This is a genomic window from Pseudomonas sp. SWRI154, assembly GCF_014268645.1.
Classification (GTDB): Bacteria; Pseudomonadota; Gammaproteobacteria; order Pseudomonadales; family Pseudomonadaceae; genus Aquipseudomonas; species Aquipseudomonas marvdashtae.
In genome coordinates, this window is record NZ_JABWQW010000009.1 from 1 (window position 1) to 57,671 (window position 57,671).

Annotated in this window: 53 protein-coding genes (1 of these 53 running past the window's edge); 30 read left to right on the forward strand and 23 right to left on the reverse strand. The window is 55.7% G+C overall.

What is annotated here, in order from left to right:
* Window positions 1–28: 28 nt before the first annotated feature.
* Entirely contained in the window at window positions 29–505 is a 477-nt protein-coding gene (locus tag HU806_RS10235) for an Nmad2 family putative nucleotide modification protein (protein WP_186611269.1), read from the reverse strand.
* Window positions 506–860: 355 nt separating this feature from the next.
* Between HU806_RS10235 and HU806_RS10240 the strand changes: the two genes are divergently transcribed.
* Together HU806_RS10240 and HU806_RS10245 are read left to right on the forward strand one after the other, a co-directional pair.
* Entirely contained in the window at window positions 861–1,187 is a 327-nt protein-coding gene (locus HU806_RS10240; protein WP_186611270.1) for a helix-turn-helix domain-containing protein, read from the forward strand.
* Window positions 1,188–1,327: 140 nt separating this feature from the next.
* Complete coding sequence (locus HU806_RS10245; RefSeq protein ID WP_202884430.1) at window positions 1,328–1,780, forward strand: ImmA/IrrE family metallo-endopeptidase; 453 nt, start codon at window positions 1,328–1,330, stop codon at window positions 1,778–1,780.
* Window positions 1,781–2,195: 415 nt separating this feature from the next.
* Here the strand turns inward: HU806_RS10245 and HU806_RS10250 are convergent, their stop codons facing one another.
* From HU806_RS10250 to HU806_RS10290, 9 genes are all read right to left on the reverse strand, one after another.
* Window positions 2,196–3,539 carry a DNA-processing protein DprA gene (locus HU806_RS10250; RefSeq protein WP_186611272.1) on the reverse strand — a complete coding sequence of 448 codons (1,344 nt, stop codon included), beginning with the start codon at window positions 3,537–3,539 and terminating at the stop codon, window positions 2,196–2,198.
* Complete coding sequence (locus tag HU806_RS10255; protein ID WP_186611273.1) at window positions 3,539–5,635, reverse strand: RecQ family ATP-dependent DNA helicase; 2,097 nt, start codon at window positions 5,633–5,635, stop codon at window positions 3,539–3,541. The genes HU806_RS10250 and HU806_RS10255 overlap by 1 nt, the downstream gene beginning before the upstream one ends.
* Before the next feature lie 161 nt (window positions 5,636–5,796).
* A complete protein-coding gene (locus tag HU806_RS26465; RefSeq protein ID WP_238350152.1) occupies window positions 5,797–6,933 on the reverse strand; it encodes a hypothetical protein in 1,137 nt (378 codons plus the stop codon).
* A gap of 186 nt (window positions 6,934–7,119) precedes the next feature.
* Window positions 7,120–7,344 (reverse strand): AbrB/MazE/SpoVT family DNA-binding domain-containing protein, encoded by a 225-nt coding sequence (locus tag HU806_RS10265; RefSeq protein WP_186611274.1) that lies wholly within the window; start codon window positions 7,342–7,344, stop codon window positions 7,120–7,122.
* A gap of 113 nt (window positions 7,345–7,457) precedes the next feature.
* Window positions 7,458–7,895: an Xre family toxin-antitoxin system antitoxin gene (gene parS, locus HU806_RS10270; protein ID WP_186611275.1), complete on the reverse strand. Its 438-nt coding sequence runs from the start codon at window positions 7,893–7,895 to the stop codon at window positions 7,458–7,460.
* 30 nt (window positions 7,896–7,925) lie between these two features.
* Complete coding sequence (locus tag HU806_RS10275) at window positions 7,926–8,264, reverse strand: hypothetical protein (RefSeq protein ID WP_186611276.1); 339 nt, start codon at window positions 8,262–8,264, stop codon at window positions 7,926–7,928.
* A 147-nt stretch (window positions 8,265–8,411) separates the two neighbouring features.
* The gene (locus tag HU806_RS10280) at window positions 8,412–8,768 is read right to left on the reverse strand and encodes a hypothetical protein (RefSeq protein WP_186611277.1); all 357 of its coding nucleotides are present in this window, start codon (window positions 8,766–8,768) and stop codon (window positions 8,412–8,414) included.
* 424 nt (window positions 8,769–9,192) lie between these two features.
* Window positions 9,193–10,542: a TnsB C-terminal domain-containing protein gene (locus HU806_RS10285; protein ID WP_186611278.1), complete on the reverse strand. Its 1,350-nt coding sequence runs from the start codon at window positions 10,540–10,542 to the stop codon at window positions 9,193–9,195.
* A complete protein-coding gene (locus tag HU806_RS10290) occupies window positions 10,539–11,267 on the reverse strand; it encodes a hypothetical protein (protein ID WP_186611279.1) in 729 nt (242 codons plus the stop codon). Before HU806_RS10290 ends, HU806_RS10285 begins: the two co-directional genes overlap by 4 nt.
* A 452-nt stretch (window positions 11,268–11,719) precedes the next feature.
* Between HU806_RS10290 and HU806_RS10295 the strand changes: the two genes are divergently transcribed.
* The 3 genes from HU806_RS10295 to HU806_RS10305 all read left to right on the forward strand — a co-directional run bounded on the left by HU806_RS10295 (window position 11,720) and on the right by HU806_RS10305 (window position 14,571).
* Entirely contained in the window at window positions 11,720–13,477 is a 1,758-nt protein-coding gene (locus tag HU806_RS10295; RefSeq protein ID WP_186611280.1) for an N-6 DNA methylase, read from the forward strand.
* A gap of 405 nt (window positions 13,478–13,882) precedes the next feature.
* Window positions 13,883–14,269: a helix-turn-helix domain-containing protein gene (locus tag HU806_RS10300; protein WP_186611430.1), complete on the forward strand. Its 387-nt coding sequence runs from the start codon at window positions 13,883–13,885 to the stop codon at window positions 14,267–14,269.
* A 56-nt stretch (window positions 14,270–14,325) separates the two neighbouring features.
* Window positions 14,326–14,571 carry a hypothetical protein gene (locus HU806_RS10305; protein WP_186611281.1) on the forward strand — a complete coding sequence of 82 codons (246 nt, stop codon included), beginning with the start codon at window positions 14,326–14,328 and terminating at the stop codon, window positions 14,569–14,571.
* Between the two features lie 324 nt (window positions 14,572–14,895).
* Here the strand turns inward: HU806_RS10305 and HU806_RS10310 are convergent, their stop codons facing one another.
* From HU806_RS10310 to dnaA, 12 genes are all read right to left on the reverse strand, one after another.
* Entirely contained in the window at window positions 14,896–15,237 is a 342-nt protein-coding gene (locus HU806_RS10310) for a hypothetical protein (protein WP_186611282.1), read from the reverse strand.
* Window positions 15,238–15,654: 417 nt separating this feature from the next.
* Window positions 15,655–15,987, reverse strand: coding sequence for a YegP family protein (locus HU806_RS10315; protein ID WP_186611283.1), 333 nt, complete (start codon window positions 15,985–15,987; stop codon window positions 15,655–15,657).
* Window positions 15,988–16,277: 290 nt separating this feature from the next.
* Window positions 16,278–16,838, reverse strand: a complete 561-nt coding sequence (locus HU806_RS10320; protein ID WP_186611284.1) for an ArsR family transcriptional regulator — start codon at window positions 16,836–16,838, stop codon at window positions 16,278–16,280.
* Window positions 16,839–16,861: 23 nt separating this feature from the next.
* Window positions 16,862–17,947 carry an ATP-binding protein gene (locus HU806_RS10325; protein WP_186611285.1) on the reverse strand — a complete coding sequence of 362 codons (1,086 nt, stop codon included), beginning with the start codon at window positions 17,945–17,947 and terminating at the stop codon, window positions 16,862–16,864.
* Window positions 17,948–18,655: 708 nt separating this feature from the next.
* Window positions 18,656–19,366, reverse strand: coding sequence for a YgjP family zinc-dependent metalloprotease (locus HU806_RS10330; RefSeq protein WP_186611286.1), 711 nt, complete (start codon window positions 19,364–19,366; stop codon window positions 18,656–18,658).
* 13 nt (window positions 19,367–19,379) lie between these two features.
* Window positions 19,380–22,664, reverse strand: coding sequence for a type I restriction endonuclease subunit R (locus tag HU806_RS10335; RefSeq protein ID WP_186611287.1), 3,285 nt, complete (start codon window positions 22,662–22,664; stop codon window positions 19,380–19,382).
* A 315-nt stretch (window positions 22,665–22,979) separates the two neighbouring features.
* On the reverse strand, window positions 22,980–24,266 hold the full coding sequence (locus HU806_RS10340) for a restriction endonuclease subunit S (RefSeq protein ID WP_186611288.1): 1,287 nt from the start codon (window positions 24,264–24,266) through the stop codon (window positions 22,980–22,982).
* Window positions 24,263–25,864: a type I restriction-modification system subunit M gene (locus tag HU806_RS10345; protein WP_186611289.1), complete on the reverse strand. Its 1,602-nt coding sequence runs from the start codon at window positions 25,862–25,864 to the stop codon at window positions 24,263–24,265. The genes HU806_RS10340 and HU806_RS10345 overlap by 4 nt, the downstream gene beginning before the upstream one ends.
* A gap of 226 nt (window positions 25,865–26,090) precedes the next feature.
* A complete protein-coding gene (gyrB, locus tag HU806_RS10350; protein WP_186611290.1) occupies window positions 26,091–28,508 on the reverse strand; it encodes a DNA topoisomerase (ATP-hydrolyzing) subunit B in 2,418 nt (805 codons plus the stop codon).
* Window positions 28,509–28,513: 5 nt separating this feature from the next.
* Window positions 28,514–29,617: a DNA replication/repair protein RecF gene (recF, locus tag HU806_RS10355; RefSeq protein WP_186611291.1), complete on the reverse strand. Its 1,104-nt coding sequence runs from the start codon at window positions 29,615–29,617 to the stop codon at window positions 28,514–28,516.
* Between the two features lie 14 nt (window positions 29,618–29,631).
* Window positions 29,632–30,735 (reverse strand): DNA polymerase III subunit beta, encoded by a 1,104-nt coding sequence (dnaN, locus tag HU806_RS10360; protein WP_025211054.1) that lies wholly within the window; start codon window positions 30,733–30,735, stop codon window positions 29,632–29,634.
* Window positions 30,736–30,774: 39 nt separating this feature from the next.
* Entirely contained in the window at window positions 30,775–32,298 is a 1,524-nt protein-coding gene (gene dnaA, locus HU806_RS10365; protein WP_186611292.1) for a chromosomal replication initiator protein DnaA, read from the reverse strand.
* Between the two features lie 567 nt (window positions 32,299–32,865).
* Here dnaA and rpmH point away from each other — a divergent pair.
* The 22 genes from rpmH to nudK all read left to right on the forward strand — a co-directional run bounded on the left by rpmH (window position 32,866) and on the right by nudK (window position 53,795).
* Window positions 32,866–33,000 carry a 50S ribosomal protein L34 gene (gene rpmH, locus HU806_RS10370; protein ID WP_003213577.1) on the forward strand — a complete coding sequence of 45 codons (135 nt, stop codon included), beginning with the start codon at window positions 32,866–32,868 and terminating at the stop codon, window positions 32,998–33,000.
* A 16-nt stretch (window positions 33,001–33,016) separates the two neighbouring features.
* Complete coding sequence (gene rnpA, locus HU806_RS10375) at window positions 33,017–33,418, forward strand: ribonuclease P protein component (RefSeq protein ID WP_039593248.1); 402 nt, start codon at window positions 33,017–33,019, stop codon at window positions 33,416–33,418.
* Window positions 33,411–33,656, forward strand: a complete 246-nt coding sequence (gene yidD / locus HU806_RS10380) for a membrane protein insertion efficiency factor YidD (RefSeq protein ID WP_010465488.1) — start codon at window positions 33,411–33,413, stop codon at window positions 33,654–33,656. Before rnpA ends, yidD begins: the two co-directional genes overlap by 8 nt.
* A 2-nt stretch (window positions 33,657–33,658) precedes the next feature.
* The gene (gene yidC / locus HU806_RS10385) at window positions 33,659–35,341 is read left to right on the forward strand and encodes a membrane protein insertase YidC (RefSeq protein WP_186611293.1); all 1,683 of its coding nucleotides are present in this window, start codon (window positions 33,659–33,661) and stop codon (window positions 35,339–35,341) included.
* Window positions 35,342–35,420: 79 nt separating this feature from the next.
* Complete coding sequence (mnmE, locus tag HU806_RS10390; RefSeq protein ID WP_186611294.1) at window positions 35,421–36,791, forward strand: tRNA uridine-5-carboxymethylaminomethyl(34) synthesis GTPase MnmE; 1,371 nt, start codon at window positions 35,421–35,423, stop codon at window positions 36,789–36,791.
* A gap of 558 nt (window positions 36,792–37,349) precedes the next feature.
* Window positions 37,350–39,248, forward strand: coding sequence for a tRNA uridine-5-carboxymethylaminomethyl(34) synthesis enzyme MnmG (gene mnmG / locus HU806_RS10395; RefSeq protein WP_186611295.1), 1,899 nt, complete (start codon window positions 37,350–37,352; stop codon window positions 39,246–39,248).
* Window positions 39,249–39,253: 5 nt separating this feature from the next.
* Entirely contained in the window at window positions 39,254–39,889 is a 636-nt protein-coding gene (gene rsmG / locus HU806_RS10400; RefSeq protein WP_186611425.1) for a 16S rRNA (guanine(527)-N(7))-methyltransferase RsmG, read from the forward strand.
* An 18-nt stretch (window positions 39,890–39,907) separates the two neighbouring features.
* Entirely contained in the window at window positions 39,908–40,705 is a 798-nt protein-coding gene (locus HU806_RS10405; RefSeq protein WP_030139029.1) for a ParA family protein, read from the forward strand.
* Window positions 40,706–40,714: 9 nt separating this feature from the next.
* Window positions 40,715–41,587 carry a ParB/RepB/Spo0J family partition protein gene (locus HU806_RS10410; RefSeq protein WP_003187197.1) on the forward strand — a complete coding sequence of 291 codons (873 nt, stop codon included), beginning with the start codon at window positions 40,715–40,717 and terminating at the stop codon, window positions 41,585–41,587.
* Window positions 41,588–41,735: 148 nt separating this feature from the next.
* Window positions 41,736–42,143 (forward strand): F0F1 ATP synthase subunit I, encoded by a 408-nt coding sequence (locus HU806_RS10415; RefSeq protein ID WP_186611296.1) that lies wholly within the window; start codon window positions 41,736–41,738, stop codon window positions 42,141–42,143.
* A 16-nt stretch (window positions 42,144–42,159) separates the two neighbouring features.
* On the forward strand, window positions 42,160–43,029 hold the full coding sequence (gene atpB / locus HU806_RS10420) for a F0F1 ATP synthase subunit A (protein WP_186611297.1): 870 nt from the start codon (window positions 42,160–42,162) through the stop codon (window positions 43,027–43,029).
* A gap of 132 nt (window positions 43,030–43,161) precedes the next feature.
* Window positions 43,162–43,419: a F0F1 ATP synthase subunit C gene (atpE, locus tag HU806_RS10425; protein WP_003097235.1), complete on the forward strand. Its 258-nt coding sequence runs from the start codon at window positions 43,162–43,164 to the stop codon at window positions 43,417–43,419.
* A 58-nt stretch (window positions 43,420–43,477) separates the two neighbouring features.
* Window positions 43,478–43,948, forward strand: a complete 471-nt coding sequence (locus tag HU806_RS10430; RefSeq protein ID WP_047230097.1) for a F0F1 ATP synthase subunit B — start codon at window positions 43,478–43,480, stop codon at window positions 43,946–43,948.
* 12 nt (window positions 43,949–43,960) lie between these two features.
* On the forward strand, window positions 43,961–44,497 hold the full coding sequence (locus HU806_RS10435) for a F0F1 ATP synthase subunit delta (protein ID WP_003187192.1): 537 nt from the start codon (window positions 43,961–43,963) through the stop codon (window positions 44,495–44,497).
* 21 nt (window positions 44,498–44,518) lie between these two features.
* Entirely contained in the window at window positions 44,519–46,063 is a 1,545-nt protein-coding gene (atpA, locus tag HU806_RS10440; protein WP_186611298.1) for a F0F1 ATP synthase subunit alpha, read from the forward strand.
* A gap of 50 nt (window positions 46,064–46,113) precedes the next feature.
* Complete coding sequence (atpG, locus tag HU806_RS10445; protein WP_186611299.1) at window positions 46,114–46,974, forward strand: F0F1 ATP synthase subunit gamma; 861 nt, start codon at window positions 46,114–46,116, stop codon at window positions 46,972–46,974.
* A 27-nt stretch (window positions 46,975–47,001) separates the two neighbouring features.
* Window positions 47,002–48,378, forward strand: coding sequence for a F0F1 ATP synthase subunit beta (gene atpD / locus HU806_RS10450; protein WP_186611300.1), 1,377 nt, complete (start codon window positions 47,002–47,004; stop codon window positions 48,376–48,378).
* A 45-nt stretch (window positions 48,379–48,423) separates the two neighbouring features.
* A complete protein-coding gene (locus HU806_RS10455) occupies window positions 48,424–48,849 on the forward strand; it encodes a F0F1 ATP synthase subunit epsilon (protein WP_186611301.1) in 426 nt (141 codons plus the stop codon).
* A gap of 114 nt (window positions 48,850–48,963) precedes the next feature.
* A complete protein-coding gene (gene glmU / locus HU806_RS10460) occupies window positions 48,964–50,331 on the forward strand; it encodes a bifunctional UDP-N-acetylglucosamine diphosphorylase/glucosamine-1-phosphate N-acetyltransferase GlmU (RefSeq protein ID WP_186611302.1) in 1,368 nt (455 codons plus the stop codon).
* Window positions 50,332–50,476: 145 nt separating this feature from the next.
* Window positions 50,477–51,253: a DeoR/GlpR family DNA-binding transcription regulator gene (locus HU806_RS10465; protein WP_186611303.1), complete on the forward strand. Its 777-nt coding sequence runs from the start codon at window positions 50,477–50,479 to the stop codon at window positions 51,251–51,253.
* 1 nt (window position 51,254) lies between these two features.
* A complete protein-coding gene (gene glmS / locus HU806_RS10470; RefSeq protein WP_186611304.1) occupies window positions 51,255–53,087 on the forward strand; it encodes a glutamine--fructose-6-phosphate transaminase (isomerizing) in 1,833 nt (610 codons plus the stop codon).
* 111 nt (window positions 53,088–53,198) lie between these two features.
* Window positions 53,199–53,795 (forward strand): GDP-mannose pyrophosphatase NudK, encoded by a 597-nt coding sequence (gene nudK, locus HU806_RS10475; RefSeq protein ID WP_186611305.1) that lies wholly within the window; start codon window positions 53,199–53,201, stop codon window positions 53,793–53,795.
* A 6-nt stretch (window positions 53,796–53,801) separates the two neighbouring features.
* Here nudK and ftrA read toward each other — a convergent pair whose 3' ends face one another.
* Entirely contained in the window at window positions 53,802–54,797 is a 996-nt protein-coding gene (gene ftrA / locus HU806_RS10480; RefSeq protein ID WP_186611426.1) for a transcriptional regulator FtrA, read from the reverse strand.
* Window positions 54,798–55,149: 352 nt separating this feature from the next.
* Here ftrA and HU806_RS10485 point away from each other — a divergent pair, with 352 nt between their 5' ends.
* The 3 genes from HU806_RS10485 to HU806_RS10495 form a co-directional block, all read left to right on the forward strand.
* Complete coding sequence (locus tag HU806_RS10485) at window positions 55,150–56,406, forward strand: cation:proton antiporter domain-containing protein (RefSeq protein ID WP_238350154.1); 1,257 nt, start codon at window positions 55,150–55,152, stop codon at window positions 56,404–56,406.
* On the forward strand, window positions 56,407–57,201 hold the full coding sequence (locus HU806_RS10490; protein ID WP_186611307.1) for a HalD/BesD family halogenase: 795 nt from the start codon (window positions 56,407–56,409) through the stop codon (window positions 57,199–57,201).
* Between the two features lie 82 nt (window positions 57,202–57,283).
* Window positions 57,284–57,671, forward strand: the 5' portion of a protein-coding gene (locus HU806_RS10495; RefSeq protein WP_186611308.1) for an iron-containing redox enzyme family protein. It continues 359 nt past the right edge of the window; only the first 388 of its 747 coding nucleotides appear in the window; its start codon is at window positions 57,284–57,286; the stop codon falls past the right edge of the window.

Genomic DNA, 57,671 nt, shown 5'->3' on the forward strand with positions numbered 1-57,671 from the left:
CTTCGCCGAAGCTATAAACAGACTTTAACTACCGCCGGGGTGGGTCAGTTTTACTTCGGTAGGGTGGGTCAGTTTTCAACCGGTGTTGACAAATATCTCGTTTTAGGTCGAATTCGCTAGGCCCAGAATCGGCCCAGTGGTTCGGGTTTTTGAGCTGTTCGAAGTGGGAAAACTCGCATGCCCCGGATACTAAGGGACGATAAATATTGTCGCCTGCCTTGGGTACGGGTCCAGGCGTTTGCATGTCCGGAACCTTGTCTTGAAAACGATGATCGGTGAAGTAATCACGCAAATGACGCTTCTCACCAATCCGCATCAGATAAATCAATCGCTCTTCACCGACGCGATCACCGGTCAGCGCAACTGACGTGAAACCTGCAATCCATTGGCCTTCATGCTTAGTCCGGCGAATCATGGGTTTACAGGTCGCAAGGGTGAGTGTGTAGCCAAACGGGTTAGGCGCGAACCCCGTATCGTGGGTCATCTTGTAGCTGAATAGTTGCATCAAGACCTCCCCTAATCTGTATTGCAATCTGCCTTCCGGGCTTCAGGAGGCGCACGAGGTGGTGTTATCAAGCGGTGTAATTCTGAGAGTCAAAGTGAACCGTTCAATACATCGCACTGACGAAAGAAGCCCTATTCATCGATTCTGGTATGACCCACCTCAACTGACTGAACCGATTCCAATCTCGGTGGAGCCAAATATGAAGTCAACTACATTGACGGCACGAATCTTCACAGCTACTATCTTCTCTAAATAGAGAACAAAGATTCTTGATAGAAAAGCTGGGGTATCGCAGGGGAACCGAGGTGGGAATATGAGACTGACACCGTTTGGAGAAGCTGTACGGCTGCTTCGAATGAAATTCGATCTGTCCCTGAAGGCGATGGCTGAGGCCATGGGGATTAGCTCGGCTCATCTGAGTGGCATCGAGTATGGTGAAAAAAGACTTTCGGATAAGCACATTGAAGCGGCATTGGAGTTTTTTGCTAGTCGTGCAACTGATGAACAGATCTGCCAGCTAAGAATTTCCGCAGAACAATCGAAGGATGTGGTGAGCACTGCTGAGCTTGACTCCAACGCAAGGGGTCTTGTGGCGGCATTCGCTAGGCGCCTGCAAGAAGGGGCTACTCCGGGTGACGATATATTGAATTGGGTAAACCGAAGGACGTCAAAAGAGGATTGACAGTGACAACACTCTACTCGAATGGGAATTTACGAAGTCCATCGGGCCTGAGAGTCAGCCCACACAGCTATGGCTCTCTAGAAGAGGTAGCGTTGGGAGTCCGAAAGGTACTTCCAACTCTCCAAGGAGAGACATATAGCTTGGATTGCTGCCGAATCTTAGAGCACACCCTTCCTCAAGCTGGCTTCAATTACAGAATTGAAGAGGTTGCGGAGCTGGATGAATGCGCAGCATTTACCATCCCGGACCAGGGGCTCGTAGTCGTCAGAGAAGACATCTACGAATTGCTTCAGAAAGGAAATGTATTTGGACGAAGCACCGTCATTCATGAGATGGCGCACATCGTGCTCAAGCACGCGGCAAAATTGCACCGAGGAGCACAGCTGAAAAAGCACCAATTTTACGAAGACTCTGAATGGCAAGCCAAGGCTCTAACGGCAGCAATTATGATGCCCCTAGAAGCATGTAAAGAGGCAGAGTCCGCCGAACACCTAGCAAAAATTTGTGGAACCAGCGTTCAAAGCGCTCGCTTCAGAATTGATCGATTGGTTAAGGAAGGCAAAATTACTGGACAAAGGAGTCTATTTATCTAAATAAATAGACTCTAGAGAAAAAGCCCAAGAAGTGCCGCAAACACTTCTGGGCCTTGGTGAGGTGAAAAAGGGTCAACCAAACCACCCTGATCTCTGCACCGATGTCTTGAGGAAGACGCCGGGAGTGTAGTACCAGCAGTAGGTCAGGGCAAGCAAAAACCCTTCAATTTTCACGGGAGGGCCTCACATGGCTTACTCAACAGTGAAGAGCGTTTGGGTGCGTCAGTACCGCCGGTTCCGCTTTGGGCGGTGGGAAAGCGTTTGCCAGCACTGGCGCTCGCATCCTGACCAATTGTCTTTGTTCTGACGAACGGCAGGTGAATAGGCAGACCTTCCGGGGTCTGCTTTTACCGTTCCATCTGCGCCGCAGGTGAGTAGCTGCTCATGCCCGTAGAAAAAAAACATGTCTAAAAATTCAATCGATACCTAATCCCAACTGTTGCTTAACCCGTAGGGACTGATAACGAACAGGCTTAGTCAACTTTTTTACCACCCCTTCATCAGCCGCCTGGGCCAACCATTGAACAACCAGCGATTTGGGAAGTTCAAAACGTTCAGCGAGTGATTCAGTTGTATGAGGCTCGTCCATCTTCTCCAACTTTTGAAGAAAAAAACGATAGAAGCTTAGCTCGAAAGGCTCTTCCTTCAACAGGGGGACCTCTTCACTATCCAACCCACGTAGCCCTCCACTACCTGCAATGACCGACGCAGGACGTTTTGACGCGAGAGCATGATTCTGCTTTGAAGGCTGTTCTAGGCCAGCGATGTCCCTACGAACTTCTTCTTTGAAGGTGCTCTTGACTGACAACAGATCATCACTGGGCACAGAAGAAGACGCTACAGGTGCTGACAGCGCCACGGCGGCTAGCTCATCAAGCTTATCGCTACACCAATGTCCGCCCCTGTTTACAAGTTCTGCGTTGCCTGCATCAAGATCCGAGGTCCTCTTCACCCACAGAGGTATCCACCCATGCTTGAGGTTTTCTATAGCACCATTCCAAGTGCCTCCCTTGATACCTGAATGAACAACCAGTGCAGCTTGGCTGAGGCAATAAATATATTTATTACGGGCCATAGCGTTGCCCGCATTAAAACCCGCCTCTGGATGAAAGGGTGAAATGAGTACTAGATTGTTACTCATCAAACCACTACGCCATTTCGACGAAGTTACTGCCTTCAATAGGCTATCAGCCATCACGCCACAAGCCGTACCTTCGATCTCCAAACATCCAAGCATTGCCGCCTCATCAACACCTCTTGCACCGCCGGAAACCACTGAAATACCCGCCTCGGCAAACGTTTGTCCGGCCTTCCGGGTGAAATCTAGATCAGCGTCCACCGCGTTGCGCGAACCTATGATTGCAATACTTGCCTGGTTCAACAACTTAGCGTTACCGCAGCCAAACAACACAGGAGGGGCATCTGTACGCAGGTACTTTTTCAGCCTCCAAGGATAATCCTGATCCGAACGAGTGAGGACCCAGATACCCGCTCGACTCCATTTCTCCATTGCTAAGGCCAACGCATGGCCACGCCCAAGCAACTGCTCAATACGCGATACAGGAATCTTGGTATCTGACCAACCTCGCAACAGTGCAAGAGAATCGAGCGCGAGCAACTGCGCAGGGGTGTTCCCCTGCTCATTCAACCATAAAGCGAAGCGCCCCCATTCGCTAGGCGAAAGAGGCTTGGCCTCTCCTGTGGCCTTAGAGAAATGAGCGGTGAGCAACAAAATTGCTTGGGTGTTAGGGTTAATCATTAGTCATGTGATGCCGTAGAAGAGAGAGCTGTCGGGTAGACCGGACCGCTTCCGGCTCGTCGGAGCAATGCTGCGATGACGGTTAGAGTCCATCCGGAGTCGACCATGTCATCGAGCAGCAGTACAGGTCCGTTTGGTACAGCCCCTACAATTTCAAATACTCCATCAAGATTCTGGCACTGATGGAAGCGATTTCGTTGCAGCTTTTGCGCTTGATTATGACGTGTCTTGTGCACTGCATCGATAAACGGGATGTTGAGCTTCGCCGCCAGTCGGCGCGCGAAATCAGGAACAAGCTCAGGGTGGCCAAAGGAGGGAACGCAGCAGATCCATGTTGGAGCCGGCTCAGGCCTCCAACGTGCAGTAATCATATCTAACATGGCATCCACAAGGTCATCGTCAAAATGGTTCCCGGCCTTTCCATCGGCGACGAGCTGCCCCCAACCTGCATCACGCCAGCGTGATAGCACCCGACCTTCGTGAGCCTGAATTTCCGAGGGAAGGTTATAGGGGAAACCGTACTGTTCAAATGCACCTGTGGCCGTCTGCTTTCTGGGAGTAATTGGCATTTCAGCATTACGCATATAGGTTGCAGCAGAGTGCACCAACCCTTGGTTAACCGCGCTCGGCAAAATCGCCTGACCAAGACAATTGACGCAGCGACCGCAGTCTTCAGTTTCCGAATCATCCAGCGCCCGTCTCAGAAACGTCATCAAGCAGCCCCGTTCTTGTAAATAATCCTGAACTTGCTGCCATTCCTGCTCGCGCAAATGAGTCAAGCGGGTGATCCGTTCCTCATCTAGCTGGTAATGGATGGGGGTGCGCAACCACTTGGGACCATCCTTAATCAGAGGAGCAGGATTTTCAACACTGAGGTATTTCAGTACCTTTTCGATTTCGCCGCGGGCGAGATTAGTGTGCGTCTCTAACGAGGGAACGCTCAACCCATCAAAACGCGAAAGCGTATCCAGAATTTCCGTTACTTGCTCCGGTGAAGGGAAAGCAGAGCGTCGAAAAAAGGCATGAATATCATCATCTTCTGGACCTGAAAGCAGGATGCCTAGCGAGTGATCAATTGCCCTGCCAGCTCTCCCAACTTGCTGGTAATAAGCGACGATGGAGCCTGGTGCCTGATAGTGGATCACGAAACCCAAGTCGGGCTTGTCATAGCCCATACCCAACGCACCTGTAGCGACCAACACCTTAATATCATTTTGCAGTAGTCGATCTTCTAGATGGTGGCGATAGGTGCTGGTATCGGCGAAATCAGAATGCGTTATTTGGCTGTGGTAAGCAGCGGCATCTATCCCGTTTCTAATTAGCCATTCAGCGACCTGCTCAGAAGCACTCTGCGTAAGGGCGTAAACAATGCCAGCCCCTTCAAGCTGTGGAATGGTCTCAGCCAGCCATGCCAATCTGGATGCCTGATCAAACTGGGGCAGCGTTTGTAAAGCCAAACTCTCGCGAACTAATGGCCCACGTTGGATTTCTATCTCGCCCAACTGTTCGAGAATATCGGCTATCACCCTGTCGTTAGCTGTAGCGGTAGTCCCCAATACAGCCGTATTCGCGGGTAATACTCGCAGGATATTTACGATCCTTCGGTAATCGGGTCTAAAGTCGTGACCCCAGTCGGAAATGCAGTGAGCCTCATCCACAACCATCAAGCCGATCCGATCCGCAATCGGTTGCAGAACTTCCTCCACAAAGCCGTCATTGGCGAGTCGCTCTGGTGAGATCAACAAACAATCCAGCTCATCGGCTAGAACACCCTGCTTTACTTGCTCCCAGTCCTCGCGGTTACTTGAGTTCATGGTTCTAGCCCGAATACCCAAGCGATTGGCAGCCTCAATCTGGTTTCGCATTAGGGCGAGCAGAGGGGAAATGATAATTGTTAAGCCCACCCCACGATCACGCAAAATCCGCGTGCTTATGAAATAGACCGAGCTTTTTCCCCATCCCGTACGCTGAACAACCAAGAGTTTCTGTCGTTGATTGACCAACGCATCAATCGCTTCCCATTGCCCACTGCGAAACTGTGCTGTTGGATCACTTAAAGCTGTCTTGAGTAGCTGTTCCGCGTCATTGCGATTCATCTTCATCGATCCTTCGTATGCCGGCGGCTCACTGGAGTCAGGCAGAGCCTCGTGGGTTCTATCAAGACGCAGCAGAGCACATTCTGTCTCTGGGATGCAATGGAGCCTCACACCAACGCGCAGGCCATATCGAAAGCTGTCCGGATGGTGATTGTCTGCGGTTATGAAGGAGCTTGGACGACGTCGTCGAGAAGATCGAAAGTGGCAGGCTTGAGCGGATCAAGCCAATCCGCTTTTTCGCGCCCCCAATGGAGCAGTTCTAGTTGCTCCGCCGAAAGCTCGTGGCGTTCGGCGGTCTGCTCCAAAGCATTGAGATACTCACGAATGGCTTGCGCACGCCGCCAGTTCTGCGCATCGACTTCAAGCTTCGCCAGCCGCTGTTTTTCCGCGTCTTGTCGACGTTTTCGCTCCAGCGCAATGGCGCGAACGCGCTGACGCTCGGCGTCTTCAATCGCCTGATGTTCATTGCGAACCAGAAACCCGACCGCTCTGGTGGCCATCAGACCAATGAGTTTGTTGAGCTGTTGCTCCACCGAGTGACGATCCGAATCCGTGATTTTTCCGCCATAACCATCATCGGCCATCACCTGGAGTCGCCCGGACGGCGTGAATTGCCATTTCGGCCGATAGCTCCAGCCGCCCTTGGCTTTTTCGGCTAACTGAGCAGCCGATGGCAAGTAATCTGAACGCAAGGACGGCTCATAAAGACGTAAACGCAGTGCATCGCCAAACATCACGACCTCGACTTGGTGTTTCCCTTGCTGAACAGCATACCCACGTTTCTCCAAGGCCTTCAGCAGCGTGTCCGCCACTCTCAAGGCGCGACTTTTCAGCGCGGCAGAAACCGAAATATTCAGCCCGTGGCCGCGCGTCTGGGGCATTCCGCGCTGATCGATGATCGGTCGGGCCAATGCCTCGCGAGCAGCCGCCACAACGGGATGCCATATCGTCATGCGCTCCGGTATCACAATTTGGTTTTCGGGCTGCTGCTCAAAGCTCAGCACGTGCTGTAGCCGGCTGTCCACGGCTTCAGCGGCCTGGGCCTGAAGAGTGGGTTGTCCGGCGGGTCGATACAGATAACCGGGATGGCCGGTGTATTCCCGCAGCTTGGAGCGAGGGGGCACGCGCTTGCCGGCCTTGACCTTGGCCCAATAACCGCGTGGCGGGGTTGCGATTTGTAAGCGAGCACAGAGCTTTTTCAGTCCGACGTCGGACAGGCCGTAGCGTGGCGCCACCAGTTGCACCGGCTCGGACCAGACCTCACCCAGCAGCTTTGCCCGGTCATACAGCTCAGTCATTGAACGAATCCTCGATTATGCGCAGCGCGGTTCGACTCCCTATAGGTCTGCGCTGAGCACCACTCAACAAGCCCCCGGACCCTGGCGTGCGCGCCGTGGGTTCCTGATAAAGCCACGCCTGGTTCGGGTGAACGGCTTCCTGAACGCAGCGCGAGGTTGTGCATGGCCCCGGTGTCCACACGGCCATCAACCCGGCGATTCCCACCCCTTCACCCGCGAGTCTTCTGGTGTATCAGCGAGCAGTTGCTCCAGACTCAGCTTTTTGCGACCCGGCCGCACGATCAGCATGTCCTGACCGACCCTGGAGCATTCCACCACCGAACCCGCCGTCAAGTGGTTCTGCGCCACAAATTCATCCGGCAAGGTGAGGACCAGGGCCCCTTTGAAGCGACGCAGTACCAGCGTATTCATCAGGATGTCCTCAGGTTCATTGCAACAGTTCGGTGGCAGAAGGGCAGATCGACCCACGGCTGACCCCAGTGCAATTCGCAGTAGGCCGTTTGAACAACGGTTTGAATTCGCTGTCAGCTCAGGACGCCATGTTCGACTTGTCCAATCAACGTTAGCAGCGCCTGTCTCTCGACGGCCGTGGCCAGCATGTCCTTTGGACGACGCCCACCGAGTCCATACTGCGGCGTGTCCATCCACCCTTTGGCCATGCCGGTATCACCCTCGAAGAGACAGCTCGCGTGCACCAGCACCAAGGCGATTTGAAACAGTTGATCGCTTTCACGGCTATTAAACCGCCCGCGCTGGCGTCGGCGTCGCAACGTTGAGGAGGAAATCGAAAGCCATGCCCTCAGTTCAGAGGACGTCAGCTGAAACACGCTGATCAGGTAATCCCACACAGAAAAGGGGAAGCCGAGGCGAACCAGGCCCAGCAGGTGCTCACCTTGCGAAGGAAGGCCCAAACGCTGCCAATAGGCATCCTTCATCTGGCCGTCATGGGCTAACAGGCTCATCGCGTTTCTCCAAGCGGTAGAACACCTCAATCAATGCAGGCAGTATCGCGAGCCCAGTCGTGCAGCGGTGCTGAATAAGCTCAGCAAATGCGTCAGGGACTTGCGTCCTCCGTGAGTGTGAAAATTCACGATGAGAAAGCGCTCGCGGTCGCTTGTTTCAATCAAATACCGATGCTGATACTCCAGCACTTGGCTAATTGGCTCCGAAAGGATCAATGCCCCATCACGGTACTCCAAGCTCTTGTAAACCGTACCTATCACGCAATAACTGCTGATGTAGGCATCGAGGAGGTAGCCGGTGATCCACTGCTCGGGGTAACTTTCCAGCAGGGCGCTGAGCAACATTCGCACTTTTCGGTCGGTCAGCATTGATTCACCTCCACCTCGGGATGGACGCATCGATGGATGCCGAGTCAGCCAACGGAATGCACCTGACAGTCTCGACTGAGGCTGCGTAAACCTGTTTTTTTGCGTAAACCGGTGCGGTTTACGCAAAAAAACAGGTTTACGCGGCCTCTACTGGCAGTGGCGTGCCGTGGGATGAACCCCTTTCAGCGAAATCTTGAGAAATGCGTCCAATAATCGACGGCCACCCTCTCGGGCAAAACTGACGATCACATAAAAGCTGCCGCTCGCTGTAATGCAGACCCAATGACGTTCCCGCTCTTCGACGCGATAAATGTCCGACGTTCGAATCGTGTGTCCGTCACGCAGCCAACCATCCGGTCTCGCTTTCGCATGACCGTACACTTGCCCGACACAACAACAGGCAACCATCCGCACGTTGATCAGATAACCCGTCACGGGAGCCTCAAACTCCGTGCGCCTGGCGCGCGCCAGCTGGCGTAAAGCGTAATGACTGACAGGAGCCATTGCTTACCTCCAGAACCCGATTGAAGCAGTACCTCGCCAGCCATCACACTCACTGCGAAGGCGGGCACACTTAGGATCGATAGGCGCACATGGCTCAGTTACTTCGCCACTCAACGCTCGCGCCGTACAACCAGCCCTTATGCCAACACGGGAGAGGTACTGAAACGCTCTCGTTTGCTGGGCTGGGCTGCCCTGACCAAATCGTCGATGCGCAGCAATACGCCGCGTCTAGTACCCTGGCCGGTTCTTGGTGCGAGCGCAGGTTCAACCCCGCCGGGTACCAATCCTCGCAACATCCAAATGGATTTCGTATCGTTGCGGCGCGCCAAGTCGGCTAGCACGGCAAACTCAGAGGTGAACTCCAACAACCCGGACAGCGGAATCACCCAATGCAATTTGCCATTGACTGAGTCTCGATGCGCCTTCAAAAAACCGGTCTCAATCCATTCCTTAATCGACTCATGCTTCCAACCGCGAAGACGCGAGAGCTGGGTAATATCAAAGCCTCAAGCTCCACGACGGTGTACAAACGCTCCTTCATCGCACGACCAATGGGGTCACGCTCCAATGACGACTGCGACTTCGTGGATCCAGGTAGCGTATTGATCAGACCAGACTTCAGCGTGCCGAAAAACCGCTCGATAAATGGTTTGGCCTGCGGCTTTCCAGCCATCGGGTAGTCAATCGTGGTGTTCAGATAACGCAGTGCATTCAGCACCACACCGCCGTGATGTTCCTGCGCATTGTCGAGAACGATCGTCTCGATTGCCGCCGGAACCAACCAGGGATTGTTTAGCCGATAACGCTCGCTGAATGCCTCACCTTTTGGCGAAAAGCAAAATTCAAGCGCGGACAATACGAAGTCCTGAGAGGGCTTTTTGATGCCGCATTTGAGCATGGGAACTGCGCCCGTGGCCGCGTCAATGCCAGCATACAAAGTGGGTCGGCCAATCGGCTGGCCTTGTGCATCGCAGCAAATGATGTCAAGTGGAGTCGCATCGACTTCAACCCTTTCGTACGGACGCGCCACCAACAACTTGCGGATTGCCGTGCGCATCTCTTGATCGTGTGTAGCTTTCGACACTCGGCCTTTGATAATCATAGTTTGCTCCATCGCGTGAATACGACGAGAGACACTGCGACGTGAAATGCCACGAAAAGGCGCATTGCGCTGAGCGGCACGCTCTCGGCACTGGTGATTCACCAATTTGGTGATTTGGCTGACGTTGAACTTGTCGGTCTGAAAATACGACCGCATGATTTCATCGGTCACGGTTTCCTCGAAATCCAGATCTTCAAGGGTCTGCATCCGACGTTTGTTGCCACGGGCACTGAATCGCGGTGCCAGTTGGTCCATTGAGCTAGCGAGGCTCGACGACTTGCGCCAACGCTGAATCGTCCGCGTGGAGGGTAGGGCCACCTTCAACTGGTTGCAGCGGGCTTTCAGACTCTCAACCGTCTCTGCCCAGGAGCAACCGTCACGACGCGCTTCGTCAATGTTCTCAAGCAGCTCCAGCCGTTGATCCAGCGTATTGCGCTCACTCTGTGTCAAGTTGCGCACCGGCATGGGTTGGACGGCGGACATCGGTGGGCCGTAGACACGACGGTATTGGCCTTGCGCGAAACGTTGCTGAAAATCATCGGTGTTTAGGACGAACTCTTCACCCCGCGAGCCTTGCAGGACAATTTGAGAGATCTCCGGGCGAATGGACGTTACCCGGAGCACCTGGTCGCGTTCGAGGATGATGCTATCGACTGACAAGGCGCGGTTCATGGGTACACCTCCAAAACCTGGAGGTGAGACAGATCGCCATTAGCCGCACGTACTGTGCTGGTTGGCGAGAAGAGGGGAATGGAAAAATCGGCCGTCAGCAGCCCAGTCAGCAGACCCGCAAGCACTCCGATTCGGCCAGACGTCAAATGCAAGGAAAGTTCTTCGGTCAACCAGTCGGAACGGGAGTCGAGCAAGGTGCTTATTTCTCTTTCCGCTGTTGCACGAGTCGACTCAAGATACCCAGCTCGCAGATGGTGCAGACTAGACAGTGCCTGCATGACCGTCGGCGACACTGCGCTGTCCGGGATAATCATGAAGCCAATACCGTGCTGGCGCAGACCGCTCTCAATGCCTGCACGCTTAGCCTCGAACTCCTCAATAAACCGAGAATGCTTGGCATCAATGGCCAGAGCGCTCCCATCATCAAGTCGGCAGAGGAAATCGGGTGTGTAGAAACGCGGCTTAACGCCTGGCCGTGGACAGTAATGCTGACGAGATGGCAGCACCTCGTTGCTCTGCAATTCGAGAGAGAAGGGCTGCGCCGTCAGTTCGATCACGCGCGGATCAATATCCAGCATCACCCCGATATCGCGCTCAAGCGCGCTTTCAACGCGCAAATCGCCACCCTTGCTTTTCAGCGATTTGAATACGAGTGCGCGTCGCCCACGCTTTATTCTGCGGGAAACATCCCTTGCAAAAGAGGGACTATCGATGTCTTTGATCATGCTGGTGTGCTCCTACGATGCACTGGAAAGTGTTATTCGTCGTAGAAGAAAGTCAAATGACTTTAATATCTAATTAACTATAAAAACTGTGCTTACTTAAACAATAAAAGACAATGGAACAAAATTTTTCCCAGCAATTCAACAAATTGAAAAACCTCCCATAATTCAATTAGATATAATAAATAAATTAAGTTACGAATAATTTTAGACCAGTGGTAGCGGATAAATGCCTACGCAACTAACCTAAGGCAGCAATCGCCATTCTCGGCACCTCTACTAACGTCCAAATACGGTGTTAGAGATGGTCCGTTAGCGTTCATACCTCCCACATCAGCTTGCTTTAACGAGCCGAAGCATAGCGAGACCTAAAAAAGTAATCAATACTTTTTTGACGATGGCTGCGAATTTGTTTAACCTAATACGCTCTGTCCCTCCACCTGCACGAGACGCCAATGACCCAAGATGAGCAACTCCTCGAACAGTTGATGGCGGTTTTCGTTGACCTGTCTTGGGCCGAAGCTCTGCCGCTGGTTTTGCAAACCACGGCGTGGGCTAGCTTATCGCGTACCGAATCTCTACCGGTGGATCTCACGCTACCCCGTCAAATGAACCTGTCGCCGCGGGAGCAAGCAGAGAATTTCAGATGCGTACAGCCGCTGATTTCCTCTCACCTGACCAGTACATCTTGGACAGTCGACGCGACTCTCTTGCGGCACCTTCCACTGTTAATTGAAAAGGTCGTCCTGCTGGAGAAGCAAGGGCTGCGGAAATGGTGTGCAGACGACGTAATGTATTGGTCATCTGAACCAACACCAGCGACGAGCGCTATTGCCCCTAGCCTGGCCAGTTTTCTGGTTTCCCTCGCGACTTTTGACGCTCCTGATCACATCTACCTTCCATGGGAACGGTCAGGCCAACTCGCGGCACGCTGTCGTCGTAGAAACATTGATTGCTGGATCGAGTCATCCACACCGTTGGCGGTGGATCTGGTGTTGGCTCAGCTCAGTGGTGCATACCCCCAGATTTACAAAAACGACCCGGTTCTATCGCCTGCCCAGTCAGAGTCGGGCCAACTCAAACAATTCCCGGTCAGCCTGAGCATCCTTGAACCAGCTCAGCGTTATTCATTGAAAGACATCGAGAACGATCCACACGAACGTTTTCCAGAAAAAACCCATTCGAACATCGTTCTGAGTGTCAGACACCTCCTGGCCCAGACCCACGGCAAAATCGTGGTCGTCGTCCCGAATGGCTTACTCTTTAATGCGGGCGCTGAAAGGCTGCTTCGAGCTGATTTGCTTCAGAAACGGATGATCCACACCGTCATCGGACTACCTGACGGGCTGTTCTCACGATCTTCGACTGCCAATTCAGTGCTTATTCTCGATACGGTGAAACCTTCCGACTCCATTCGATTCGTGAAGATAACGGAGGAGTTCACCGAGAGCGGATCCAAAAGATGCACTGAACTGGCCAACCTTCCACAGCTGCTTAGGGCAACGCGGGACCGCGATAACAATCCGATGGCGATCAATGTGGCCGTCAGCGCGATTGCGCGAGATGAATGCAATCTTGAGCTAGGCCGCTATTTGCTCGACGAGCAAACTCGCAAACTGAGTGCAGTGCTGGCCATGCAGCACACCACCAAAATGTTCGATCACTTTGAAGTTGTCCGTGCGCGCCAGCACGCAACGAGCGCGCAAGGCGTATCTGTTCGAGAAGTTCAGGCTGCCGACTTACCTGATTATGGGTACGTGCTAAGTGCAAGCAAAGACTCATTATTCGACCTCAGCACTCCCAAGGCGCAGAGTTATTTTATCCAGCGAAACGACGTGTTGATTTGCCTAAAAGGGGCAGTGGGGAGAGTCGGCATGGTGAAATCCGCTCCTGAAAGAGGAGCGGGCGGGTGGGTCGCAGGTCAATCGTTGGCCATTCTACGCACCCGGTCCTCTGGCCATTACGACCCAGGGGCGCTGACGGTCTACTTACGTTCGCCCATGGGTCAAGCCCAACTCAGTCGACTGGTAGTAGGGAGCAGCATTCCCACGCTGCAAGGTTCGGCGCTCAAAGAACTGGAAATACCTACGATGAATATCGTGCAACAAGGAATGGCCGTCGAAGCTCTGGAAGAGGAGGCGTCCGTGCAGTCCGAGATTGAGGCGTTGCGTCAAAAGCAGTCCAAGATTGCCTCAGCGCTGTGGATACTCTAAACCGATTTGCACCGTAGTCTTCTTCTGACGTTTCTACGCTCAATGGCAGGCCAAGTGCTCAGAGTCGCTTGATGGTCGGTGCGACGATGCCGTCGCTTCAACTCTCATCACTTAAAAAGTTGTAGGTACTCGTGCCAGATGAACTGGATGCCGAGAAAATGTGCGACGCAGTGGACGCTGAAACGCGGCTTGAAGCGGCCATCGAGCTTAAACGCGAACAGACGGCCCTTTCAGCCGAGTTTTTGACGCTAGCTGCAATAGGGCAGCGTGACCCAGCTTCTCGCTGAGGTCGCTCAGCGGACCCTGAGGGGTACCAGCAGCCAACCTTATAAGTTGCAACTTTTAATTGACGAGTTACCAGTGACAAGATAGATTTGCTCCTACAGCCACTGCCTAGGAGTCAACATGCTTCCCTACCCATCCTCTCCCGAGTTCCCAGCCGCCCTGAAAGCCCGTCGTGAGTCGCTTGGCATGAGTCGCTCGGCCTTGGCCCGCGAAGCCAAGATCCATGTGGTCATGCCGCGTCGCTACGAAGAATCTGACTGCGGGGAGTTCGCTCGACCTCGTGTCGACACCACTTGGCTGGCCTTGAACAAAGCGCTCGGGTACGACATTCCAGACGACATTTTGGGATCGCTGGTGCAAACGCCCCTTACTCCCTCAGCCGATGGGGAAAACAGTACAACGAATGCTGAAGGTGCGAAGGCTCTGACTCTCGCGGAAGCCAAAGCCGGTCTGGCACTTACGTTTGGTGTGGACGTCGACCGCATCGAAATCACCATTCGTGGTTGATGCGCACAAAACCATCATCAACCAATGATTAAAGTTGCAACTTAAAGGTTCCACAAATGAACACTACGCAGGCTTCGCATTGGGACAAGGCTTCGGAAACCCTGAAACACAACGTTGCAGCAATGCCGTTCGGCCAAGAGCGCAAGATTCGCGAGATCATTGGCGAAAGGCCTTGGGCGCCACTGCAACGAACCACACGTCATCGCTTCGGCAAACACGTACGCGCTAACCCTGAGCGCTATGGGCTGGTATTCGCACGCATGGCGGGAAGCATCGCCGTTTACAAAAAGTTGCAGATCTGACCGATTAAAGTCGGGTCTTGGGACACCTGTCGCCAATTGATCGGGTTCACTCAGTGAGCCCGTCGCGTTGTCCCAGTTGCCCGGCATTGCTGCAAATAATGCAGCTAACGTTATGTTAAGCGATACCTCGACCTGCCCGTAGGCATTAGGCGCCATGTTTTTTTGCGGTAAAAAGTGATCTTCCCACTCCGTTACCCGGCGACGCTAGCCGATCTTCAGACAAAGAAAAACCCCAGCGTTTTTGAGAGCCCTGGGGTTTTTTTCGCGGTCAGTGCTTTAGTGATCGCCTTGGAATTACTTCCCGTCCTGCTTAACTTTATCGAGTTAACGAAATGTTCGGCACTCGCCACGATGTTGCTTCTCGGCACTGAGGGATCCTTTGACGTAACCAATGAGCCCAAAAACTGCGATAGATGCGAGCGCTCCAACACCGAAACCAAAGCCCATCGCTACATCCATGCCAAGGTACTTATTGAGTGCTGTAGGTAGACCAAACATCACCAAGCCACCTATGCCGGCCCCGATGACCGCTCCGAACAGTCCCGCTTCATGTTTCTCTTTCTGGGTAGCCCCCCAAACAACTGTCCCGAGACAACCTTGACAGGTGGTCACCCCCCCGTTGAATTGAAAGTGACAATGACCACACGTGTAGGTTTGAACTGACATCGGCGACTCCTTTTGACTTTTTTCGCTGATCTATCTTCCGTTGACAGGCGGGTGTACCTAATTCAACGCTACATTCCTTATCGGCACTTGAGGGATATTCCTCACTCGAGTCGGCGCTTTCTGGCCAAAAAATCAGGACGTTTGCCCTATTTTGGTTATCGGTAACTATCCAAGCACGATTCGGCTATAAGTCGCCAATTCTCGGCCCGTAATTTTGCAACCAGTGTGGAATCGCTCACCACTTTGAAGCCTTTGCTGCTGAAGAGGTCGCAAACCTCGTAGCTTGTAGGCTATCAGTGTGGAGCAGAAGGCATCAAACGACCGGCAGGCCGTATTGCTATAAGGAGTAGATCCCTCTCGACTGGCACCACGCAGATCAGCCCTCGCAGCGCGAGGGCTTTATGCAAGCACTACAGATCAGGTGAGGTCGACCACCGGAGCAGTGGGGCCATACGCCTTGACTGCCGCAATACCACCATCCCGGGATTGAGCAGTGGTATAGGTTTCACTCTTCCCGATTACCTGCCCATTGCTTGCATGAAGGGTGAAATAGTACTGGCTGTTTACCGACGTCAACTTCTTGTAGTTGCCGTCATAGGGGGAGTTGACCTTCACGGACTGGATACCATTCTGGCAGTTCGCCTTGGTGGTATAGCCTTCGCTGGCCAGGATCTTTTCGCCGTTCGGGGCCTTCAGACGGAAGTAGTACTGACGGTCCGTTCCCATGAAAATTTCGTATTTGGCGCTCATGTTCAGGCTCTCCTATTTCTCTTTCCGAACGCCTTTGAAAGGCGTCTTATCCGAGGTTTTTACGTCCATGAACTGACCAGTCTCGGTGTCACGCTTGACCCAGTGGCCAGACGGAGTTTGAGTTTGAGAGCGTTGGCGCACCGCACCATTGCGATGCCCATCACCACTTGGAGGGTTAGTAGCCATATCAGTCACCATTCTGCTTTATTGATCCAGTTTAACCAGGGAATGTATAAATCCCTTGCCGTCGGAACAAACCTTACGCCCAGGTTCTGGATTTGTAAAGCGGTTTAATCAGAATTTCCGATGGCGAGGTAAACGTACTCGATGCCACCCGATTCGGCTGCTTCCTCAGCCCTAAGGATGTACCCCTGGTCCTTGAGCTTTTTTAACTTGGTGCTGGCATTAGGAACCGAGATCTCCAGCATTTCCGCTACTTGCGCTGCCGTAACTGAACGCTGAGACAGCACACACTCCAGCAGTTCTCGATTGGAAGGGCTGATCTCTGGACCGATGACGTCATAGCGATCGTCCGCCCAAACTGTCAGGGGGATCTCTTTCGCTTGGGCCGCATAGCTCCAGTTGTCGAGCAGATCTCGGCTCTTCACATTCTTGAGGTAGAAGCCACGCTCCCCCTTGAAAAGCTTAGCCACGGCAACGACACTTTCCCTCGGAAAGGATGCATCAGTCGCCTCAATGCCAGCAAGGGAGATCCCAAATGTGGAGATCTGCGGGTGCGAGTGAACGAAATCGAGCAGCTTCGCAAAAGCGGCCTTACCCTGAACGTTGCCGAAGGGATGGTCGTCTTCAGTGAAGTCGATTAGGTTGACAGAGATAGATTTCTGATTCATTTGCCCAGTTTAACGAGAGAGCCTTAGCTGTCAATAAAGAAGTCGAAGCAGATATGCGTTCCCAAAATGGTCGGCATATTCACGCGCGAGACGCTCCTATTGAACTGACCATCGCTGTAAACCATTGTCAGCTCGAAATTTTTCTGCCTTACGGTGACGGTTGCATTGAAACCCGCTGCCACATCGCCACTACGTTTCAAGCCGAGACCACGGCCGTCATCCTCAGAGCTGGAGATGCGACCCTGCTTAAAGACATGCAATACCAACTCCGGCCCTGCCTCAGGCTTTGAGAAATCGAGCTGCCGAAATAGTTCCTGGTATTTATGCTCCAGTACGGGTTGTAGGCTGCCCACAATGCCAATCCCGCTGTCAGAAATCACTGTCTGGATTTTCTTACCTTTCGGGTAATACTGGAGCGCAGCAAAGCCCGGAATTTCCGACTTGGCATGATCCCTCACGTTTCCGAATAGCTCCGAGATAAACGTGAATGCTGATTGTGAATAGCGCTCTCCAGCACAATTCACTAGGCTGTTTTTCAGGCGTTTAGGGATCGACTCGTCAGGGGTCCGATGATCAATGGAGGCAAGTTCGACCACCCCCTGGTTGTTACCACGGTAGGCTACAGCTCCGGAATGAGCAGGACGCTGCGGGATCACGTCCACTTTTCCTGCCAAGTGGTCAAAAAAGCCCAAACGATTGAAATAGGTCAGGGTCGTTCTGCACGCGCTAAGGTCAATCGAGGCAGTCTTACCCACCATCACAAGCTGGTTGCACAACGCTAAAAGCCTGGCTGCCGCGTCGACCATGATCTTGCAACCTTTGGGCACGACAAAAGCGACCTCAGAGCAGTTTCCATCAAGAGGTGATCCAGTGGCTGCCAGCACCTCTTCAAACGATGCAGCTCCAACCCAGGCCTCTTCTTCGAGCACAACCGTCAGCTTGTTACCCGCAGCCAACGACCAGCGTTGCTCATCATCATGGGTAAATGTTTCAGGGTTTTTGTAGAGAAGGGAGTTAACGGCCCCTTTCTCGACACCCAGCTGCCGTGCAATTTCCCTTCCCTTCGTTCCCGGATTCAACCTGAGAAAGCGTACGATTTCAGCAATCATCAAAGCAAAAAACCACCTAGTTTCCTTGGCTAAGCCTGGTTCCTCAGGACGACACTCTATCGCCCTCACCAAGCCACTGTCCCTTACAGGCGGTCTTGCTAGAAGAGCATCCAAAGGGTTTACGCGTTAGATGGCAATACGATGGCCTATCTGACCGATTAGATCCAGCACTATGCGCGATTCGACTCACAGGTGGGTAATTTCCTATGGCAGCAATGAAACTAAACTCTTATGCCAACGCCTCCAACGACTCGGAGGGACGTTAGCCAGTCCTTGAGCAAAGCCGTCAGGAACGCGAATCCCGCCCCGTTAGGTAACCGTGATAGCACCGACACCATGAGTGTGAATGAAGGTCAATTCGCCAAGGCTTGGCACATCCTTCGCTCCTGGGAGAAGCAGAATGCAGTGGCTCGGAGCCTCTGCCGCCTGAGCACGTCATCAATGGTTCGCCAACCGAAATGCAAACGGACGGGTTCCAACGCCTTGACCAGTTGCGACAACAGGTCTTTCGCTGTTTGCTTCAAGTCCTCCGGTAGCGAGGTAGTAGCCCAGCCGGGGAAGGCAGCCATGTCAACGTACCAGAACTCTAGGGTGTAGGCGCAATCCAGTACCTTGTCAGAGAGATTGTGGGTGGGATCGTCCATATTGAGCGTGCCGATGATCGCCAGGTTGGCGGGGTAGCGTACCCAAGCACGATTCAGCTAGATATCACACCGCATCGCCAAATGCCGCCCGCTCCAGCACCTGATGCTGCCTCTGCCAATCCGGCATATGGCTAGCCACGATCGCCCAGAACGTCTTGGTGTGGTTCTTTTCCACCGTATGACACAGCTCATGGACGATGACGTAATCCTGCACGCTGGCAGGTAGCTCCATCACGCGCGGATGAAACTCCAAGGTGTTGTTCGCATCGCAGCTAGCCCAACGGCTTTGGAAGTGACGGATACGAGCGCCAGTCGCTTGCAGGCCTGTTTCTCGCTGCCAATGACGGACACGCACCAACAATTTCTCGTGAGCACGCTCCCGGTAGAACCGCTCCAGCAAGGGCATCAGCGCATCGGGATGGACACTCACACCATCCGGGTTATCAACGATGAAACGCGATGCTGTGAAGGTTAGTCGGGGCTTGAGGATATCCGGCACATGCCTTACCTCGGTGAAGTAAGTACGCCCGGCATAGCGCAGACGGCTGCCCGTTACGATGGGCTCGCTGGCCAGGGGCTGATTCACCTGAGCCAGCCTTTCACGAATCCAGCGTGCACGATGGAGCACCAAAGCCTCTTGTTCAGGCTCATCCACCAGCGGCCCGCGCAACAGAACAGGTCGCCCCCGTTCCACAGTCACGTAATGGCGCTTGAGCTTCGTATCGAGCTGGAAGTACCACTCGATAGCTGTTTGGCCGTAATTCAATACTGGCATGGGCAACGCCGCGTTAGTTTTTCAGCAAGATATCGAAGATTCGTTTGGCGTGATCACGCGCTACTGAGCGCTCCCAACCCGCCAGAGGCATCAATACCCCTCGCAGATGGTCTCTAAAGTCAGGGTGCGTATCCGGCATTTTTTTCCAGTTTTCAGTCGCCAGAGCGCGACTCAGCATTTCATCCTCGAACAGCTTGGTCGTTGCCACCCTTGCCGTATTCTCAGCCAGTAACGCGGCAAGGTAGTGATACACCGCTGAATGCGCGGGCTTATTAAAACCGGTGTTGTCCTTATCCTGAATCCGCTGGCTGAACAGCTCCAGTTGCTCTAGGAACTTGGCTTGGGTAATGCGCCCCGCCTTTTCCTCCTCAAGCAACTTTTCCAACTCCTCAGCTATCTTGTCAAAGAATGCTGGATCTTTGTCCTTGCCGGTGACGATGGTTTGTTTCAGCTGGTTTTTCATCACCAAGGCGCGGCTACCGGGGCTCGCCAGCTTCTTTAAGCGCTCCATATCACTGGCATCCAGAATCGATACCTCACGGCCCAACAGACTCTTGGCCGGGCTGGCGGCGATGTACTCATCCAGTAGCTGTTGAAGCAGCGCGGACTCCAGCTTAGTGATGCGTTCCTTGTAGGTATTACCCGGCAGTTTATCCCGCAGCATCAGCCGAATTTCACCTAACAGGGTGAAGTAGGGCTTGAAGGGTACACCGCGTACATCCGGCAAGATAATGTCCACAGAGCGGTTGAACTGCTTCACCAAGTCCAGGAACTCTTCGACCATGTCTAGCCTGGTGGCCGGATCAAGGAAGCGCTCGGCGTCGTCTTTGTATGCCTCGCGGTGCGCTACCGGGTCATGCTTTTTGGGCAGCAGTTTGAGTGTGCGGTCGAGCGTGGCTTGCAGCTTGGGCAGTTCGGTTTCAACACCTTCCCAGACCTGTGAAGGCTTCACTTCGCCGCCATAAATCTTCAGCGCATGGTCAAGGTGCTCGACTACTCCGTGATAATCCACGATGTAACCAGCATTCTTACCGGACAAGGTACGGTTTACCCGTGCGATAGCCTGCAACAGGGTGTGCTCCTTAAGCGGCTTGTCGAGGTACATGGTGCCAACAATTGGAGCATCCCACCCCGTCAGCAGCATATCGGAAACGATGATCAACCCCACATTGTTCGCCTGCGGCTTACCATCCAGCCCGTTATCTTCTTCCCCATAGGGAAGGGGAAACAGCCTGCTGACAAAATTGCCTATCTGCTCGGACGGCATGGCCACGGGTGTCTTTCCAGCTTTCACCTCAGCCTTGACCCGCTCCTCGATGCTTCGGATCTTGCCGGCGTCTATTTCGTACTCTGCCGCCTCTTCCATCGCAGAAGCACCCGTCCGGGAAGAGGTAATACTGGCCAAGGAAATAACCACCTTGCTGTCAAAGGTTGGCAGCCCTCTGCTAGCCCGTTCGACCATGATTGCATCGAGCAGATCCTTGTAACGCACTGCCATATCCCGACCATCGCACACAAGCATGGCCTTCAAGCCCTTAGCCTTTACGTTACTGAGGAAATGCTCGACCAGATGTTCGGCGACCTGCTCCATACGGTCACGGGCCTGACGCCAGCGGCGCAGCAGCTCACGCCTTAACTCGTGGTGGCGAACTCCACTCTGGTCGGCAAACTGCTCTTTGAAAGCGGCATCCAGTTCAGCATTGGCCGACAACGCCACCCATGCATCCTGGTATTTGATCGGCAGGGTTGCTCCATCCGCCACGGCTTCATGCAAGCGGTATTCGTCGATGTATTCACCACCACCAAACTCGCCCAGTGTGTGTTTGTCCTCTTGCAGCAACGGTGTGCCGGTAAAGGCGATGAACTTGGCGTTGGGCAAACTGGCGCGCATAAATGCCGCGAGGAAGTCGTACTGGCTACGGTGAGCTTCATCGACCAGCACATAGAAATTGGCCTTGGTGCTCAATACCCGGAAATGCACCTTCTCCCGGCTGATTTCTTCCCACTTGGCCTTCAACAGCACACCATTGTCATCCAGCTGCCGGTGGCGGATATTGCGCTCATACACGATGAAGAAGTCATTCTTCTCGCGAATCCGCCTATGCCGAGTTGCTTGCAAGGCATCGTCTTCTTCGTCAGGAGTCACAGCGGGCTGTTCGCCGGGCTGCTCGTTCTCCTGGAACTTCTGCACGGTACTGGTGAAAACGCTGCCATAGTCGTTGGACAACATCTTCAGCAAGCCATCAACCGACACGGCCTGAATGGCATTGATGCCCACAGCATGGAAGGTATCGAAGATCTGTTTGTCGAGGTCTTTGCGGTCGGTCAGTACCAAGACGGTAGGGTTGTTCAAACCCGTGCTATCGGCACGCAGCATGCGCGCGAGCAGGGCCATGGTCAGTGACTTGCCGCTACCCTGGGTATGCCAAACAACCCCACCAATTGGTTTCGACGCGCTTAGGCGATCCACAGTTTTTCGCACGGCCCGCCATTGCTGATAGCGCGGTAGCTTCTTCACGGTCTTGCCGTCGCGGGTTTCGAACAGCACAAAATGTGTGATCAGTTGCAGGAAGCGGCTCGGCTCAAACAATGCCCACAGCACCTTTTCCTGCTCACTTGGAGCATCGCCTAACAAGGCAGCAACAGCGGCAGTCTCCTGCGCCTGCAACCGATACCGGGCGTAATACGCAGGCTTGGTAAGGATCGCGCCATACAGCCCTTCACGCCGATTTAGCCCAACGCATACCTGGTTGAATACAAACTGAGTTGGAAACGTGCTTTGGTAGCCATCCAGTTGCCCCAAGGCCTCATTCAGGCGGTGATGGCTGGCTTTGCATTCGATGATGGCCAAGGGCAAGCCATTCACAAACAGCAGCAGATCGGGACGGAAAACATCCCCATCAGCATTACGCCCCACGTACTGATCAACGACATGGAAGTCGTTGTTGGCTGCATTACAGGCATCTAAAAAGCGCACACTGCGCGGCTTGCCTTCGACGTCCTTCACCTGGATATCCGAACGGTGCACCACCTGTTCCCAGAACGCCTTGTTGGCGGGCAACAGCTCATCGTTGACTCGTTTACGTAGCTCGATCAGTGCGGCACTGATGCCACCGGGCGCGCTCGCCAGCCATGGGTTGAGGATCAGCAGCCGAGCCTGCAACACATCGTCCAATACCGGTGCCAGGTGACGATATTCAACCTGTACCTGGTTACCGGGTAGATGGGTGTAGCCCAGCTTGATCAGCCAACTGATGGCGGGCAGCTCAACACCGACTTTTTCCGGTGACTGGCTCATTGCGTACTCCTGTACCTTAGAGGTTTCCCTCGGACGACTTCGATACCAAACCCCCATAGAGCCATCACCGGTTTGGCTTTGCTTGCGAATTTCAAACTGCTGAGACTCATGGATGCGCATGCAACCTTCTCGTCACGGATAGCCTGAAGTCGCTCCGGTGGGCCATTCACCTCGCTATGGGGTCACCATGGCTTTGAGCAGCCGGTCGTACTGATGCAACTGGAACATGTAGCGCCCTAGCTTGCCCTGCACGGTGCGCTGAAGGTTAGGTCCAGGATCCGAGGGTAGGAGGGTTATTTCATCCATGAATAAAACTCAAGCTGTACCGGTAAGACTATCGAGCTTGACCCGCCATTCGCCGGTTAGCAGCTTTTGCATCAAGCCGCGTTTGAGGGTTTGGTAGTGGGCCTTTTTCGTTTTCAGTGTTTCAATTCGAGCATTGGCGGCAGCCACAATATCGGCAATACGTACTTGCTCATCCAAAGGTGGCAAAAGCACTGGGAAAGTCTTTAACTGGGATGAGTTGATACTTGCTAGATTTGTAGTGCGTTTAGAGCACGAGAGAAAATATTGTCGGCCATAATCACTCGCTGCTAACGCCGCGAGGTAATAAGAATTCAGTTTGGAGGGATCTGGTCGTACCGCAAAGACGTGGTTCTGATGAAGGCACGGAGATATCTGACCCTTCCAAACATCCCCACGGCCTAGCTTGTCGAAATCCCCACCTTCGGTCATCAGTACATCACCAGGCTGAAGCGCATAGCGTTCAAGCTGGGCCGCCTCCACCGCAATGGTTTTTACCTCAGCGAGATCGATATGCCCATCCTGCACATTGGCAACGCGCAGATATGGTAATTCGGCAGGCTCCTTCAGCCCCTTTTTGCCTTTTGCAACACCGGTACGAACTTCCGCGACCTCCTGTAGCGGCACAGTGGGCCAATCGGCAGCATCTTGGGTTCCTACGCCCCAGCTGAACAGGGTTTGCATCAGGCCCTGTTTTAGGCCTTGTGTGGCTTCAATCTGTCGGGCTATAACGTCCATTTTATCGTCCACAGCTGTGAGGATAGTGGCGATTTTCTGTTGCTCAGGAAAGGTCGGCAGCGGGATTGGCGTTTCACGAACCTGCTGCAAACTGATTTGCGGATATGCCTGACCAGTCAAGATGGCACGATAATGAGTCACATAACCATCGTGTTTCAAACACTGATACACATAGTCAGCGCTTACTTCTAATCCGTCCTGAATCCGGATTCTCGCAATGTGTTGATTTATGTTTGCTGAAAAAAAATCTATTGGCGCTCGTGCAACTCGACCAATATTTCCAGTGATGGTCATCAATAGATCGCCTGGCTTTACCTCGGAGCGATTCATCTGCCGATGAGCATCAGCATGAATAAAATTCATTCCTTTAAGATTAAAGCCGTTATCGGTTACGCATTCACTACGAAAAAATGGAACCCCGCTATCCTCATCAGCCCAGTCAAAGCCATACGTAGTTGGTGTTCCACCTTTTGTAATGAAGCCGGAAATGTCTTCAAGATTCTGAATGCACCAAGATTTTGGTACCAATCCAACAACAGTTTCGATGAGATCGACTTTCATCTGGTAAATCCCAACTCTGCCAAATAGCCATTCAATCGACTATCAACCTGCGCTTCCTCCTCGGCGAGCATTGCCAGTTCATCCAAGATGGCTGCCACGTCCACGACTTTTTGGGCCTTACCATTGTCGATATAGCGGGCAATGTTGAGGTTGCCGTCATTGCTGCGGATTTCGTCCAGCTTCACTAGCCGACAATAGTTTTCGACCTCGGCTTGCTGTTCGAATGCTGCCTTGTGAGTGCTGACGATGCGCGTGAGGTCTTCAGCACGCAGGCTGTTCTGCGCCTTGCCTTCGAGGTAGTCACGACTGGCATCGATGATGATGACCAGACCCTTGAGGGCAGCGGGTTTCTGCTTGTTCAGGATTAGCACGCAAGCCGGGATGCCGGTGTTGTAGAACAAGGCAGAGGGCAGGCCGACAATTGCTTCAATCAGGTCGCCCGGCTGATTACCGCTGGCGGCGTCGGTGCCGAACAGCAGTCCCTCACGAATCTTGCCTTCCTCACCACTGCGGAACAGCACGCCATGGGGCAGGATAATGCCCATGCGACCGTCGGCCTTGAGGCTGGCCAGCATATGTTGAGCAAAGGCAAGGTCAGCATAGCCCCGTGGCGGGACGCCATATACCAACCGGCCATAGGGGTCACTGACCTGCTTGTAATTTGGCGCTTTGGCCTTCTTGCCGTTCTCCTGTTCGTTTTCGTTGCTTAACTCCAGCGGAGTCCACCAGGATTTGGCTGAGAACGGAGGGTTAGCAATCACGCGATCAAAGGTCTTTAGGTAATCGCCGTTGAGGTGCTTGGGCTCGACCAGCGTATCCCCACGTTCAATAGATGCATGCATGTTGTGCAGGTAAAGATTGAGTTTAGCTATGGCCCAGGTGCCCAAGTTCTTCTCTTGCCCGTGCAGCAACACATTGGGTTTACCCATCAGAGTGCCGTTGGGCAAACCAGATACATGGTGAGCGCTCTCCACCAACATGCCGCCACTGCCACAGGTAGGATCATACACACTGTGGCCAGGTTGCGGATCGATTAGCTCAACCACTAATTGCACCACAGCCTTGGGCGTATAGAACTCGCCACCTTTCTTACCCGCGTCGTCGGCAAACTGCTTGATCAGATACTCGTATGCATCGCCCAGCATGTCAGCCTTGTACAGGTCGCCATTGCCGAGCTTGTACTGGTTAAAGTGGCGCAGCAGGCGCTGCAAGGTGGCATCCGATAGCACCCGTTTGTCGCCGTATTGAGTGGCAGTCAGCACGTGTTGCAATTCGGGGCTGTTGGCCTCGATGGTCGCAAAAGCCTTATCCAACGCTTCGCCAATGTTTTCCGTGCGAGAAATGAGATCAAACCAGCGGGCACTGATAGGGAACTTGCCCCATTTTTCCTCGATTTCTTCCTGAGCATCACCGTAGCTCAGTTTTTCGTCGTCCATTAACTTAGCGACACGTTCGTCAAACACGTCATTGTATCGCTTGAGGAAAAGCAGTCCGAAAATGTAGTTCTTGAAGTCGGAAGAGTCGATAGAACCGCGCAGAATATTCGCAGACTCCCAAAGCCAAGATTCGAGCGTTTCGAGTGACAACTTATGAGCCATGGGTAAATCAGTCCCTACAAAGCATGATGCCCAGCGCCGACTATTGTTGCGACTGCACTCAGACATACTGGAAAAAAAATTGGGCTCGATTGTACAAGTCAGCATCACCTTAGGCCCGAAAAACCATCTCCTAAAACGACGAAACCCCGGCACGAGGCCGGGGTTTCGTTAAAGAGCGACAGTATCCCGCCCAGTTACGACACTTAATGTGCCCATCGACACCGGATCAGAAATCCAGGTTGGACACCGCCAACGCATTGCTCTCGATGAAGTCACGACGAGGCTCGACCGCATCACCCATCAGGGTGTTGAAAATCTGGTCCGCGCCAATGGCGTCTTCGATGGTGACTTTCAGCATGCGGCGCGAGCTCGGATCCATGGTGGTTTCCCACAACTGATCCGGGTTCATCTCGCCCAGACCTTTGTATCGCTGGATGGTATGGCGCTTGGTGCTTTCGGCCATCAGCCATTCAAGGGCTTCCTTGAACTCGGTGACGGCTTTCTTGCGCTCACCGCGCTGGATGTATGCGCCTTCGTCCAGCAGCGTGCTCAGTTGCGCACCGAGGGATACGACGGTCTTGTAGTCATTGCTGCCGAAGAAGTCGCGGTTGAAGGTGACGTAGTTCGACAAGCCGTGGGAAATCAATTCGACTTCCGGCAGCCAGACGTTACGCTCACGGTCTTCACGCAGGCTGGCTTTGTAGACCAGGCCGGATTTCTCGACAGTGCGCAGGCGTACTTCGTACTGGGCCAGCCAATCCTGCATCGCAGCGTGATCGGACAACTGCTCCAGGCTCACGGCTGGCAGGTAGATGAAGTGCTCGGTCAGTTCCTGTGGGTACAGGCGCGATAGGCGCTTGAGGGTCTTCATCACCAGGCGGAAGTCATTCACCAGACGCTCAAGGGCTTCGCCGGAAATGCCCGGGGCATCTTCGTTCAGGTGCAGGCTCGCATCTTCCAGGGCCGATTGCGTCATGTACTCTTCCATGGCGTCGTCGTCTTTGATGTATTGCTCTTGCTTGCCTTTTTTGACCTTGTACAGCGGCGGCTGGGCGATGTAGATGTAGCCGCGCTCGATCAGCTCCGGCAACTGACGGAAGAAGAAGGTCAGCAGCAGGGTACGGATGTGCGACCCGTCGACGTCAGCATCGGTCATGATGATGATGTTGTGATAGCGCAACTTGTCGATGTTGTACTCTTCGCGGCCAATGCCGCAGCCCAGCGCGGTGATCAAGGTGCCGACTTCCTGGGAGGAAATCATCTTGTCGAAGCGCGCCTTCTCGACGTTGAGGATTTTGCCCTTGAGAGGCAGGATGGCCTGGGTACGGCGGTTGCGACCCTGCTTGGCGGAACCGCCAGCAGAGTCACCTTCCACCAGGTACAGCTCGGACAGGGCAGGGTCCTTTTCCTGGCAGTCAGCCAGTTTGCCCGGCAGGCCGGCGATGTCCAGCGCGCCTTTGCGGCGAGTCATCTCACGGGCCTTGCGCGCCGCTTCACGGGCACGAGCGGCGTCGATCATCTTGCCGACCACCAGCTTGGCTTCGTTCGGGTTCTCCAGCAGGAAGTCGGAGAAGTACTTGCCCATTTCCTGTTCGACCGCGGTCTTCACTTCGGAAGACACCAGCTTGTCCTTGGTCTGGGAGCTGAACTTCGGATCCGGCACCTTAACCGAGATGATCGCGGTCAGGCCTTCACGAGCATCGTCACCGGTGGTGGCAACTTTGTGCTTCTTCGCCAGCCCTTCCTGTTCGATGTAGTTGTTCAGGTTACGCGTCAGCGCCGAACGGAAGCCCACCAGGTGAGTACCGCCGTCGCGCTGCGGAATGTTATTGGTGAAGCACAACAGGTTCTCATTGAAGCTGTCGTTCCACTGCAAGGCGATTTCCACGCCGATGCCGTCTTCACGCTGGACGTTGAAGTGGAACACCTGGTTGACCGGGGTCTTGTTGGTGTTCAAGTATTCAACGAATGCACGCAGGCCACCTTCGTATTTGAACAGCTCTTCCTTGCCGCTGCGTTCGTCCTTGAGGACGATGCCCACACCGGAGTTGAGGAAAGACAGTTCACGAATCCGCTTGGCCAGGATGTCCCAGCTGAAATGGATGTTCTTGAAGGTTTCGCTCGAAGCCTTGAAGTGGATCTGGGTGCCGGTGCTTTCGCTGTCGCCCACGATCGCCATCGGTGCCTGAGGCACACCGTGAACGTAGGTTTGTTCCCAGATCTTGCCGCTGCGGCGTACGGTAAGAACAAGCTTTTCGGACAGGGCGTTTACAACGGAAACGCCTACACCGTGGAGACCGCCGGATACTTTGTAGGAGTTGTCGTCGAATTTACCGCCGGCGTGCAGCACGGTCATGATGACCTCAGCCGCAGATACGCCTTCTTCTTTGTGCACGTCTACCGGGATGCCACGGCCGTTGTCGCGAACGGTGATGGATTCATCCGGGTGGATAATGATACTGATGTCGTCGCAGTGGCCGGCGAGGGCTTCGTCGATGGAGTTGTCGACTACCTCGAACACCATGTGGTGCAGACCACTACCATCGTCGGTGTCGCCAATGTACATACCGGGACGTTTGCGTACGGCATCCAGGCCTTTAAGCACTTTAATGCTTGTTGAGTCGTACGTATTTTCTTCGCTCAATGCCTTCACTCCCGATGGTCGTGGGTCTGGGTGATACGGCCCTGTTCCACGTGGAACAGAGCAACTGGCGTTTCCGTCTGCCAGCCTTCCCTCAATAATTCGTGGTCTACACAAGTGATGAACACTTGGCAGCGTAAGTCTTCCAGCAAGCGGCACAGCGCGCGGCGGTGGGCTTCGTCCAGTTCGGACGGCAAGTCATCCACCAGATAAATACACTGACCGCGACGGGCCTGGCTGACCAGATGCCCCTGGGCAATACGCAAGGCACACACCACCAGTTTCTGCTGACCTCGGGACAGAATGTCCGCGGCGTTGTGTGCGCCCAATCTGAGACGCAAGTCAGCACGTTGTGGTCCGGCCTGGGTATGGCCCATCTGCTGATCACGCTGAAGCGAGCCAGCCAATACGGCACTCAACTCCCGGTCCTTGTCCCAACCTCGGTAATAGCTGAGCGTCAGGCCCTCAAGCTCAACCAACTCGCTCAAGGTCTGTTCAAAGACCGGTTTCAAGGCTTTGATGTAAGCACGGCGGTATTCATCAATTTCAGCACTGGCTTGACACAGTTCCCTGTCCCAAACCGCCTGTGAAACGGCGTCAAGTGTACCATGTCGCAGCCAAGAGTTTCGCTGGCGCAGCGCCTTCTGCAAGCGCTGCCAAGTCGCCATGAAACGTGGTTCCACGTGGAACACACCCCAGTCGAGAAACTGCCGACGAATCTTCGGCGCGCCCTCCAGCAGTCGGAAGCTGTCCGGGTTGATCAGCTGCAGCGGAAGAATCTCTGCCAGTTGCGCGGCACTGCGGGCATTCTGCCCATCGATGCGGATCTGGAACTCGCCTTGCCGGTCCCGCGAGATCCCCAGGGCGCTGTGGCCACCTTCCGCCAGTTCCACCTGCCCGAACACCGTGCACGCAAGTTGCTCGTACTGGATGACCGGTAACAGACGGCTGCTTCGAAACGAACGGGCAAGCCCAAGCAGGTGCACGGCTTCCAGGACGCTGGTTTTGCCGCTGCCGTTGGCGCCGTAAAGGATATTGATGCGGGGGGAAGGGGAGAAGGTCACCGGGTGCAGATTGCGCACCGCGGTGACCGAGACGCGACTTAAGGACATCTAGCTGATTCTGATTACAGACGCATCGGCATGACAACGTAGGCCGAATCGTCGTTATCGGACTCTTGCACCAGCGCACTGCTGTTGGAGTCAGACAGGATCAGTCGTACCTGCTCAGTGGTCATCACGCCCAGCACGTCGAGCAAATAGCTGACGTTGAAGCCGATTTCCAGGGAGCCACCGTTGTAGTCCACGCCTACTTCTTCTTCCGCTTCTTCCTGCTCCGGGTTGTTCGCCTGGATTTTCAGCTGACCATTGGCCAATTGCAGGCGAATGCCACGGTACTTCTCGTTGGACAGAATCGCGGTTCGGCTGAAGGCTTCGCGCAGTGCCTGCCGGTCACCCAGCACGAGTTTGTCGCCACCTTTTGGCAACACACGTTCGTAATCCGGGAACTTGCCGTCTACCAGCTTCGAAGTGAAAGTGAATTCACCCGTGGTCGCACGGATGTGATGCTGGCCCAGCACGATGCTGACGTTGCCGTCGGGCTCAGTCAGCAGGCGCGCCAATTCAAGGATACCTTTGCGCGGTACGATCACCTGATGACGATCCGGTTGGCCGATATCGGCTTGCATCGAGCACATCGCCAAGCGGTGACCGTCGGTGGCCACGGCGCGGATGATGCCCGCGGAGACTTCCAACAACATGCCGTTGAGGTAGTAGCGCACGTCTTGCTGGGCCATGGCGAAACTGGTGCGCTCAATCAGGCGACGCAACTTGCTTTGCTCAAGGCTGCAAGTCAGCGAGCCTGGGCCTTCTTCCACGGTCGGGAAGTCATTCGCCGGCAGGGTCGACAAAGTGAAGCGGCTACGGCCCGCCTTGACGACGAGCTTTTGCTCATCGACCTTGATATCGATCAGCGCATCGTTTGGCAGGCTCTTGCAGATATCCATCAGCTTGCGCGCGGGCACTGTGATGGAGCCTGGATCGGCCGGCTCTTCAAGTTGGACACGACCAACCAGTTCGACTTCCAGGTCGGTACCGGTCAGCGACAGTTGCTGGCCTTCGACAACCAGCAGCACGTTGGAAAGTACCGGCAAGGTCTGGCGGCGTTCGACAACGCCCGCGACCAGTTGCAGGGGTTTCAACAGGGCTTCGCGTTGAATGGTGAAATGCATGGTCTAGTCCCTTGCCTTAATAAGCTGCGCTGGTGGTCATCAAGTGGTCAGTGTACGCAGCAGGTTCTTGTAGTCCTCGCGGATGTCCGCGTCGGATTCCTTAAGTTCATTGATCTTGCGGCAGGCGTGCAGCACGGTGGTATGGTCACGTCCGCCAAACACATCACCGATCTCCGGCAGGCTGTGGTTGGTCAGTTCCTTGGACAAGGCCATCGCCACCTGACGTGGACGCGCCACCGATCGCGAACGGCGCTTCGATAGCAGATCGGATATCTTGATCTTGTAGTACTCAGCAACGGTGCGCTGAATGTTATCCACAGATACCAGCTTATCCTGAAGCGCCAACAGATCCTTCAGCGATTCGCGAATCAGCTCGATGGTGATATCGCGGCCCATGAAATGCGAGTGGGCGATAACGCGTTTAAGCGCACCTTCAAGCTCGCGCACGTTCGAGCGAATACGCTGAGCGATGAAGAACGCCGCGTCATGAGGCAACTCGACCTTGGCCTGGTCGGCCTTCTTCATCAGGATCGCGACCCGGGTTTCCAGCTCCGGTGGCTCAACGGCTACCGTCAGGCCCCAGCCGAAACGCGACTTCAAACGTTCTTCCAGGCCTTCGATCTCTTTCGGGTAGCGGTCGCTGGTGAGAATGACCTGCTGGCCACCTTCGAGCAATGCGTTGAAGGTGTGGAAAAACTCTTCCTGTGAACGTTCCTTGCGAGCGAAGAACTGAATATCGTCGATCAGCAAAGCATCCACCGAACGGTAGAAACGCTTGAACTCGTTGATAGCGTTCAGCTGCAGCGCCTTGACCATGTCGGCCACGAAACGCTCGGAATGCAGGTAGACAACCTTGGCATTCGGGTTCTTCTTTAATAGATGGTTACCCACAGCGTGCATCAAGTGGGTTTTACCCAGGCCAACACCGCCATAAAGGAAGAGCGGGTTGTAGCCATGCTTGGGGTTATCCGCCACCTGCCAGGCTGCCGCCCGGGCCAGCTGGTTGGACTTACCCTCGACGAAGTTTTCGAAGGTAAAGGTGCGGTTCAGATAGCTGGTGTGCTTGAGCGCACCTTCTACCTGAACGGTGCGTTGTTCTGCCCGTACCGGGGCCTGCTGGGAGCTTGCACCCGCCATGGGGTCGAAGCTGTCCCTTGAAGGTTCTTCGCTGACCTCGGCGATTTTTTGTGCGTTGCGTTTGCTTGAAGTAGGTGCGGGTGCCGGCGCGGCATGGTTGTTGACCGGTGCGGCGGCAGCCTGGGTTTGGGACGCCGAGGCAGCCAGTGGCGCATTGGGAGCGGCCCGCGGCGCCGAGCTGCGTTTGCTGCCTATTAATAAGGACAACGCGGGCGCCATGCCGTTGCCATGCTCGTCGAGCAGTTCCATGACCCGGCCCAGGTACTTTTCGTTGACCCAGTCGAGAACGAAACGGTTCGGTGCATAGACACGCAACTCGTCGCCTTCGGCTTCGACCTGTAGTGGACGGATCCAAGTGTTGAATTGTTGGGCAGGCAGCTCATCGCGCAAAAGCTCCACGCACTGCTGCCAAAGTTCCACTGACACGGATATCCCCTAAGTTGAAAGCCGGTGAGGCAAAAACAAGCGGCCATTGTAGCGATCAGTCGTTCACTTATCCACATGCAGCTTGATCAACGTCCATGATTTATCAACGCCTTACCCATGAGAAAGGCGACGGATGGTCGGTGGATAAGCCCTGTGGATAAACCCCTCTAAGGCCGTTGTACAACTGGGGGTTAAAGTCAGTGGATAACCGCCCTGTGGATAAATAGCTATTCCACCCACAGCTTATCCGACAGCGCGGCACAGGGTTGCCACCGCTTTCCCCTGTAGTTGTCATTCTCTGTACATAGCGGATTACAAGGCGTCGGCATGGTTATCCACAGATAAGTGGCACCCTTGCTTTTATAAGCTTTACAGAAAAGCTTTAAATAATTCCCTTCTTTATTTCTATATCTGGTGCAGCGTGCTGAATCCGCCGCAAGCGCCTGGATATCTATTTAAAGGAAACGCTGGTTGGAAATTGACCTAGAGGCTTGCTTTCTCTAGAATCCCCGGTCTCTTAAAACGGGGGCCATTCCGGCCCGTTGTGGACGAACCAGGTAACACGACATGAAACGTACTTTCCAACCAAGCACTATCAAACGCGCTCGTACCCACGGTTTCCGTGCTCGCATGGCTACCAAGAACGGTCGTGCCGTCCTGTCGCGTCGTCGCGCCAAAGGTCGTGCGCGTCTGGCAGTTTGATAATCCGGCACTGGAGGTGAGTCAGGACTTCAGTCGGGAAAAGCGTCTGCTTACCCCCCGGCATTTCAAGGCAGTCTTTGACTCCCCTACCGGCAAGGTTCCGGGGAAAAATCTCCTGCTCCTTGCGCGCAGTAACGATCTCGATCACCCCCGACTCGGGCTGGTTATCGGGAAAAAGAGCGTAAAGCTCTCCGTTCAGCGCAATCGCCTCAAACGTCTGATGCGCGAATCGTTTCGCCTGAACCAGGATTCACTGGTCGGCTGGGACATTGTTATCGTCGCGCGCAAAGGTTTGGGTGATGTAGAAAACCCCGAATTGATTCAGCATTTCGGCAAGCTCTGGAAACGCCTGGCTCGTAACAAGCCAGCACCGGCAGTCAACACCGAAACTGTAGGGGTAGACAGTACCGATGCGTAAACTGGCACTCGTTCCGATCCAGTTTTACCGCTACGCCATTAGTCCTCTGATGGCCAGCCACTGTCGTTTCTACCCCAGTTGTTCCTGCTACGCGTATGAAGCCATAGAAAATCATGGCCTTCTGCGCGGTGGCTGGCTGACCTTTCGTCGTTTAGGTCGCTGTCATCCGTGGAATCCCGGCGGTTATGACCCGGTTCCGCCTATCCCTACCTCCCGTTCTTCTTCGATGGCCGAGTAATCATGGATATCAAACGCACGATCCTGATCGTCGCCCTGGCAATCGTGTCCTATGTCATGGTCCTTAAATGGAACCAGGACTACGGCCAGGCTGCCCTGCCGACTCAGAATGTTGCAGCCAGCAATACCGCACCGAGCCTGCCGGATACAGCAACTGGCAATAACACTGCCAGCAATGACGATGTCCCGCGCGCGGCAAGTGACACCAGTGCTCCAGCCGAAGCCCCCGTGGCCGCCAGCAAGGACCTGATTCAGATCAAGACCGACGTGCTCGAGCTGGCAATCGATCCACAAGGTGGCGATGTCGCCCAGTTGAAGCTGCCTTTGTATCCGCGTCGCCAGGACCATCCGGAAATCCCGTTCCAGTTGTTCGACAACGGTAACGAGCGTACCTATTTGGCCCAAAGCGGCCTGATCGGCGCCAACGGCCCGGATGCCAACCCAGCCGGTCGTCCGGTTTATTCGGCGGAGAAGAAGGTTTATCAACTGGCTGACGGTCAGGACCAATTGGTCGCCGACCTGAAGTTCAGCAAGGATGGCGTCAATTACATCAAGCGTTTCACCCTGAAGCGCGGCATGTATGACGTGACTGTGACTTACCTGGTCGACAACCAGAGCGCCCAACCTTGGTCTGGCGCGATGTTTGCGCAGCTCAAGCGTGACGCCAGCGATGATCCTTCCTCCAGCACCGCCACCGGCACCGCGACTTACCTGGGCGCCGCCCTGTGGACAAGTTCCGAGCCGTACAAGAAAGTGTCCATGAAAGACATGGACAAGGCGCAGCTCAAGGAAACCGTCCAAGGTGGCTGGGTTGCCTGGTTGCAGCATTATTTTGTAACCGCGTGGATTCCACAGAAGGGCGAAAACAACCTCGTCCAGACGCGTAAAGACAGCAAAGGCAACTACATCGTCGGTTACACCGGCCCTGCCCTGACCGCCGCGCCAGGTGCGAAAGTCGAAACCAGCGCCATCCTGTACGCCGGGCCAAAAAGCCAGGCTGTGCTCAAGGAGTTGTCCCCAGGCTTGGAACTGACCGTGGACTACGGTTTCCTGTGGTTCATTGCCCAGCCAATCTTCTGGTTGCTGCAACATATCCACAGCATCGTCGGTAACTGGGGCTGGTCGATTATTTTCCTGACCATGCTGATCAAGGGGATCTTTTTCCCACTGTCGGCGGCCAGTTATAAATCCATGGCGCGCATGCGTGCCGTGGCGCCGAAACTGGCAGCGCTGAAAGAGCAACATGGCGATGATCGGCAGAAAATGTCGCAGGCCATGATGGAGCTGTACAAGAAAGAGAAGATCAACCCCTTGGGCGGTTGCTTGCCAATTCTTGTTCAGATGCCAGTATTCCTTGCGCTGTACTGGGTTCTGCTGGAAAGCGTGGAGATGCGTCAGGCACCGTTCATGCTGTGGATTACTGACCTGTCGATCAAGGATCCGTTCTTCATCCTGCCGATCATCATGGGCGCGACCATGTTTATCCAGCAGCAGTTGAACCCGACACCTCCGGATCCGATGCAAGCGAAGGTCATGAAGATGATGCCGATTATCTTCACCTTCTTCTTCCTCTGGTTCCCAGCAGGTCTTGTGCTGTACTGGGTTGTGAACAACGTGTTGTCCATCACCCAGCAGTGGTACATCACGCGTAAGATCGAAGCGGCTGCGAAAAAAGCCGAGGCGTAACTTGCTCTGTGGATAACCACACAAAACGCCCCCTAGTGGGGCGTTTTGCTATCTGCCACTTTTGTCTGGATACCGGTTTATGAGTGCACCGCGTGAAACCATCGCTGCTGTCGCCACTGCTCAAGGTCGCGGCGGTGTTGGCATCGTCCGTATTTCCGGGCCATTGGCCAGTGTCGCGGCCCAGGCTATCAGCGGCCGTGAACTCAAACCGCGGTTCGCCCATTACGGCCCGTTTTTCAGTGATGACCAGCAGGTGCTCGACGAAGGGCTGGCCCTTTATTTCCCTGGGCCGAATTCGTTCACCGGCGAAGACGTACTGGAACTGCAAGGACACGGCGGTCCCATCGTGCTGGACATGCTGCTCAAGCGTTGCCTCGAACTGGGCTGCCGCCTGGCCCGTCCGGGTGAGTTCAGCGAAAGGGCATTCCTCAACGACAAACTCGACCTGGCCCAGGCCGAAGCCATCGCTGATCTGATCGAAGCCAGTTCTGCACAGGCCGCACGCAACGCCTTGCGTTCGTTGCAGGGCGCTTTTTCCCAGCGTGTGCATAACCTCACCGAACAAATGATTGGGCTGCGCATCTACGTCGAGGCTGCAATCGACTTTCCGGAGGAAGAAATCGACTTCCTGGCCGATGGCCACGTGCTGAGCATGCTCGATAAAGTGCGCGCCGAGTTATCCACAGTACTGCGCGAGGCCGGGCAGGGTGCATTGTTGCGCGACGGGATGACCGTGGTCATCGCTGGGCGGCCGAATGCCGGCAAGTCCAGCCTGTTGAATGCCCTGGCCGGCCGCGAGGCCGCGATTGTCACCGAGATCGCCGGCACCACCCGGGACATCCTCCGTGAACATATCCACATCGACGGCATGCCGCTGCACGTGGTGGATACGGCCGGTTTGCGCGACACCGAGGACCAGGTGGAAAAAATCGGCGTTGAGCGTGCGCTCAAGGCCATCGGTGAAGCCGACCGGGTATTGCTGGTGGTGGATGCCACCGCGCCGGAAGCGGACGATCCCTTTGCCTTGTGGCCTGAATTCCTCGAGGTCCGTCCGGACCCGGCGAAAGTCACCCTGATTCGCAACAAGGCCGACCTGACCGGCGAAGTGATTGCCTTGGATGTCAGTCATGACGGGCACGTGACCATCAGCCTGAGCGCCAAGTCGGCGGGTGAAGGCCTGGAGCTGCTGCGCGAGCACCTCAAGGCTTGCATGGGCTATGAGCAGACTTCGGAAAGCAGCTTCAGCGCTCGCCGGCGGCACTTGGAAGCGTTGCGCCATGCCAGCGCGGCCTTGGAACACGGTCGTACGCAGCTGACCCTGGCGGGGGCTGGCGAATTGTTGGCCGAAGATCTGCGCCAGGCCCAGCATTCCCTAGGGGAAATTACCGGGGCTTTCAGTTCCGATGACTTACTGGGCCGGATCTTTTCCAGCTTCTGCATCGGTAAATAGCCCACCTTTAAAACCGGGTTTGCCCTCGAAACCTATCGAGCGCAACGCAAACCCGGTCCTGTCTTTTTTAAACGATTGCCCTTGATGGCGGCTTGCCTGTGGACGCTGCTGCGACTCTGTAGCGGCTCTTCACTGTGGATCAAGCCCTGTGAATAACTGCCATTGAGATCGGTTGATAAATCCCCTCCAAAGCTGAAGATAACTGCTTCTGTGGATAACTGTCCCTTTAATCCACAGGCTTACACCGGTTATCCAAGCCCCTCACTGCCACATGGTCACAGGGTTTTGAATCTCTGTACACGAAGTAAATAAAGGTCTACAGAGCTTTATCCACAGATATGAGGCTCAGTAAGAATAAACATAAAAACAAAGGTTTTATAAATTTCTCTCTTTTTAATTTCTTTAACCGCGGGTTCTCCACAGCTGGTTAAATTTTGTGCAAAGGGTTCTTTAGGAAGGGCGAAGTCCCTATACTTGCCGACCTGGTTCGAAAAACGCCCAGGACTCGACCCAAATCTATTTCCGAATTACCTGAATAAAGCAGGCACGAGGTGCGTGGTGGATTTCCCTTCCCGTTTTGAAGTGATCGTCATCGGCGGCGGTCATGCCGGTACCGAGGCAGCACTTGCATCAGCACGCATGGGCGCAAAAACCCTGCTGTTGACGCATAACGTGGAAACCCTCGGTGCCATGAGTTGCAACCCTGCCATTGGTGGGATCGGCAAAAGCCATCTGGTCAAGGAAATCGATGCCCTTGGCGGTGCGATGGCCATTGCCACCGATAAGGGCGGCATCCAGTTTCGCGTTTTGAACAGCCGCAAAGGCCCTGCGGTGCGTGCTACTCGCGCCCAGGCCGACCGTATCCTGTACAAGGCCGCTGTCCGCGAAATCCTGGAAAACCAGCCGAACCTGTGGATATTTCAACAAGCAGCCGATGACCTGATCGTCGAGCAGGACCAGGTACGCGGTGTCGTCACGCAAATGGGCCTGCGTTTCTTCGCTGACTCCGTGGTGTTGACAACCGGGACCTTCCTCGGCGGACTTATCCACATTGGTTTGCAGAATTTTTCCGGAGGTCGCGCCGGTGATCCGCCGTCGATCGCCCTGGCCCAGCGCCTGCGTGAATTGCCATTGCGTGTCGGGCGCCTGAAAACCGGTACGCCACCTCGCATCGACGGCAAGTCGGTGGATTTCTCGGTGATGACCGAGCAGCCTGGCGATACGCCGATCCCGGTGATGTCGTTCATGGGCAACAAGGAACAGCATCCACGGCAAGTCAGTTGCTGGATCACCCATACCAACGCACGCACCCACGAAATCATTGCGGCGAATCTCGATCGCTCGCCGATGTATTCCGCCGCCGGTGAAATCGAAGGTGTCGGCCCGCGTTATTGCCCGTCCATCGAAGACAAGATCCATCGCTTTGCCGACAAGGAAAGCCATCAGGTGTTCATCGAGCCGGAAGGCTTGACCACCCATGAGCTGTATCCGAACGGGATATCCACAAGCCTGCCGTTCGACGTGCAATTACAGATCGTGCAATCGATTCGCGGCATGGAAAACGCGCATATCGTTCGCCCCGGTTACGCCATCGAATATGATTACTTTGACCCGCGCGATTTGAAATACAGCTTGGAAACCAAAGTTATCGGCGGCCTGTTTTTCGCCGGGCAGATCAACGGCACCACCGGTTACGAAGAAGCCGGCGCCCAAGGTTTGCTCGCCGGTGCCAACGCAGCATTGCGTGCCCAGGGCAAGGACAGCTGGTGCCCGCGCCGCGACGAGGCGTACATCGGAGTGTTGGTGGACGACCTGATTACCCTGGGTACCCAGGAACCGTATCGGATGTTCACCTCTCGCGCCGAATATCGCCTGATCCTGCGTGAAGACAACGCCGACCTGCGCCTGACCGAAAAAGGTCGTGAGCTGGGCTTGGTGGATGACGTGCGCTGGGCCGCGTTCTGCAAGAAACGCGAGAGCATCGAGCTGGAAGAGCAGCGTCTGAGAAGCACCTGGGTTCGCCCCGGTACCGAGCAGGGCGATGCCATCGCGGCGAAATTCGGTACGCCGCTGACTCACGAATACAACTTGCTCAATCTCTTGAGCCGCCCGGAAATCGATTACGTCGGGCTGGTGGAAGTGACCGGTCAGGGCGCGGAAGATCCACAGGTGGCTGAACAGGTCGAGATCAAGACCAAATACGCCGGTTACATCGACCGTCAACAGGACGAAATCGCCCGGCTGCGAGCCAGCGAAGACACCAAGCTACCTGTGGATATCGATTACACCGGTATTTCCGGGTTGTCGAAGGAAATCCAGAGCAAGCTCGGTGCGACCCGTCCCGAAACCCTGGGACAGGCCTCGCGTATCCCAGGCGTCACGCCGGCGGCCATTTCGCTGTTGATGATTCATTTGAAAAAACGCGGCGCCGGCCGCCAGTTGGAGCAAAGCGCTTGAGCTCGATGGTCACCTCGCAACACGCGCAAGAGTTATCCACAGGTGCACGTCAGCTCGGCGTCAGCTTGAGCGAAGACCAGCAAGCGCAATTGCTGGGTTATCTGGCGCTGTTGATCAAGTGGAACAAGGCCTACAACCTGACCGCCGTGCGCGATCCGGATGAAATGGTCTCGCGGCATTTGCTCGATAGCCTCAGCGTCATGTCCTTCATCGAAAACGGTCGCTGGCTGGACGTCGGCAGCGGCGGCGGCATGCCAGGCATTCCGCTGGCAATCCTGTTTCCCGGCTCGCAAGTGACCTGTTTGGACAGCAACGGCAAGAAAACCCGCTTCCTGACCCAGGTCAAACTCGAACTCAAGCTGGATAACCTGCAAGTTATCCACAGCCGCGTCGAAGCGTTCCAGCCTGCCGAGCCGTTCAACGGGATCATCTCCCGGGCGTTCAGCAGCATGGAGAACTTCAGCAACTGGACTCGCCACCTGGGCGATGCCGATACGCGTTGGCTGGCAATGAAGGGCGTTCATCCGGCCGATGAGCTGGTAGCATTGCCGGCAGACTTCCACCTCGATAGCGAACACGCCTTGGCCGTACCTGGTTGCCAAGGCCAACGCCATCTGCTGATACTGCGCCGCACGGCATGATTGGGAACACAAGCAAGAATGGCTAAGGTATTCGCGATAGCGAACCAGAAGGGTGGTGTGGGCAAGACCACCACCTGCATCAACCTCGCAGCATCCCTGGTCGCGACCAAGCGCCGGGTGCTGTTGATCGATCTCGATCCACAGGGCAACGCCACCATGGGTAGCGGTGTGGATAAACATGGCCTGGAAAACTCCATCTACGACGTCCTGATCGGCGAATGCGATCTGGGCCAGGCCATGCATTTCTCTGAACACGGCGGTTATCAACTGCTGCCCGCCAACCGTGACCTGACGGCGGCGGAAGTGGTGCTGCTGGAAATGCAGATGAAGGAAAGCCGCCTGCGCAGCGCACTGGCACCGGTCCGCGAGAACTATGACTACATTCTGATCGACTGCCCTCCGTCGCTGTCGATGCTGACCCTCAACGCCTTGGTGGCTGCCGATGGGGTCATTATCCCCATGCAGTGCGAATACTTCGCCCTCGAAGGGCTGAGCGATCTTGTGGATAACATCAAGCGCATCGCCGAGTTGCTGAATCCGGAGCTGAAGGTCGAAGGCCTGCTGCGCACGATGTATGACCCGCGCTTGAGCCTGATGAACGACGTATCGGCCCAGCTCAAGGAGCACTTCGGCGAGCAGCTCTACGACACCGTCATACCGCGCAACATCCGCCTGGCCGAAGCGCCGAGCTACGGCATGCCGGCCCTGGCTTATGACAAACAATCCCGTGGTGCGCTGGCTTACCTGGCCCTGGCGGGCGAGATGGTTCGCCGCCAGCGCCGTCAGCCACGCATCGCTGCAGCCCAGCCAACTTAAGGAAACCCCATGGCCGTCAAGAAACGAGGTCTCGGACGTGGACTGGATGCGCTGCTCAGCGGCCCCACAGTCAGCTCGCTGGAAGAGCAGGCCGTGCAGGCCGACCAGCGCGAATTGCAGCATTTGCCCCTGGACCTGATCCAGCGTGGCAAATACCAGCCGCGCCGGGACATGGACCCGCAGGCACTGGAAGAGCTGGCTCAATCGATCAAGAGCCAGGGCGTGATGCAACCGATCGTGGTCCGGCCGATCGCCAATGGGCGTTTCGAGATCATCGCTGGCGAACGTCGCTGGCGCGCCAGCCAGCAGGCTGGCCAGGAAACCATTCCGGCGATGGTCCGCGATGTGCCGGATGAAACTGCCATCGCGATGGCATTGATCGAAAACATCCAGCGCGAAGACCTCAACCCGATCGAGGAAGCCGTGGCCCTGCAACGCTTGCAGCAGGAATTCCAACTGACCCAGCAACAAGTCGCCGAAGCAGTGGGTAAATCTCGGGTGACCGTGGCCAACCTGCTTCGGTTGATTGCGTTGCCGGAAGTCATCAAGACCATGCTGTCCCACGGTGACCTGGAGATGGGGCATGCCCGGGCATTGCTCGGTTTGCCGGAAAATCAACAGGTTGAAGGGGCGCGACATGTTGTCGCACGCGGCCTGACAGTGCGCCAAACCGAGGCACTGGTTCGCCAGTGGCTGAGCGGTAAACCGGCCCCTGTCGAAGCGCCTAAGACCGATCCTGATATCGCTCGCCTGGAGCAGCGGTTGGCCGAGCGCCTGGGCTCTGCGGTGCAGATTCGCCATGGAAAGAAGGGCAAAGGTCAGCTGGTAATCGGCTATAACTCTCTCGACGAGTTGCAGGGCGTGCTTGCGCACATTCGCTGAAACAATTGCTCTTGTAGCGCGCAGTCGGAAATCACTACCTGAAGGTTGAATAGGGGCAGAACCGCCCCTATACTCTGCGCGCATTTTGTCGGCACAAATTATGCCAAGTTATTGAATTTCGGCAGCCGACCCTTGGAGAGCAAAAGCGATGGAAACACGCACGCCAAACCGCTTGCCGTTCCATCGTCTGGCAGTTTTCCCGGTATTGATGGCCCAGTTTGTCGTTGTACTGATCGCCGCGTTGGCGCTTTGGCAATGGAAGGGAGTCGTCGCCGGATACTCAGGTCTTTGCGGAGGCCTGATAGCCTTGCTTCCCAATATTTACTTCGCTCACAGGGCATTTCGGTTTTCCGGCGCCCGAGCAGCCCAAGCCATTGTCCGGTCTTTTTATGCCGGCGAGGCAGGGAAACTGATTTTGACGGCAGTGCTGTTTGCACTGACGTTTGCAGGTGTGAAGCCTTTGGCGCCGCTGGCTGTATTCGGCGTGTTCCTATTGACCCAGATGGTCAACTGGTTCGCTCCCCTGTTAATGAGAACAAGACTTTCGAGACCTTAGGGCGTTTGAGGCAACCATGGCAGAGACAACCGCTTCGGGCTATATCCAGCACCACTTGCAGAACCTGACCTTCGGTCAGCTACCCAATGGCGGCTGGGGCTTTGCTCACACCGCAGCAGAAGCCAAGGAAATGGGCTTCTGGGCTTTCCACGTCGATACCCTCGGCTGGTCGGTCGCGTTGGGTCTGATCTTCGTTTTCCTTTTCCGCATGGCGGCAAAGAAAGCGACTTCCGGTCAGCCTGGTGCATTGCAGAACTTCGTTGAAGTATTGGTCGAATTCGTCGATGGCAGCGTGAAAGACAGCTTCCATGGCCGTAGCCCGGTGATTGCGCCGCTGGCACTGACCATCTTCGTCTGGGTGTTCCTGATGAACGCCGTCGACCTGGTACCGGTCGACTGGATTCCTCAACTGGCCATCCTGATTTCCGGCGATGCGCACATCCCATTCCGCGCCGTGTCGACCACCGACCCGAACGCGACCCTGGGCATGGCGTTCTCGGTTTTCGCGCTGATCATTTTCTACAGCATCAAGGTCAAGGGCATCGGCGGCTTCGTCGGCGAACTGACCCTGCACCCGTTCGGCAGCAAGAACATCCTCGTTCAGGCCCTGCTGATCCCGGTGAACTTCCTCCTTGAATTCGTGACCCTGATCGCCAAGCCAATCTCTCTGGCCCTGCGTCTGTTCGGCAACATGTATGCCGGCGAGCTGGTGTTCATCCTGATCGCTGTGATGTTCGGCAGCGGCCTGCTCTGGCTCAGCGGCCTGGGCGTGGTGCTGCAATGGGCGTGGGCTGTGTTCCACATCCTGATCATCACCTTGCAGGCGTTCATCTTCATGATGCTGACCATCGTTTACCTGTCGATGGCGCACGAAGAAAACCATTAAGGCCAGTCTCGACTAGTCTGATGTCCTTCCCGGTCAAACGGGAAGGGGCCCGAACGGGCTCGATGAAACGATTTGTTTTACCGCTTTAATCTAAAAAACCTAAACCATACGACGTAAAAGTCGGGAGGAAAGATGGAAACTGTAGTTGGTCTAACCGCTATCGCTGTTGCACTGTTGATCGGCCTGGGCGCACTGGGTACCGCAATTGGTTTCGGCCTGTTGGGCGGCAAGTTCCTGGAAGGCGCAGCGCGTCAGCCAGAAATGGTTCCAATGCTGCAAGTTAAAATGTTCATCGTGGCCGGTCTGCTCGACGCCGTAACCATGATCGGTGTTGGTATCGCTCTGTTCTTCACCTTTGCGAACCCGTTCGTTGGTCAGATCGCTGGCTGATTACTCGGATCTTCCGGGTAATTTGGTGTGATGGACAACGTAACTGCGAGGTGTTGGCGTGAACATTAATGCGACCCTGATTGGCCAGTCCGTTGCGTTCCTGATTTTTGTACTGTTCTGCATGAAGTTCGTATGGCCACCGGTCATTGCGGCATTGCACGAACGTCAAAAGAAGATCGCTGATGGTCTGGACGCTGCCAGCCGTGCAGCTCGCGACCTGGAGTTGGCCCATGAGAAAGTGGGTCAGCAACTGCGCGAAGCGAAAGCTCAGGCAGCTGAAATCATCGAGCAAGCCAAGAAACGCGGTACCCAGATTGTCGACGAGGCCCGTGAACAGGCTCGCGTCGAAGCTGACCGTGTGAAGGCTCAGGCTCAAGCCGAGATCGAACAGGAACTGAACAGCGTCAAAGACGCCTTGCGTGCCCAAGTGGGTGCCCTGGCTGTTGGCGGTGCTTCGAAGATCCTGGGTGCCACAATCGATCAAAACGCGCACGCAGAGCTGGTAAACAAACTGGCTGCTGAAATCTAAGCGAGGGCGATCATGGCAGAACTGACCACGTTGGCCCGACCTTACGCTAAGGCGGCCTTCGAGCACGCTCAGGCCCACCAGCAACTGGCCAATTGGTCAGCCATGCTCGGCCTGGCAGCAGCGGTGTCGCAAGACGACACCATGCAGCGCGTGCTCAAGGCCCCGCGACTGACGAGCGCAGAAAAGGCCGCCACGTTCATTGACGTGTGCGGCGACAAGTTCGATGCCAAGGCACAGAATTTCATTCACGTCGTTGCCGAAAACGACCGTCTCCCGCTTCTGCCGGAGATCGCCGCTCTTTTCGACCTGTACAAGGCCGAGCAAGAGAAGTCGGTAGACGTGGAAGTGACCAGTGCTTTTGCATTGAACCAAGAACAGCAAGACAAACTCGCCAAGGTTCTCAGTGCACGACTCAACCGGGAAGTGCGCCTGCAAGTCGAGGAAGACAAGTCCCTGATAGGGGGCGTTGTAATCCGCGCCGGCGACCTGGTTATCGATGGCTCGATTCGCGGCAAAATCGCGAAACTTGCCGAAGCATTGAAATCTTGAGTTTGAAGGGGCAGCAGAGCAATGCAGCAACTCAATCCTTCCGAAATAAGTGAAATTATCAAGGGCCGCATCGACAAGCTCGATGTGACCTCCCAAGCCCGTAACGAAGGCACTGTCGTCAGCGTATCTGACGGCATCGTGCGGATTCACGGTCTGGCCGACGTCATGTACGGCGAAATGATCGAGTTTCCGGGCGGCGTCTACGGTATGGCCCTCAACCTGGAGCAAGACTCTGTAGGTGCCGTGGTATTGGGCGCGTACACGTCGCTGGCTGAAGGCATGAGCGCCAAGTGCACCGGCCGCATCCTCGAAGTTCCTGTTGGTAAGGAACTGCTGGGCCGCGTAGTCGACGCACTGGGTAACCCTGTTGATGGCAAAGGTCCGCTGAACAACACCGAGACCGATGCGGTCGAGAAAGTTGCTCCAGGCGTGATCTGGCGTAAGTCGGTAGACCAGCCTGTACAGACTGGCTACAAGGCTGTCGATGCCATGATCCCTGTCGGCCGTGGCCAGCGTGAGCTGATCATCGGTGACCGTCAGATCGGTAAGACCGCTCTGGCGATCGACGCGATCATCAACCAGAAGAACAGCGGCATTTTCTGCGTCTACGTCGCCATCGGTCAGAAGCAATCGACCATCGCCAACGTGGTTCGCAAGCTGGAAGAAAACGGCGCCCTGGCCAACACGATCATCGTGGCGGCCAGTGCTTCGGAATCTCCTGCGCTGCAGTTCCTGGCTCCGTACTCCGGCTGCACCATGGGCGAGTACTTCCGCGACCGCGGTGAGGACGCGCTGATCGTTTATGACGATCTGTCCAAGCAAGCAGTGGCTTACCGCCAGATTTCCCTGCTGCTGCGCCGTCCACCAGGCCGTGAAGCCTACCCAGGCGACGTGTTCTATCTCCACTCCCGCCTGCTGGAGCGCGCATCCCGCGTTTCGGAAGACTACGTAGAGAAGTTCACCAACGGCGCAGTGACTGGCAAGACCGGTTCCCTGACCGCCCTGCCGATCATCGAAACCCAGGCTGGCGACGTTTCCGCGTTCGTTCCGACCAACGTGATTTCCATCACCGACGGTCAGATCTTCCTGGAATCGGCCATGTTCAACTCGGGCATCCGTCCTGCTGTGAACGCTGGTGTTTCGGTATCCCGTGTGGGTGGTGCCGCTCAGACCAAGATCATCAAGAAGCTCTCCGGTGGTATCCGTACCGCTCTGGCTCAGTACCGTGAACTGGCGGCATTCGCCCAGTTCGCTTCTGACCTGGACGAAGCGACCCGTAAGCAACTTGAGCATGGTCAGCGCGTTACCGAGCTGATGAAGCAGAAGCAATACGCTCCTATGTCGATCGCTGACATGGCGTTGTCGCTGTATGCCGCTGAACGTGGGTTCCTGACTGACGTCGAAATCGCCAAGGTCGGCAGCTTTGAACAAGCGCTGATTGCTTACTTCAACCGCGATCACGCCGATTTGATGGCGAAGATCAACGTGAAGGGTGACTTCAATGACGAAATCGACGCTGGCATGAAAGCCGGTATCGAGAAGTTCAAGGCCACCCAAACCTGGTAAGCCGCAGCGGGAGTCGCAAGGCTCCCGCTTGCTAACCTGATAGGTGTTACATGGCAGGCGCAAAAGAGATTCGCAGTAAGATTGCGAGCATCAAAAGCACGCAAAAGATTACCAGCGCCATGGAAAAAGTGGCGGTCAGTAAAATGCGCAAGGCACAAATGCGCATGGCTGCTAGCCGTCCTTACGCGGAGCGCATCCGCCAGGTGATTGGTCATCTGGCCAACGCCAACCCGGAATACCGCCACCCGTTCATGATCGACCGCGCCGTCAAGCGCGTCGGTTACGTTGTGGTGAGCAGTGACCGTGGTCTGTGCGGTGGTTTGAACACCAACCTGTTCAAGGCCCTGGTCAAGGACATGGCGGTAAACCGCGAACAAGGCGTCGAGATCGATCTGTGCGTGATTGGTAGCAAGGGTGCGGCATTCTTCCGCAACTTCGGCGGTAACGTCGTCGCCGCTATCAGCCACCTGGGTGAAGAGCCGTCGATCAATGACCTGATCGGCAGCGTCAAGGTGATGCTGGATGCTTACCTGGAAGGCCGGATTGACCGCCTGTCCGTGGTATCCAACAAGTTCATCAACACCATGACGCAACAGCCAACCGTGGAGCAGTTGATCCCACTGGTGGCGACCCCGGAACAGGAACTCAAGCACCACTGGGACTACCTCTACGAACCCGATGCCAAGGAGCTGCTTGACGGCTTGATGGTCCGCTACGTGGAGTCGCAGGTGTACCAGGCGGTGGTCGAGAACAACGCAGCTGAACAAGCGGCGCGGATGATCGCGATGAAAAACGCTACCGACAACGCCGGTGATTTGATCAGCGATTTGCAGCTGATCTACAACAAGGCGCGTCAGGCTGCGATCACCCAAGAGATCTCGGAAATCGTCGGCGGCGCTGCCGCGGTTTAACGGTTCAAATATTCAGAGGATCCAGCTATGAGTAGCGGACGTATCGTTCAAATCATCGGCGCCGTTATCGACGTGGAATTCCCACGCGACAGCGTACCGAGCATCTACAACGCGCTGAAAGTACAAGGCGCGGAAACCACCCTGGAAGTTCAGCAGCAGCTGGGCGACGGCGTGGTTCGTACCATTGCGATGGGTTCCACCGAAGGCTTGAAGCGCGGTCTGGACGTTATCGACTCTGGCGCTGCCATCTCCGTACCGGTCGGTAAAGCGACCCTGGGCCGGATCATGGACGTACTGGGCAACCCGATCGACGAAGCTGGCCCGATCGATACCGACGAGCGCTGGGGCATTCACCGTCCTGCGCCATCCTTCGCTGAACAGGCAGGCGGCAACGACCTGCTGGAAACCGGCATCAAGGTTATCGACCTGGTTTGCCCGTTCGCCAAGGGCGGTAAAGTTGGTCTGTTCGGTGGTGCCGGTGTAGGCAAGACCGTAAACATGATGGAACTGATCCGTAACATCGCCATCGAGCACAGCGGTTATTCCGTGTTCGCCGGTGTGGGTGAGCGTACTCGTGAGGGTAACGACTTCTACCACGAGATGAAGGATTCCAACGTTCTGGACAAAGTGGCACTGGTCTACGGTCAGATGAACGAGCCGCCGGGAAACCGTCTGCGCGTAGCCTTGACCGGCCTGACCATGGCCGAGAAGTTCCGTGACGAAGGTAACGACGTTCTGCTGTTCGTCGACAACATCTACCGTTACACCCTGGCCGGTACCGAAGTATCCGCACTGCTGGGCCGTATGCCTTCGGCAGTAGGCTACCAGCCGACCCTGGCTGAAGAGATGGGCGTTCTGCAAGAACGTATCACTTCGACCAAGGAAGGTTCGATCACTTCGATCCAAGCGGTATACGTACCTGCGGATGACTTGACCGACCCGTCGCCAGCGACCACCTTCGCCCACTTGGACGCCACCGTCGTACTGTCCCGTGACATCGCTTCCCTGGGTATCTACCCAGCGGTCGATCCGCTCGACTCGACTTCGCGCCAGCTGGACCCGAACGTGATCGGCCAGGAGCACTACGACACCGCTCGCGGCGTCCAGTACGTGCTGCAGCGCTACAAAGAGCTGAAGGACATCATCGCGATCCTGGGTATGGACGAACTGTCGGAAACCGACAAGCAGTTGGTATCCCGCGCTCGTAAGATCCAGCGCTTCTTGTCGCAGCCGTTCTTCGTGGCTGAAGTCTTCACCGGTGCCTCGGGTAAATACGTTTCCCTGAAGGACACCATTGCTGGCTTCAAAGGCATCCTCAACGGTGACTACGACCACCTGCCAGAACAAGCGTTCTACATGGTCGGCGGCATCGAAGAAGCGATCGAGAAAGCCAAGAAACTGTAATCCCGGCGCCCGGCAACGGGCGCTAATTTAGGTTGAGGCAATCAGATGGCTATGACAGTCCATTGCGATATCGTCAGTGCGGAAGGGGAAATCTTCTCCGGTCTGGTCGAGATGGTGGTTGCGCATGGTGAGCTGGGCGATCTTGGTATCGCTCTGGGTCACGCACCGCTGATCACTAACCTGAAACCAGGTCCGATCCGCTTGATCAAGCAGGGCGGGGAAGCCGAGGTGTATTACATCTCCGGTGGTTTCCTCGAGGTTCAGCCGAACATGGTCAAGGTCCTTGCCGACACCGTGCAACGTGCTGCCGACCTGGACGAAGCCTCCGCTCAGGAAGCCGTCAAGGCTGCCGAGAAGGCCCTGAACGAAAAAGGCGCAGACTTCGACTACGGTTCTGCTGCTGCACGTCTGGCCGAGGCCGCAGCCCAGCTGCGCACCGTCCAGCAGATCCGCAAGAAGTTTGGCGGCTAAGCCGTCTGCTTTCTGTGTGATTGATTAAAAAGGGTAGCCTCGGCTACCCTTTTTTCTTTTCCGACTCTCATCATCTGGTCGCAGCCGCTGACCACCCAGGATTGGTAGCCAGTCATGTCTCTCGAAATCGTTATTCTCGCGGCCGGTCAAGGCACCCGCATGCGCTCGGCGCTGCCCAAGGTGCTGCATCCGGTAGCCGGCAACTCCATGCTCGGCCATGTTATCCACAGCGCGCGGCAACTTGATCCACAGCGCATTCACGTGGTGATCGGCCACGGTGCCGATGCGGTACGTGAACGCCTGGCGGCGGATGACCTGAATTTCGTGCTGCAAGACAAGCAACTCGGTACCGGCCATGCGGTGGCCCAGGCCGTGCCGTTCATTACCGCCGATACCGTGTTGATTCTCTACGGCGACGTGCCGCTGATCGAAGTCGATACGTTGCAGCGCCTGCTCAAGCACGTTGCACCACAGCAGCTTGGCCTGCTGACAGTCGGGCTGGATGACCCGACCGGCTACGGCCGTATCGTGCGCAACGGCGCCGGCCAGGTAACCGCTATCGTTGAGCAGAAGGACGCCAACGAGGCCCAGCGCGCGATTACCGAGGGCAACACCGGGATTCTTGCCGTGCCGGCCGAGCGCTTGGGCGACTGGATGAGTCGTCTGTCGAACAACAATGCCCAGGGCGAGTACTACCTGACCGATGTCATCGCCATGGCGGTGGCGGACGGGTTGGTCGTGGCCACCGAGCAACCGTTGGATGCCATGGAAGTGCAGGGCGCCAACGATCGCCGGCAATTGGCCGAGCTGGAGCGCCACTATCAGCTGCGCACCGCCCGCCGCTTGATGGCCCAAGGCGTGACGTTGCGCGACCCGGCTCGTTTCGATGTTCGTGGTGAAGTCAGCGTGGGTCGCGATGTGGTCATCGACATCAACGTCATCCTTGAAGGCAAGGTTGTCATCGAAGACGACGTGGTCATTGGTCCGAACTGCGTGATCAAGGACAGCACCCTGCGCAAAGGGGTGGTGATCAAGGCGAACAGTCATCTCGAGGGCGCAGTCATGGGCGAGGGCAGCGACGCCGGGCCATTTGCCCGCCTGCGTCCTGGTACTGTGCTGGAAGCCCGTGCCCATGTGGGTAACTTTGTCGAGCTGAAGAATGCCCACATGGGCGAAGGTGCCAAGGCGGGTCACCTGACTTATCTGGGCGACGCTGAGATCGGCGCACGGACCAACATCGGCGCCGGCACCATCACCTGTAACTACGATGGCGCCAATAAGTACCGGACGACCATTGGAGAAGACGTATTTATCGGCTCCAACAATTCCCTGGTAGCTCCCGTGACAATAGGCGACGGTTCAAACACGGCTGCGGGTTCGACCATCAATCAGGATGTGGATAAGTCTCAACTGGCAGTGGGTCGAGCACGCCAGCGCAACATCGATGGCTGGAAGCGTCCGGAAAAGATCAAGAAGCCGTAAAGTTATCCACAGCCGGTATGAGAGCGAGTAAGTCGCTCTCATACGGGCCCAATGATTTCTGAATTTTTCTCTTCGCGGCTTGACGATATCCCTTCAATAGGTTTTGATTGCTTACGTTATCTTTCGAATCGAAACTTAAGCCGATATGTCAAAGCGCAACACACCACAGCGCCGTCACAACATCCTCGCCTTGCTTCAAGAGCAGGGTGAAGTCAGTGTGGACGAACTGGCCAAGCACTTCGAAACCTCCGAAGTTACGATTCGCAAGGATCTTGCCGCGTTGGAAACCAACGGTCTGCTGCTGCGCCGTTACGGTGGTGCGGTGCCAATGCCGCAGGAACTGGTGGCCGATAACGGCCAAACCGTCTCCAAATACAAACAAGCCATCGCCCGGGCTGCGGTGAAGCGGATCCGCGAGCACGCGCGCATCATTATCGACAGCGGCAGCACCACGGCGGCCATGATTCCCGAACTTGGCCTACAGCCGGGCTTGGTGGTGATGACCAATTCCCTGCACGTCGCCAATGCCTTGAGCGAGCTGGAGCATGAGCCGGTGCTGCTGATGACTGGCGGCACCTGGGACCCTCATTCCGAATCGTTTCAAGGCCAAGTCGCCGAGCAGGTGCTGCGCTCCTATGACTTCGATCAGTTGTTCATCGGTGCCGACGGCATCGATCTGGTGCGTGGCACTACCACTTTCAACGAACTGCTGGGCCTGAGCCGTGTGATGGCTGAGGTCGCCCGCGAAGTGATCGTGATGGTGGAAGCCGACAAGATCGGCCGCAAGATCCCCAATCTGGAACTGCCGTGGAGCAGCGTCCATACCCTCATTACCGATGATCGCCTGCCCGTGGAGGCACGCGATCAAATACAGGCCCGCGGCATCAATTTGATCTGCGTGCCTGTCAGCCAGGAGAAATAGCATGTGTGGAATTGTCGGCGCCGTTGCTGAACGCAACATCACGGCCATCTTGCTTGAAGGTCTCAAGCGCCTCGAATATCGCGGCTATGACAGCGCGGGCGTGGCGGTCTTCACCAACGACGAGACGCTTGAGCGGATGCGTCGTCCGGGCAAGGTCAGTGAATTGGAACGGGCGCTGGAAGCGCAACCCCTGGTCGGTCGCCTGGGCATTGCCCATACCCGTTGGGCCACTCACGGCGCTCCGTGTGAGCGTAACGCTCACCCGCATTTCTCCGGCGACCTGGCAGTGGTGCACAACGGCATCATCGAAAACTATGAAGCCTTGCGTGAACAGCTCAAGGCGCTTGGCTATGTGTTCACGTCTGACACCGACACTGAAGTCATTGCCCATTTGCTCAACCATAAGCTCAAGGATCTGGTTGACCTGACCGTGGCGCTCAAGGCGACGGTCAAGGAGCTGCATGGCGCTTACGGCCTGGCGGTGATCAGCGCAAAACAACCGGATCGCCTGGTCGCGGCCCGTAGTGGCAGTCCGCTGGTGATCGGCCTGGGCCTGGGGGAAAATTTCCTGGCGTCCGATCAACTGGCGCTGCGCCAGGTCACCGACCGCTTCATGTACCTGGAAGAAGGCGATATCGCCGAAATCCGCCGCGACAGCGTGCAGATCTGGGACCTCAATGGCAAAGAAGTCGAGCGCGAGACGGTCCAGTACCGCGACGGCGCCGAAGCCGCCGACAAAGGCGAGTTTCGCCATTACATGCTCAAGGAAATCCACGAGCAGCCTGCCGTTGTCCAGCGCACCCTGGAAGGCCGCCTGAGCCAGGATCAGGTATTGGTGCAGGCGTTCGGTCCACAGGCAGCCGAATTGTTCGCCAAGGTGCGCAACGTGCAGATCGTCGCCTGCGGCACCAGCTATCACGCCGGCATGGTCGCCCGTTACTGGCTCGAAGAACTGGCCGGTATTCCGTGCCAGGTCGAAGTGGCGAGCGAGTTCCGCTATCGCAAGGTTGTCGTGCAACCCGATACTCTATTCGTGACCATTTCCCAGTCCGGCGAGACCGCGGACACCCTGGCCGCGCTGCGCAACGCCAAGGAGCTGGGTTTCCTCGCCAGCCTGGCGATTTGCAACGTCGGCATCAGCTCCCTGGTGCGTGAATCCGACCTGACCCTGCTGACCCAGGCCGGCCGTGAGATTGGCGTGGCGTCGACCAAGGCGTTTACCACGCAACTGGTGGGCCTGCTGTTGTTGACGCTGTCGCTGGGCCAGGTACGCGGCTCGTTGGGCGAGGGTGTCGAGGCCAAACTGGTGGAAGAACTGCGTCGCCTGCCGGCCCGCCTGGGCGAAGCCTTGGCCATGGACAGCACCGTGGAAAAAATCGCCGAGCTGTTCGCCGAGAAAAACCACACCCTGTTCCTGGGCCGTGGCGCGCAATTCCCGGTGGCGATGGAAGGCGCGCTGAAGCTCAAGGAGATTTCCTATATTCACGCCGAAGCCTATCCGGCCGGTGAGCTCAAGCACGGTCCTCTGGCGCTTGTGGATAACGACATGCCGGTCGTCACCGTGGCGCCCAACAACGAGTTGCTGGAAAAGCTCAAGTCCAACTTGCAGGAAGTCCGCGCCCGTGGCGGCCAGTTGGTGGTTTTCGCTGACGAGAAGGCTGGCATGACCAACGGCGAAGGCACCCACGTGGTGCACATGCCGCACATCCACGACATCCTCTCGCCGATCCTCTACACAATCCCGTTGCAGCTGTTGTCGTACTACGTCGCGGTGCTCAAAGGTACTGACGTAGACCAACCGCGTAATTTGGCGAAATCGGTAACGGTTGAGTGAGATAAGGATGGGCCACGAATCTGGCCCGCTGGCTTGGAGCGCAAGCTTTCACAAAACCCCACCCCCTGAATTCAGGGGGTTTTTCTCCAAATACCAGACATGGAGTGGGTGATGACCCAGGTAACCGCCACCAAAGATCGCGTGCGTATCAAGAACGTCGAAGTCCTCTCTGACAATTGGTACATCCTGCGCAAAACCACCTATGACTACCTCGGCGGCAATGGCCAATGGCGTGAGCTGACGCGCGAGACCTATGACCGCGGCAACGGCGCGACCATCCTGCTCTACAGCAAGGCCAAGCAGACTGTGGTGCTCACGCGGCAATTCCGCTTCCCGGCCTTCGTCAACGGGCACGACGGCCTGCTGATCGAAACCTGCGCCGGCCTACTGGACAACGATGACCCGCAGACCTGTATCCGCAAGGAAACCCAGGAAGAAACCGGCTACATCGTCCAAGACGTGCGCAAGGTGTTCGAAGCCTTCATGAGCCCGGGTTCAGTGACCGAGCGTGTGCATTTTTTCGTCGGCGAATATTTCGATGAAGACAAACAGCACGAAGGCGGCGGGCTTGAGTCCGAGGGCGAGGAGATCGAGGTGCTGGAAATGCCCTTGGACCAAGCCCTGGGAATGATCGAAACCGGGGAAATCTGCGACGGCAAGACCATCATGTTGCTGCAGTACGCCAAGCTGCATCAATTGCTTGATTAACCGGAGTCAACAGTTGGCGACCCAGGCAGCTTGCTTGCTGGCCTCGCCGCTACCGAACCGTTCACGGTAGGCGGACGGAGCCAGTCCCACCGCATTGCGAAAGGCCGCTCGAAAACTTTCCACCGACCGGTATCCACAGGCATGTGCGATGCCAGTGGTGTTCTGGTCGGTGCTTTCCAGCAGCTCCCGCGCCCGGTTCAGCCGTTCCTGCTGCAGCCAGACCTTGGGCGAGAGTCCCGTGGTCTCAATGAAACGGCGCAAAAAGGTGCGCTCGCTCATGGCAACGCGCGCGGCCATGTCAGCCACGCTCAACGGTTGCTCCAGGTTCTCGCGAATCCATTGCAGCACTCGCGTCAGCTCGTTGCGCGGTGACTTGCACACCGGGGCGACGATGAATTGAGACTGACCGCCGGTTCGTTGCGGCGCCATGACCAGGCGTCGGGCCACCGAGTTAGCGATGTGCGTGCCGAAATCCCGGGCGATCAAGTGCAGGCAGGCGTCGATCCCGGCGGCGCTTCCGGCTGAAGTGATCAACTGGCCTGAATCGACGTAAAGCACATTAGGGTCAACCTTGATGTTGGGGAATCGTTCGGCCAGTTCCTTGGAAAATTGCCAGTGAGTGGTTACGGTTTCGCCATCGAGCAGCCCGGTGGCGGCCAGTACGAACACCCCCGAGCAGATAGACAGCAAGCGTGCGCCGCGAGCGTGGGCTCTTCTAAGGGCTTGCAACAGCGCTTCGGGGGGCGGCTCGTAACGATTGCGCCAACCGGGAACGATGATGGTCTGTGCGGTCTCAAGCTCCTCGAGACCTGCGTCGACCGAGATCTGCAATCCTCCCAACGCACGCATCGGCCCCTCGTCGACAGCGACGATGCGGTGGGTATACCAAGGCACGTCCAGTTCTGGGCGGGGCAGCCCGAATATCTCCAGGGCGATACCGAATTCGAATACGCAAAGGCCCTCATAAACGAGGATTGCCACTGTTCCGGGATGAGCATGCATTTGGCGTAATTTCACCGTTTATTGTCGTCTGCTGCACTGTAGCGGACAGTCCCATGCCCCTACAATCGCTGCCAGGCAATCAGAAACCAAGACGGCTGCACCCCACAAAGGTGACTGCCGCATTACCGGTACCCCACCCCGTCGCATCGGTAGAAGATTGTCACTTCCAGATTTATTCCTGTTTCAACAGAAAACGATTCGTGCGGATTGTTGAAGTGTGCGTATCTGATTGAGTTCTGTTAACGGACGCTGCCAATGGATGTTGGCGGTGTCGAGGAGTTGTAGTGATACCCGGATTAACCTGGACGTTGTAAGGGAATGGACTATGTTGCTGATCCAGATAGTGTTTGTCATGTTGTCAGCAAAACTCCTGGGGGCTGTGTTCAATCGCTTGGGACAGCCTCAGGTCGTTGGAGAAATGATCGCTGGTTTTGTGTTGGGCCCGGTTGTACTGGGTCAGCTGTTTCCCGCCTTTCACCAACAGTTATTCGACAGTAGCGCTATCACCCAGCTCAAAGTCCTGAGCGAATTGGGTATCTTGTTATTCATGTTCGTCATCGGCGCCGAGTTTCGATTCCCATTGAAACAGAGCAAGACCGGCTTCAAGGCCATCGTTATCGGCGCCTTCAGCATCGTCATCCCTTTTTCCCTTGGCGCCGCGATAGCGCCCTGGCTGTTCGAGCATTTCGCCGCACCCGAGACCTCCCGGTTGGGTTTCGTCCTGTTCATAGGCACCGTGTTTTCTGTCACCGCTTTTCCGGTACTGGCGCGGATCCTCAAGGAACGCGGCATGCTCGGTACGCAAGTCGGTGCGATCGCCTTGCTGGCCGCAGCCATGAGCGACGTGGTCGCGTGGATGCTGATTGCCGCCGTCGCCATGGTGAATGGTCATGACAGTAACTGGATGGCCCTGGTCGTCCGGGGCGCCTGCCTGGTGTTGCTGGTGGTGTTTTCGTTCCTGGTGCTCAAGCCGCTGTTGAGCCGCTGGCTCGCCGCTGAAGGAAAACTCGCGCAACCGATGGTGCTGGTGGCATTGCTGGCCGGCGTGATGATCTACGGCAGCCTGACTCACGCGTTGCAAGTGCATGCGGTGTTTGGCGCCTTCCTGTTCGGCCTCTGTGTGCCGCGGGAACAGCGCTTGCTGGACATGATCATCGAACGGTTGGAGCACGTATCGCTGATCATACTGATGCCTTGTTTCTTTGCTCTCGCAGGCTTGAGCACCACCTCGTCGGCGTTTACCGGCCTGGGTGTCTGGGTGCTGCTGGTAATCCTGCTGGTGGCCATCACCGCAAAGGTTGCGGGTAGCGCCCTGGGCGCCCGGTTGGTGGGATGCACCTGGTCGACGTCGCTGACCATCGGTGCCCTGATGAACACCCGCGGGTTGATGGAACTGGTCGTGCTCAAGATCGGCCTGGACATGGGAATCATCGCAAGTGAGTTGTTTACCGCCTTGGTGGTCATGACCATCGTCACGACGCTGATGACCGGGCCGCTGATGAATTTGCACAAAAAGAACGTTATCCCCATGGGCACTCTGTCGATCCCAAGAGTGTCGCCACCCCACGGATTTGTAACACCGACCGATAACAATGGAATGGAGCGATAAATGAGCGAACAAACGTCCAGCTTGGTTATTGAAGTAATGGAGCAACAACTGGCCAAGCATTTCCAGAGTATTTTGCAAGATGAAAACCGGATGAAGCAGATTCGCAACGAATTCCGCCGCGACGGTTATTTCAACTTCAAGAACTTTTCATTCCTACCGAAAAGGATCTTGGAAAACGTTCATGCCGAGGTTCATGCATTACTCGATGAATATTCGGTACGTCGCGATGTTACGGTTCCGTCCACGGGTAATACCTATCGCAAAATGTATAACGTCAATCAACCGGAAATCGCCGAGGGCGGGACGTTCATTCCTGCGCTTTATCAATCCGAGTCACTGCGTAATTTCCTGGGCAACATTGCCGGCGATGACTTGGCGTCCTGCTGGGAGCAAGAACAGTACCTGATCACCAAGCTGAGCCATCCGGGTGATACACACGGCTGGCATTGGGGCGATTACCCATACACGATGATCTGGATCATCGAGGCGCCCGAGGACCCGGCGATCGGCGGCGTGCTCCAATGCGTGCCGCACAGTGAATGGGACAAGCAGAACCCGCAGATCTGGCAGTACATCCTCAACAACCCGATCAAGTCCTACCACCACCTCAAGGGTGATGTGTATTTCCTCAAGTCCGACACCACGTTGCACCACGTCGTGCCGATCCAGCAGGAAACCACTCGGATCATTCTCAATACGTGCTGGGCCAGTGCCCATGACCGGCGAACCGATGTCGCCCACGAGAGTATCGAAGTGATCTGGGACACCAAGGCCAGGACCACCGAAGAAGCTTGACGGCGAACGGCTGGGCGGATGGGTGTCCGCCCGGTTTTATCTATCGAATCAATGTTGCCCCCGGGGCTCAAGGAAGCAGGCCATGTCCATCACTCAAGAAACGTTTCAATCCGAAACCGCCTACGTCGTGCGCAACGAAGGCGTCGATCTGGAACTCAAGTTGTTCATGGATGAGCAGATCGAATACATCCTCAAGCATCGGGCGACCGAACACCCGTTTCTCAATGCCTACGCCGAGCACGGCCTGCCGCCGGAGCAAAGCCACGTGCTGTACCTGGAAACCCTGCATTACTTCAAATACCTGCCGTTCTACGTCTGTGGGATTTCCACCATCACCCGTGACGAGGCAGTACTGCGCACCATCGCCTTCAATGCCCGTGACGAACTGGGCGAAACCCATTCCCATTCCGACCTGTACCGCAAGTTCCTGCACGACAAGGGCATCAGCGAGGAACAGATCGAAGCTTACA

What these genes read in the sequence shown, in the direction of transcription:
- HU806_RS10235 (WP_186611269.1), bottom strand. Translation starts at nt 505, where the DNA reads ATGCAACTATTCAGCTACAAGATGACCCACGATACGGGGTTCGCGCCT.
- HU806_RS10240 (WP_186611270.1), top strand. Translation starts at nt 861, where the DNA reads ATGAAATTCGATCTGTCCCTGAAGGCGATGGCTGAGGCCATGGGGATT.
- HU806_RS10250 (WP_186611272.1), bottom strand. Translation starts at nt 3,539, where the DNA reads ATGATTAACCCTAACACCCAAGCAATTTTGTTGCTCACCGCTCATTTC.
- HU806_RS10255 (WP_186611273.1), bottom strand. Translation starts at nt 5,635, where the DNA reads ATGAATCGCAATGACGCGGAACAGCTACTCAAGACAGCTTTAAGTGAT.
- HU806_RS26465 (WP_238350152.1), bottom strand. Translation starts at nt 6,933, where the DNA reads ATGACTGAGCTGTATGACCGGGCAAAGCTGCTGGGTGAGGTCTGGTCC.
- HU806_RS10265 (WP_186611274.1), bottom strand. Translation starts at nt 7,344, where the DNA reads ATGAATACGCTGGTACTGCGTCGCTTCAAAGGGGCCCTGGTCCTCACC.
- parS (WP_186611275.1), bottom strand. Translation starts at nt 7,895, where the DNA reads ATGAGCCTGTTAGCCCATGACGGCCAGATGAAGGATGCCTATTGGCAG.
- HU806_RS10275 (WP_186611276.1), bottom strand. Translation starts at nt 8,264, where the DNA reads ATGCTGACCGACCGAAAAGTGCGAATGTTGCTCAGCGCCCTGCTGGAA.
- HU806_RS10280 (WP_186611277.1), bottom strand. Translation starts at nt 8,768, where the DNA reads ATGGCTCCTGTCAGTCATTACGCTTTACGCCAGCTGGCGCGCGCCAGG.
- HU806_RS10285 (WP_186611278.1), bottom strand. Translation starts at nt 10,542, where the DNA reads ATGAACCGCGCCTTGTCAGTCGATAGCATCATCCTCGAACGCGACCAG.
- HU806_RS10290 (WP_186611279.1), bottom strand. Translation starts at nt 11,267, where the DNA reads ATGATCAAAGACATCGATAGTCCCTCTTTTGCAAGGGATGTTTCCCGC.
- HU806_RS10295 (WP_186611280.1), top strand. Translation starts at nt 11,720, where the DNA reads ATGACCCAAGATGAGCAACTCCTCGAACAGTTGATGGCGGTTTTCGTT.
- HU806_RS10300 (WP_186611430.1), top strand. Translation starts at nt 13,883, where the DNA reads ATGCTTCCCTACCCATCCTCTCCCGAGTTCCCAGCCGCCCTGAAAGCC.
- HU806_RS10305 (WP_186611281.1), top strand. Translation starts at nt 14,326, where the DNA reads ATGAACACTACGCAGGCTTCGCATTGGGACAAGGCTTCGGAAACCCTG.
- HU806_RS10310 (WP_186611282.1), bottom strand. Translation starts at nt 15,237, where the DNA reads ATGTCAGTTCAAACCTACACGTGTGGTCATTGTCACTTTCAATTCAAC.
- HU806_RS10315 (WP_186611283.1), bottom strand. Translation starts at nt 15,987, where the DNA reads ATGAGCGCCAAATACGAAATTTTCATGGGAACGGACCGTCAGTACTAC.
- HU806_RS10320 (WP_186611284.1), bottom strand. Translation starts at nt 16,838, where the DNA reads ATGAATCAGAAATCTATCTCTGTCAACCTAATCGACTTCACTGAAGAC.
- HU806_RS10325 (WP_186611285.1), bottom strand. Translation starts at nt 17,947, where the DNA reads ATGATTGCTGAAATCGTACGCTTTCTCAGGTTGAATCCGGGAACGAAG.
- HU806_RS10330 (WP_186611286.1), bottom strand. Translation starts at nt 19,366, where the DNA reads ATGCCAGTATTGAATTACGGCCAAACAGCTATCGAGTGGTACTTCCAG.
- HU806_RS10335 (WP_186611287.1), bottom strand. Translation starts at nt 22,664, where the DNA reads ATGAGCCAGTCACCGGAAAAAGTCGGTGTTGAGCTGCCCGCCATCAGT.
- HU806_RS10340 (WP_186611288.1), bottom strand. Translation starts at nt 24,266, where the DNA reads ATGAAAGTCGATCTCATCGAAACTGTTGTTGGATTGGTACCAAAATCT.
- HU806_RS10345 (WP_186611289.1), bottom strand. Translation starts at nt 25,864, where the DNA reads ATGGCTCATAAGTTGTCACTCGAAACGCTCGAATCTTGGCTTTGGGAG.
- recF (WP_186611291.1), bottom strand. Translation starts at nt 29,617, where the DNA reads ATGTCCTTAAGTCGCGTCTCGGTCACCGCGGTGCGCAATCTGCACCCG.
- dnaN (WP_025211054.1), bottom strand. Translation starts at nt 30,735, where the DNA reads ATGCATTTCACCATTCAACGCGAAGCCCTGTTGAAACCCCTGCAACTG.
- rpmH (WP_003213577.1), top strand. Translation starts at nt 32,866, where the DNA reads ATGAAACGTACTTTCCAACCAAGCACTATCAAACGCGCTCGTACCCAC.
- yidD (WP_010465488.1), top strand. Translation starts at nt 33,411, where the DNA reads ATGCGTAAACTGGCACTCGTTCCGATCCAGTTTTACCGCTACGCCATT.
- yidC (WP_186611293.1), top strand. Translation starts at nt 33,659, where the DNA reads ATGGATATCAAACGCACGATCCTGATCGTCGCCCTGGCAATCGTGTCC.
- mnmE (WP_186611294.1), top strand. Translation starts at nt 35,421, where the DNA reads ATGAGTGCACCGCGTGAAACCATCGCTGCTGTCGCCACTGCTCAAGGT.
- rsmG (WP_186611425.1), top strand. Translation starts at nt 39,254, where the DNA reads ATGGTCACCTCGCAACACGCGCAAGAGTTATCCACAGGTGCACGTCAG.
- HU806_RS10405 (WP_030139029.1), top strand. Translation starts at nt 39,908, where the DNA reads ATGGCTAAGGTATTCGCGATAGCGAACCAGAAGGGTGGTGTGGGCAAG.
- HU806_RS10410 (WP_003187197.1), top strand. Translation starts at nt 40,715, where the DNA reads ATGGCCGTCAAGAAACGAGGTCTCGGACGTGGACTGGATGCGCTGCTC.
- HU806_RS10415 (WP_186611296.1), top strand. Translation starts at nt 41,736, where the DNA reads ATGGAAACACGCACGCCAAACCGCTTGCCGTTCCATCGTCTGGCAGTT.
- atpB (WP_186611297.1), top strand. Translation starts at nt 42,160, where the DNA reads ATGGCAGAGACAACCGCTTCGGGCTATATCCAGCACCACTTGCAGAAC.
- atpE (WP_003097235.1), top strand. Translation starts at nt 43,162, where the DNA reads ATGGAAACTGTAGTTGGTCTAACCGCTATCGCTGTTGCACTGTTGATC.
- HU806_RS10435 (WP_003187192.1), top strand. Translation starts at nt 43,961, where the DNA reads ATGGCAGAACTGACCACGTTGGCCCGACCTTACGCTAAGGCGGCCTTC.
- atpA (WP_186611298.1), top strand. Translation starts at nt 44,519, where the DNA reads ATGCAGCAACTCAATCCTTCCGAAATAAGTGAAATTATCAAGGGCCGC.
- atpG (WP_186611299.1), top strand. Translation starts at nt 46,114, where the DNA reads ATGGCAGGCGCAAAAGAGATTCGCAGTAAGATTGCGAGCATCAAAAGC.
- atpD (WP_186611300.1), top strand. Translation starts at nt 47,002, where the DNA reads ATGAGTAGCGGACGTATCGTTCAAATCATCGGCGCCGTTATCGACGTG.
- HU806_RS10455 (WP_186611301.1), top strand. Translation starts at nt 48,424, where the DNA reads ATGGCTATGACAGTCCATTGCGATATCGTCAGTGCGGAAGGGGAAATC.
- glmU (WP_186611302.1), top strand. Translation starts at nt 48,964, where the DNA reads ATGTCTCTCGAAATCGTTATTCTCGCGGCCGGTCAAGGCACCCGCATG.
- HU806_RS10465 (WP_186611303.1), top strand. Translation starts at nt 50,477, where the DNA reads ATGTCAAAGCGCAACACACCACAGCGCCGTCACAACATCCTCGCCTTG.
- glmS (WP_186611304.1), top strand. Translation starts at nt 51,255, where the DNA reads ATGTGTGGAATTGTCGGCGCCGTTGCTGAACGCAACATCACGGCCATC.
- nudK (WP_186611305.1), top strand. Translation starts at nt 53,199, where the DNA reads ATGACCCAGGTAACCGCCACCAAAGATCGCGTGCGTATCAAGAACGTC.
- ftrA (WP_186611426.1), bottom strand. Translation starts at nt 54,797, where the DNA reads ATGCATGCTCATCCCGGAACAGTGGCAATCCTCGTTTATGAGGGCCTT.
- HU806_RS10485 (WP_238350154.1), top strand. Translation starts at nt 55,150, where the DNA reads ATGTTGTCAGCAAAACTCCTGGGGGCTGTGTTCAATCGCTTGGGACAG.
- HU806_RS10490 (WP_186611307.1), top strand. Translation starts at nt 56,407, where the DNA reads ATGAGCGAACAAACGTCCAGCTTGGTTATTGAAGTAATGGAGCAACAA.